This window comes from Neobacillus sp. (genome assembly GCF_031988165.1).
Classification (GTDB): domain Bacteria; phylum Bacillota; class Bacilli; order Bacillales; family Cytobacillaceae; genus Neobacillus; species Neobacillus rhizosphaerae.
Map to the genome: position 1 here is coordinate 115,343 of NZ_DALZYO010000001.1, position 56,049 is coordinate 171,391.

The following is a 56,049-nucleotide window of genomic DNA, read 5'->3' on the forward strand; positions in this document are numbered from 1 at the left end:
CTTTGAATTAAATGAAAAAAAGAAGAGAACGGTTGTCATGGTGCTCCACGATCTTAACCTTGCCTGCCGCTATGCTCATAATGTGGTTGCGATAAAAGACCAGAAGGTGTATGCCCAAGGAAAACCCGAGCACGTCATCAACTGCAGCCTCGTCAAAAATGTATTTGGCATGGATTGTGAGGTAATAATGGATCCTTTATTTGGGACACCACTGTGCATTCCATATGGAAAGGGCAGATGTATTTTAGATAAGGCGGTAGCGATGAATGGCTAACAAGATGACGGAACAAGAACTCCTTCAATTGAAAAAATATCGGTTAAATAGCCGTTTGGAACATTCATTTAGTGCCGCTGAGCTATTGGATGAATCATCCCTTAAAGGCTTCCTTCAAGATTTAGCTCTAGCAATTGGTGCTCCTTCTGAGAAAATAGCGGCATCGATTTTTATCAAAAGGTATGCCTTTTTCGCGGTGATGTCCCTTTATACGATGACCGTTTGGGATAAAAAAATCAATCTATCGTTAGATAATGTAAAAATAGAACCCGCAGAACAAGGAAAGAATTGGCTTCCTTCCATTTCTCTAACGGATTTAACTGTAGTGGATTGGGATGGGAAGGATCGACCTGAATGGCGGAAAAGTATTTTCATCGACCTTTTTGCCAATAACATTTATCCGATAATCACAAGGCTAGAAAAAACAGTCGGTATTTCAAGGTTAATCCTATGGGAAAATATCGCTGTTTATTTATTCTGGCTGTATGAAACTGAATTAAATGATATCGAAAATGATTACGTTGCTAGTGACTTTCATTATTTAATTTTTGAAGCCGAGGGACAAGTATTTGGCCGTTACAACGGGAATCCACTGCAAAAATACTATGGTGGAAAGACGCATGTGGAAGAAAGGGATGCGGAGATAAGAATAAGAAAAACTTGTTGCTTTTCTTATCAGTTACCAGCAGGCAAGCGCTGTAAAACCTGCCCATGTACCCATTTAACCAAGGATGGAAGGTGTCAGGATGGAGAAAATATTTGCGGCACAAAATCCCAAAAAGAATCTAGTCTAATATAGAGTTAACAAAGCACGAAATGATTCACAAAACCGGAGGAATCCTGAAATCCTCCGGTTTTTCCCATTATTGTAGTGTTCCGCCGTTTGGAAATTGGTTTGTATACCCTTGGTACTGCTGATATGCTTGCTGCAGCTTTTGCTGTTCGGCAGCCTCAAACGAGTACCAGCCTTTTTTAAACATCAGATCAAAGAGATCACGTTGGCATTGCTGCGTCTCCGTGAAAATTTGCATGATGTCTTGATAGAGCCCTTGGTGGCTAGCTTCGTGCAACGCCATGCTATAAGAGGTGGTCATATATTTTTCGGTTGTCAGCAAATCATTAATGAAATCGCGCTCGTTCATTTGTGGTGTCTTGGGTACCTGGGTTTCAGGGTTTTGAATCTTCTGTTGGTTTTGGTTCATCGTTACAGTTCCTCCTTCATTGTCTTGCTCCAGCGTCAAGGCGCTTCCGCTTTCCACTTTTATTGCATATTATTCAAGGGCTGCTGTTGGTTCGCATGCTGTTCTAAGTGATGAAGCAGCTGCTGGTAATGACGCTGATGCATTTGACCGCATTTTTCTGCTTCTGACTTCAACTCGGGATCTTGACACTGTTGGGAAAAGAAGTGTGCTTTCTTGGAAGACAATAAATTCCAGGACATCATGTCAGTTAAATAAAGTGAATCCTTTGTTGAAATCACACCTGGTGGCTGCTGCATTTTCATTTGTTGATTTTGCATATTCATATTTTGTTGCTGCATAATTACCCTCCTGTTTTAAGTGAACTATTTACGATTATATGGTTTCACAATAAGGCATTTTTATACAACCATAAAAGACAGGCTGAAATGCTCAGCCTGTAGTCACTACCTCTTTTTGAATTGATTATTCTGGCTGTTTTGTTTGTCATCCTCGGCCGCTTCATATCCTGGGCCGGCATTGCCCTTCACACTAGCGGCACTTACACCTGCTTTTGAAGGATTCTTTTTCGTTCTCGCCATCGTTATCACCTCAAGTAATAGGATACCCAGCACAGAAATTTAAATAGCAAAAAATAAATGTTCAAAAAAATTTCAATTTTCCGCGTTTATCGATTGCACAAATTTTCAAAATATTTTATAGTAAATAGTAGCAGAACTCATTCAAATGTGAATTTTTTTTTAACAAAAAAATGAATGATGATTCATTCAAAGTATTGAAGGGGGAGACAATGTTGAACCAATTAATTAAAAAAGCAGCGGTACTGGGATCCGGAGTAATGGGCTCAGGAATTGCTGCCCATCTAGCAAACATCGGTATTCCAACATTATTATTGGATATTGTGCCACGTGAATTAACGAAAGAAGAAGATGCTAAAGGACTGACATTAGCAGATAAACAGGTACGCAATCGTATCAGTGCTGCAAACATTCAAAAATTATTGAAGCAAAAGCCGGCACCACTGGCAGTTAAAAAAAATATTACGCTAATTGAAGCAGGAAATCTTGAAGATGATTTAATCCAGCTGAAAGATGTTGATTGGGTCATCGAAGTGGTTGTAGAAAACCTCAACGTTAAAAGACAAGTTTTTGAAAAAGTCGATCAATACCGCAAGCCTGGCAGTATTATCAGCTCCAACACCTCTGGAATTTCAGTAGAAGCGATGGTAGAAGGACGTTCAGATGATTTTAAAAAACACTTCCTGGGAACCCACTTCTTTAACCCGCCACGCTATCTGAAATTGCTAGAAGTGATTCCGACTCAATACACTGCTCCGGAAGTCCTCTCTTTTATGAAAACCTTTGGTGAGGATATTTTAGGAAAAGGCGTTGTTCAGGCAAAGGACACACCAAACTTTATTGCTAACCGAATTGGCACATATGGCCTCCTCGTAACTGTTCAAGAAATGCTAAAGGGCGGCTTTAGCGTTGGTGAAGTTGATTCGATCACGGGTCCATTAATTGGTCGGGCTAAAAGCGCCACCTTCCGCACACTTGATGTCGTAGGGTTGGATACATTTTATCACGTTGCCAATAATGTTTATGAAAAAGTCGAAGGCAAGGAAAAAGAAGTTTTCCAAGTACCGGATTTTATGAGGAAAATGCTTGATAATGGCTGGCTTGGAAGTAAATCAGGACAAGGATTCTTTTTGAAAAAAGGCAAAGAGATTCTTGAACTTGATCCGACGACATTAGAATATGGTCCGCGCAAAAAGCTGTCAACCCCTGCCGTCGAGCTTAGCAAGCAGGAAAAAGGCACAGCGAACAAATTGAAAGCGCTTGTATACGCGAGTGATCGTGCCGGGCAATTTTTATGGACTACTTTATCGGCCTCTCTTGTCTACTCTGCACAGCTGTTAGGAGAAATTGCTGACGATATTGTCGCGATTGACCGCGCAATGAAATGGGGCTTTGGCTGGGATATGGGTCCATTTGAAGCATGGGATGCCATCGGCATTGAAAAATCCGTGCAAAAGATCAAAGAAGCTGGCGGTGAAGTTCCAGCTTGGGTAACTGAAATGCTTGAAAAAGGCGCTACCTCTTTCTATAAGGAAGAAAACGGCGAACTTTTCTACTATGATAACGGTGAATATAAACAAGTTGAGTTCAACCCAAAGGTTATTGATCTTAAAAAAATTAAAAAACAAAAAGGTGTTATTAAAAAGAACAGTGGGGCAAGCTTAATTGATTTAGGCGATGGGGTCGCGCTTTTGGAATTCCATTCTCCTAATAATGCGATTGGCGTCGATATTGTGCAAATGATTAATTTTGCGGTCGATGAAGTCGAGAAAAAATTTAAAGGTCTTGTCATTGGAAACCAAGGGAAAAACTTCTGTGTGGGTGCAAACTTGGCGATGATGCTGATGGCCGTTCAAGATGATGATATTTATGAGCTTGATATGCTTGTCCGTCAGCTCCATAGTGCTCTGTTGAAAGTGAAATATAGCTCTAAGCCCGTAGTTGCAGCCCCATTTGGGATGACTCTTGGGGGCGGTGCAGAGGTTTGTCTTCCAGCGGCACACATTCAAGCATCAGCAGAAACCTACATGGGTCTTGTTGAAGTGGGAGTGGGCTTACTTCCTGGCGGCGGCGGGAACAAAGAGCTTTATATGAAGCACTTAGAAAATCTTCCAAATGGAGTTCAATTTGACCTCCAAAATGTTGCCAATAAAGTGTTTGAATCAATTGCAACAGCAAAAGTATCTACATCTGCTGAAGAGGCACGCGAGAATAATTTCATAGACAATGCCGATGGAATCAGTATCAATGGCGACCATCTACTCTATGATGCCAAACAAGCTGTGCTTGCCTTACATGAAACAGGCTATAAGCCAAGAGTACGCAAAAAGGTTCCAGTGGTTGGTGAAACTGGATATGCGACATTACTGCTTGGTGCTGAAGCAATGCGTCTATCTGGATATATCTCTGAGCATGATTTAAAAATTGCCAAGAAAATTGCTAATGTTATTTCCGGCGGCAAAGTGCCATTTGGAACTGAAGTAGATGAGCAATATTTATTAGATTTAGAAAGAGAAGCCTTTCTAAGTCTGATCGGAGAACCAAAAACACAGCAGCGGATGCAGCATATGCTTGTAAAAGGCAAACCGCTAAGAAACTAAATAAATAGATTGGTAGGGGCTATTAAGTCCTTGGGATTGTAATAGATTTTAATAGAAAAGCGGAAGCGTCCCTGGGCGCTAGAGCCAGACAATTTGAAAGAAAGTGAGGGAACGAAATGAGAGAAGCGGTAATCGTAGCCGGTGCAAGAACCCCGGTTGGTAAGGCAAAGAAAGGAACGCTTGCCCATGTTCGTCCTGATGATTTGGGAGCATTGGTGGTAAAAGAAACATTAAAGCGTGCCGGAAATTATGAAGGAAATATTGATGATTTAATCATTGGTTGTGCGATGCCGGAAGCAGAACAAGGAAATAATATGGCCCGTAATATTGGAGCATTGGCAGGACTCCCTTACACCGTCCCTGCCATTACAGTGAACCGTTTCTGTTCCTCTGGATTACAGGCAATTGCGTATGCGGCACAATCGATCATGCTGGGCCACACAGATACAGCTATCGCTGGTGGTGCCGAATCGATGAGTATGATTCCGATGATGGGGCATGTCGTTCGTCCAAATATTAAACTAGCTGAAACAGCACCGCAATATTATATGGGAATGGGCCATACAGCTGAACAAGTAGCGATGAAATATGGCATTTCACGTGAGGATCAAGACTCTTTTGCAGTAAGAAGTCATCAGCGTGCCGCTAAGGCGATTAAAGAAGGCAAATTTGTTGATGAAATTGTTCCAGTTGATGTGACAATCCGTTCGATTGGAAATGACAATAAACTTGTTGAAAAAACGATTCAATTTTCGCAGGATGAAGGCGTTCGACCTGATACAAACCTGCAAACATTAGCGAAGCTCCGCCCGGCTTTCTCGGTGTCAGGCACCGTAACGGCTGGCAATGCTTCACAAACAAGTGATGGGGCGGCCGCTTTGATGGTGATGGACCGCGAAAAGGCAGAATCACTCGGTCTTAAGCCCTTAGCAAAATTCAGATCGTTTGCTGTTGGCGGTGTACCACCGGAAATTATGGGTGTCGGCCCAGTTGTCGCGATTCCAAAAGCCGTAAAGCTTGCTGGTCTTGAACTATCAGATATTAACCTATTCGAATTGAATGAAGCATTTGCTTCTCAATCGCTTCAAGTTATTCGCGAACTTGGACTAAATGAAGAAATTGTCAACGTAAATGGTGGTGCAATTGCCCTTGGTCACCCGCTTGGCTGTACCGGTGCAAAGTTAACATTGAGCCTTATACATGAATTGCAGCGCAGAAATGAGCAATTTGGTGTTGTAACGATGTGTATCGGCGGTGGAATGGGTGCTGCAGGCGTATTTGAATTACTTTAATTAATATCAATATCCAGGTGGCAGAATTTTAACCCCCTTAAGCAAGTAAAAAAAGATTAGGAGGAAATTTCCATGACAAACGAAACAAAAAAGTTCATTAAAGGCGGAAGCTTTTTAATCGAAGATATTTCTTATCAAGATATGTTAACACCTGAAGATTTTACCGAAGAGCATTTAATGATTGCCAAGACAGCTGAAGACTTCGTTGAAAAAGAAGTTCTTCCACAGCTCGAACATATAGAAAACCACGAATTTGGTCGTACCGTAAAGCTTCTTAAAAAAGCGGGTGAGCTTGGACTTTTAGCAGCTGATGTACCTGAAGAATTCGAAGGTTTAGCCTTAGATAAAATCACTTCCTCGCTGCTTACTGAAAAAATGTCAAAGGCTGGCGGTTTCTCGCTTTCTCACGGTGCTCATGTTGGTATCGGTTCCCTGCCAATTGTTTTATTCGGTAATGATGAGCAAAAGAAAAAGTATTTGCCTGCACTGGCCTCAGGTGAAATGCTTGCTGCATATGCATTAACAGAGCCTGGCTCAGGTTCCGATGCCCTTGGCGCGAGAACGACAGCAAAATTAAATGCAGAAGGTACACATTATATCCTAAACGGTGAAAAGCAATGGATCACGAATGCCGGTTTTGCTGATGTATTTGTTGTATATGCAAAGGTAGATGGCGAGCACTTTACAGCCTTCATCGTGGAAAGAGAGTTCCCAGGTGTATCAACTGGTGCTGAAGAAAAGAAAATGGGGATTAAGAGTTCTTCCACACGCACGCTCATTTTAGAGGATGTTCCTGTTCCAGTAGGTAACCTATTAGGTGAATTTGGTCGCGGGCACGTAATTGCTTTCAACATCTTAAACATTGGGCGTTATAAATTAGCAGTCGGCGCTGTCGGCGGTTCCAAGGCCGCTTTTGAAATGACCGTTAAATATGCAAATGGACGTCAACAATTTAAGACACCAATTTCTCAATTCAATTTAACAAAAGAAAAATTTGGAACGGTGGCTTCAAAAATTTATGCGGCAGAAAGCTCCGTATATCGTACGGTTGGTTTGTATGAAGAGAACCAAGGTAAGCTTTCGGCTGAAGAACAAAAAGACATTAAATTAGTAGCTAATTCCATTGCTGAATACGCCATCGAGTGTTCCGTCAATAAATTCTTCGCCAGTGAAGTATTAGATTACGTGGTCGACGAAGGCGTCCAAATTCACGGCGGCTACGGATTTATGCAGGAATATCCAATTGAAAGAGCCTACCGCGACTCTCGTATTAATCGGATCTTTGAAGGGACGAACGAAATCAACCGTCTCTTGGTTCCAGGTACCTTCTTGAAAAAAGCGTTCAAAGGCGAGCTTCCATTGTTCCAAAAAGCAATGGCGCTTCAAGAGGAATTAATGATGTTAATGCCAGAAGAGCCTGGTGATGAGCCGTTAGCACAAGAAAAACATCTTCTGAAAAATGCGAAAAAAATTGGTTTATTAGCGGCTGGATTAGCAGCACAAAAATATGGCAAAGCACTTGAAAAAGAGCAAGAGGTCCTTGCTAACATAGCAGATATCGCCTCTAATGTATACGCAATGGAATCCGTTGTATTACGTACAGAAAAGGCGATGGTAAAAGAAGGCTTAGAAAAGAGCAAACAAAAGCTTCTTTACACGCAAATCTTCTGTCAGGAAGCCTTCAATAAACTTGAACAGGATGCAAAAGAAACATTAGTCGCGGTTGAACAAGGGGATACCCTCCGGATGATGTTGTCTTCACTTCGCAAATTTACGCGCCACACACCAATCAATGTGATTGCAAAAAAACGCGAAGCAGCGGATGTAATAATCGAAGCCGAACGTTATATCGTTTAATGAAATAGAAGTCCCTTCTTTATGGAGGGGACTTCTATTATTTTTGTAAAATAATTATCGTATGGATGCAGGATTTTTACGAAATTAGTCGAATTTATTTTGTGAAAGCGTATTATTTTTTGCGCTAGAAAAAAATTATGGTAATATTCAAGTGATACAATTAACGTTATTGATTTAATGGTAGGGGCGGTGAAACGGATGTCTCTGACATTTTACTGGTATCCGAAATGTGGAACATGTCGAAATGCGAAGAAATGGCTGGATGCTCATCATCTTTCCTATGAGGAAGTACATATTGTTGATAATCCCCCATTGCGTGCTGAATTGCTGGGGTTCTATCAAAAAAGCAGTCTGGATTTGAAGAAGTTTTTTAATACAAGTGGTTTAAAATACCGCGAATTAGGGATAAAGGATAAAATGAAGTCTGCTTCTGAGGATGAACTGCTTGATTTACTTGCATCTGACGGCATGTTAATCAAAAGGCCGATTTTAACTGATGGAGAACAGGTCACAGTGGGCTTTAAAGCGGAAGAGTACGAGAAAATCTGGCTGTGAGTCGGATTTTTAACTCATTTACTAGCGGAAATCGAATTATTTCGATGATAGATTTTAGAAAAAAACAATGGAGGGATTTTAGCTAATGAGTACACCAAAAGAATTACGTTATTCTGAAGAACATGAATGGGTAAAGGTTGAAGGAGAAAGAGTGCGCGTCGGTATCACTGATTTTGCACAGCACGAATTAGGCGATATCGTTTTCGTTGAGCTTCCAGAAGTGGGCGATGAAATATCTGCTGATGAACCATTTGGCAGTGTGGAATCTGTTAAAACAGTTTCTGAGCTTTATGCACCAGTCAGTGGCAAGGTTGTAGAAGTGAACGAGGATTTAGGCGACAGCCCTGAATTTGTTAACGAATCACCATATGAAAAGGCTTGGATGATTGTGGTTGAACTTTCCGATAGCAGTGAGTTAGACAAGCTAATGACTGCAGAACAATATGAAGAAATGACTAAGGAAGACTAATAATCATAGGAAAGCACCTGAAGAAGGTGCTTTTTCTCTTATATTTCCACTATTTCTTCTGCTAAAATTGGGAAATCTATAATAAAATGTAAAGAAGGTCACGAGTGTACATCAATGAGCAAATACCTATTTTTAACATAACAATAATGATATAGTTAACATACTAAGAAGAATGCACACGTAATCAATATTTTAGAATATGTTAACATAAACAACTTCTATTACAGGTGATGGATATGAATGATTCGTATGTTGACAAAGTTCTTATTGTTGAAGGAAAGTCAGATAAAAATAAGGTAAAAATAGTAGTGAAGGAACCAGTAGAAATCATTTGTACAAATGGAACCATCAGTATGACAAAATTAGATGAATGGATTGACTTCCTCGAAGACAAGGATATCTATATTCTTGTTGATGCAGATAAAGCGGGCGAGAAGCTTCGCAAGCAATTTAAGAGAGAATTTCCACAAGCTGAACATATATATATTGATCGAATGTATCGAGAGGTTGCTACCGCTCCCTTGCACCACTTGGCGACCGTTCTATTGGGAGCTAATATTGATGTGCATACAGAGTATTTAGAAATGGGATAGTTGTCTTATGAATGAATGGAATCAACGTGAATTTTCTGCCTTCCTTGATAAGAAAGGAACTGGACTGATTTATTTTTATACCCCATTATGCGGTACTTGTCAGCTAGCTTCGAAAATGCTTTTAGTGATTGCTGAGCTGGTAGTCGTGGAAATGGGTAAAATGAACTTAAATTTCCATCCGGAGCTTGCAAAAGATTTGGCGATTGAAAGTGTACCATGCCTACTGTTTGTGCAAGATGGCAGTGTGAAAGAAACGCTTTACGCTTTTCATTCAGTGCCGTTCTTGCTGGAAAAAATAAAAGAATATTTGAATTAAACAGGTGCTTTATGGCATCTGTTTTTTTTGTCGATAGGAAAGTATAACTTTCTATCAGGCATAAGCCTCTGTTCATAGAAATCCGACATAGTTCTGAGGAAAGCTTGGAAAAACTCTACCAAAGCGAATTAATTGTCGAGCAATAATGAAAGGATTCTACTCCCCGCTGCTGAATATAATTAGGTAAATGAAAGTTGACCGGAGTGGTGGATATGATTGAAACCGTTAAAACCTTTCTCGAAAATATCAAAGAGCAGGGGCACGTTCAGCAATTATTATTCCAAGGAGACTTACGAGTGACACTAAATTGTCAGCAGCAAGCCGTTCATTTAGTGATAAAAAATGGCGGGATTTTTATCCTCCAGGGGTCAGAGGAATCGCAGACGAAATATGAAATCAGTGGAAATTTAACCGCAATGGAACAGCTGCTAGCAGGGAAGGAAAGGTTAAGGGTTCTTGAGAAGAATGGACAGTTAAAGGTGTCGGCGCCGTTACGGGTCAAGTTATTGCTCGAATCGATTTTCTTTTTAACAAAGACAGAGAAACCTGAGCTTGCAAAAATAATTTAATCAAAGGTATTGACTCGGAATTAATCTTCCTGTAATGTATTATTTAAATATTCTATCAATAAAAACAATTAAATAAAGCATTCTTATCTAGAGTGGCGGAGGGACTGGCCCTTTGAAGCCCGGCAACCGGTTAATAACACGGTGCTAAATCCAGCAGAGTAATTTTACTCTGGGAGATAAGGAGAGAGACCCCCTCTTCTTATGAAGCGGGGGTTTTGTTTATTACATTGTTAAAAGGAGCGAGAGGAATGGGAGAAAATCAAAAGAAGTATCGTTTTGAAACATTGAGTGTTCATGGTGGGTTGTCTCCAGATCCGGTGACAGGTGCTCGTGCTGTTCCTATTTATCAAAACAATGCCTATCAATTTAAAAACACTGAGCATGCGGCTAACTTATTTGGATTAAAAGAACCTGGTTATATATACACTCGGATACACAATCCAACCACCACTGTTTTTGAAGAAAGAGTTGCTCTATTGGAAGGCGGCGTCGGAGCACTCGCGGTTGCAAGCGGCATGGCTGCGATTACGCTAGCGATATTAAACCTTGCCGAAGCAGGCGATGAAATTGTTTCCGCCGCGAATCTCTATGGTGGAACGTATAATTTGCTTGCTATTACTCTTCCAAAGTATGGAATTAAAGTGAAATTTGTCGATGCGGACAATCCTGAGAATTTCCGCACGGCGATCACAGAAAAGACAAAAGCGGTCTTTGCTGAAACAATCGGTAATCCCAGCTTACGCGTTCTTGATATAGAAAAAGTAGCGAATATTGCCCATGAGGCCGGGGTTCCGTTAATTATTGACAATACCTTTGCTACACCATATCTTTGCAGACCAATTGAGCACGGGGCAGACATTGTCATTCACTCGGCGACAAAATGGCTCTTAGGTAATGGCACAACAACAGGCGGGGTCATTGTCGATGGCGGGAAATTTGATTGGAATTCACCGAAGTTCCCTGGCTTCACGACTCCAGATGCAAGCTACCATGATCTTGTTTATGCCGAGGCTCTAGGTGCAGTCGCATATATTATCAAAGCACGTGTTCAGTTACTACGTGACTTAGGGCCAGCTTTAAGTCCACAAAATTCGTTCCAGTTTGTACTTGGACTTGAAACCCTTCATGTTCGAATGAAGGAGCATGTGGCCAATACAGGAAAGGTTGTGGAATATTTAGTAAATCATCCTGCCGTTGAGTGGGTTTCCTATCCAGGGCATTCATCCCATCCTGATTATGAATTATCCAAAAAGTATTTACCGAAAGGCGCAGGCTCGATGGTTATTTTTGGTATTAAGGGTGGGAAAGAAGCAGGTGCTAAACTGATTGATTCGATTACACTATGGGCTCACGTGGCTAACGTTGGGGATGCAAAAAGTTTAATCATTCACCCGGCAAGTACAACCCATCAGCAATTAGATGCGGAAGGTCTCAAATCGGCAGGAGTATCTGAGGATTTAATTCGCCTGTCCATCGGCATTGAGAATGTCGAAGATTTAATTGAAGATCTCGAATCAGCCATTGAGGCAGCAACCGGTTTGGCTTCATTGAAAGCAAATGCCTAAAATTACCTAATTTAATTTTTCCCAAAATGAAGAAGTTTACGTTGACACCACTTTTTATCCGTGATACGATAATTTTCATAATATAATTACTTAAACATTTTAACGTGTTAATTGAATATAGAATGCTGTTAACTCTTATCAAGAGAGGTGGAGGGATGTGCCCGATGAAGCCCGGCAACCGTCAATATTTATATTGAAATGGTGCCAATTCACACAAAGCGATTGCTTTGGGAGATGGGAGAAAGGATTATTTTCATGATGCCTTTCTGCCTGTGCAGAGAGGCTTTTTATTTTTTAAAAATAGAATCTTTTCGATAAAACAGTCAAAGTCTATATTTACAAGATATGTACCAACAGAATCTTTCAGAATTTTAGGTAAATCGGATAAGAAGCAGGTGATTTAGGTGATTTCAATAAAGAATGTCCGCAAAATTTTTCCTTCCAAACAGGGTGAGTTAAAAGCTGTTGATGATGTGAACCTTGAAGTACAAGCAGGAGAAATTTTCGGAGTAATTGGTTACAGTGGTGCTGGAAAAAGCACCTTGATTCGCATGTTGAATGGACTGGAGCTGCCAACGGAGGGAAGTGTCACCGTGGCTGGACGGGTTATTTCGAAGATTAAGGGAGCTGAGCTTCGGAAGGCACGTCAAGAAATCAGCATGATATTCCAGCATTTTAACTTGCTGTGGTCAAGGACAGTTAGCGAAAATATTGCGTTCCCCTTAGAGATTGCTGGTGTAAACGGAACGCAAAGAAAGAACAGGGTCGCTGAGCTCATTAAACTAGTTGGTCTTGAAGGCAGAGAAAATGCCTATCCATCCCAGCTAAGCGGCGGGCAAAAACAGCGGGTTGGGATTGCTAGGGCACTAGCTAATAATCCAAAAGTATTGCTTTGTGATGAAGCGACCTCAGCACTCGATCCGCAAACGACAGATTCCATTTTGGAATTGTTAGTTGATATCAATAAGCGACTCGGGTTAACGATTGTCTTGATCACACATGAAATGCATGTTATTCGTAAAATCTGCCACCGGGTGGCAGTGATGGAAAGTGGTCGAGTAGTTGAGCTTGGTTCCGTGTTAGATGTATTTAAAAATCCACAGGAGCCAATTACAAAAAGGTTTGTCCAACAGGTAACAGAACCGGAAGAAACGAAAGAAACAATCAAACATTTACTCGAACTTTATCCGTCTGGCCAAGTGGTTCAGCTCTCTTTCATTGGAGAAGCAGCAGAACAGCCATTAATCACAAACATCATCAAGGATTTCAATGTTGTTGTAAATATTCTTCAAGGGAAAATATCACACACGCAAAACGGATCTTACGGAACATTATTTATCCATTTGGATGGGCAATCTAGCGAAATACAGAAAGCCATCGATTATATTCACTCACAGCAAGTAGGCGTGGAGGTGATCAGTAATGGCTAACTTTATGGAAATGGTCAATTGGGAACAATTATTAGAAGCAACACGTGAAACTATTTATATGACTTCCATTTCCGTGTTTGCAACCTTTATTTTAGGATTATTCCTTGGTCTACTTTTGTTTTTAACAGATAAAGGTAATATCTGGGCTAATCGGCCTGTTAATGTTATTATTGCAGGCTTTGTGAATATTTTCAGATCCATCCCTTTTATTATATTAATCGTTTTATTAATTCCTTTTACAAAATTATTGCTTGGGACAATGCTCGGTGCAAATGCGGCGCTACCAGCCCTAATTATTGGAGCAGCTCCTTTTTATGCACGAATGGTAGAAATAGCCCTTAGGGAAATCGATAAAGGTGTTATTGAGGCATCGCAATCGATGGGTGCAACACATTTTCATATCATTTTTAAAGTATTAATACCGGAATCTTTGCCGGCATTAATTTCAGGGGTTACCGTCACCGCCATTTCTCTAGTCAGCTTTACAGCAATGGCCGGAGTCATTGGGGCTGGCGGGCTTGGACATTTTGCCTACCTTGAAGGTTTTCAACGCAATCGACCTATTGTCACCTTAGTTGCAACGATTGCGATTTTAATTTTAGTTTTTATCATCCAATTTGTTGGAGATTATTTTACAAAGAAAACAGATAAACGATAACAGGAGGGGTTAATTAATGAAAAAGGTATTTAGTTTGATTGTAATTGCGCTATTAGCATTTGCTCTAACAGCGTGCGGCGGTGCTAAAAACGATACGGCAGGAAAAGATGGTAACAAGAAATTAGTTGTTGGTGCATCTTCTGTACCGCATGCGGAAGTGCTAGAGGCGGCAAAACCTTTATTAAAGAAAAAAGGCATTGATCTAGAAGTAAAAGTTTTTCAAGATTATATCCTACCAAACGTAGCGTTAAGGGATAAAGAACTCGATGCAAATTATTTTCAAACACCAGGGTATTTAGAACTGCAAATGAAAGAAAATAAGGATTTTGATTTTGTGAGTGTTGGTGAAATTCATAAGGAACCAATCGGAATTTATTCTAAAAAATATAAAAGTTTAAAAGACCTTCCAAAAGGTGCAAAAATTATTATGAGTGATTCACTAAGTGACCATGGACGTATTTTACCTATTTTTGAAAAAGAAGGTTTAATTAAGCTTAAAAAAGGTGTTGGCGCGAATGCGAGAGTTGAGGATATTGTCGAAAATCCAAAAAACCTTGATTTCTCAACATTAATTGAAGCAAAATTATTAGCATCTTCCTTCGACAGCGGTGAAGGTGATGCGGTTGTCATTAATACGAACTACGCATTAGAAGGCGGTATTGACATCGGAAAATATGGTATTGCATTTGAAGGCAGTGATGTTGTACCGGCAAACCTTGTTGTCGTTCGTTCTAAGGACAAAGACAAAGATACTATCAAAGCACTTGTCGAAGTTCTTCATTCAAAAGAAATCCAAGACTTCATTCTTGAAAAATACAAAGGAGCCGTTGTGCCGGTTTCTAAGTAATATATAAATAGGAAGAAAGACATAAGCCAGTGAATAATTCACTGGCTTTTCCTCTTTCAATTGAGGCAGGTGACTACATACATGAATCCTGCTAATTGGGTGAAAATAGAATGGGTTTAACAATGTAATTCAGTTGGAAATATCCGAAAAATGAGGTATGATTTTTATCGGATGTATTTCACATAATATTATTATTAGAATTTTCTCTAAAAAAATACTCTCATTCTCATTTACAGTTTGGTTAATGAAAATAGCAACACTGTTTTTACTGTTTTAGAGTTGCTAATACATTTCATTTGTTATAAGATTGGAATGAGAATAAAATGAGAATAGAAATGGAGACCAAAGCGGTCTACAGGATACAAAACTTTCTTTTCGGAGGTATAGATATGGCTGGATCAACTTTAACGATCAAAGATTTACATGTAGAAATTGATGGAAAAGAAATTTTAAAAGGTGTAAACCTTGAAATAAAGGGTGGGGAAATCCACGCAATCATGGGTCCAAATGGTACTGGTAAATCAACTTTATCCTCAGCAATCATGGGACACCCAAAATATGAAGTAACTAGTGGAAACATTACGTTAGACGGACAAAATGTTCTTGAAATGGAAGTAGATGAGCGCGCTCGTGCAGGTCTATTCTTAGCGATGCAATATCCAAGTGAAATTAACGGCGTAACGAATGCTGATTTTTTACGTTCAGCCATCAATAGCCGCCTTGGCGAAGGAAATGAGATTTCCCTAATGAAATTTATCCGTCAAATGGACAAACAAATGGAATTTCTAGAAATGGATCTAGATATGGCACAACGCTATTTAAACGAAGGTTTCTCAGGCGGGGAGAAAAAACGCAATGAAATTTTGCAATTAATGATGTTACAACCAAAAATTGCAATCTTGGATGAAATCGACTCCGGATTAGACATCGATGCCCTCAAGGTTGTTTCAAAGGGAATCAATGAAATGCGCGGCGAAGAGTTTGGCTGCCTAGTGATCACCCACTATCAACGTCTTTTAAACTATATCACTCCTGACTATGTGCACGTTATGATGCAAGGTCGTATTGTGAAATCAGGCGGACCAGAACTGGCACAACGCTTAGAAGCAGAAGGATATGACTGGATCAAGCAAGAGCTCGGAATTGAAGATGAAACAGTTGGGCAAGAAGCGTAAGAGAGTGTTAGGAGGATTAAAATGACAATAGAAACAAAATTACCATTTGATAAGGGGTTTGTTAGTTCTTTTTCAAAAGAAATGAACGAGCCTGCATGGTTTGAAGAGTTTCGTCTAAAGGCATTAAATGATTTAGATCAATTGCCAATGCCTAGACCTGATAAAACGAAAATCGATAAATGGAATTTCACGCAATTCAATCAACATACCGTTAAAAGCGATGTCTATTCATCACTTGCTGAACTGCCGGAAGAGGTAAAGGAATTAGTTGATCTGGATGCTAAAAATAAGAATTTGTATATTCAACGAAATCAAACTCCTGCTTATTTAGCTTTATCAGAAGACTTAAAAAGCAAAGGTGTTATTTTTACCGATATTTTTACAGCAGCACGGGAACATGGCGACCAGTTGAAAAAGTATTTCATGACACAGGCTATTAACGTTGATGAACATCGCTTAACTGCTCTTCATGCGGCACTTGTGAATGGCGGGGTATTCTTATACGTTCCTAAAAATGTGGAAATTACTGAACCGATTCAAGCTGTTTATGTCCACGATGATGCTGAAGCCAATCTATTTAATCATGTTATTGTTGTCGCAGATGATAACAGTTCAGTAACATACGTAGAAAATTACATTTCTACAATAGAAACATCCAATACTTTAGTCAACATCTTGACCGAAGTGATTGCGAATGTAAATGCGAAGATTCAATATGGTGCTGTTGATACTTTGGCTAAGGGAGTTACCACTTATGTCAATCGCCGCGGTGTTGCCGGCAGAGATGCTAACATTGAATGGGCACTTGGTTTGATGAACGAGGGAAATACGATCTCGGAAAACACAACCAATTTACTTGGCGATGGTTCTAATGGCGATACAAAAACGGTTGTTGTCGGACGCGGGGAGCAAACACAAAACTTCACTACGAAGGTTGTTCATTTTGGCAAACATACAACTGGGAATATCCTAAATCATGGTGTTGTGAAGGATAGTGCAACTTCTATCTTTAACGGAATTGGGAAAATTGAACACGGGGCCTCTAAATCGGATGCAGAACAAACTTCACGTGTATTAATGCTCAGTGAAAAAGCACGCGGTGATGCCAATCCTATTCTCTTGATTGATGAGGATGATGTTGTGGCTGGTCACGCCGCTTCTGTTGGGCGTGTTGACCCAGTACAGCTGTATTACCTAATGAGCCGCGGGATTTCAAAAAAAGAAGCGGAACGTTTGGTCATTCACGGTTTCTTAGCTCCTGTGGTGAAACAGCTACCAATTGAAGGAGTAAAGAAACAATTAACAGAAGTGATTGAAAGGAAAGTTCGCTAATGAATATCCAGGATATTCGCAAACAATTTCCCATTTTAGACCAAGAAGTGAATGGAAATCCGTTAGTGTATTTAGACAGTTCTGCTACATCACAGAAGCCGCTCCAAGTAATTGAAACGATTGAAAAATATTATCGTGAAATCAATTCCAATGTTCACCGTGGTGTGCATACATTAGGAACAAGAGCAACGGATGCTTACGAAGGTGCACGGGAAAAGGTTCGTAAGTTTATCAATGCTAAATCGACTCAAGAAGTTATTTTTACAAAAGGAACGACGACATCCCTTAATACTGTTGCAGCGAGCTATGCGGCAGCAAACTTAAAAGAAGGCGATGAAATAGTCATTACTTATATGGAGCACCATAGTAATATCATTCCATGGCAGCAGGTGGCAAGAAGGACGGGAGCTCAATTGAAATACATTCCACTTCAAGAAGACGGAACGATTTCACTGGATGATGTCCGTGCGACCATTACGACTAACACGAAGATTGTGTCTGTCATGCACGTATCGAATGTCCTTGGTGTGATCAATCCTGTTAAAGAAATTGCCCAAATTGCCCATGAAAATGGCGCTATTATGGTCGTTGATGGTGCGCAAAGTGCGCCACATATGAAAGTGGATGTTCAAGATTTGGACTGTGATTTTCTAGCTTTTTCAGGACACAAAATGTGTGGCCCTACTGGGATTGGCGTTCTTTATGGAAAAAAACATCTGCTTGAAAACATGGAACCAATTGAATTTGGCGGCGAAATGATTGATTTTGTACAATTGTATGAATCAACCTGGAAGGAATTGCCGTGGAAATTTGAGGGTGGCACGCCTATCATCGCCGGAGCCATCGGTCTTGGAGCAGCTATCGACTTTTTAAATGATATCGGTTTAGACAATATTGCCGAGCATGATCAAAAGCTTGCTGCTTACGCGCTAGAAAAAATGGCTGCTATTGAGGGCATGACCATTTACGGTCCGTTCGATCCTGCCAAACGAACCGGGATGGTTACGTTTAATTTGGCGGATGTTCATCCGCATGATGTCGCAACTGTATTAGATGCGGAAGGGATTGCTGTCCGCGCTGGACATCATTGTGCTCAGCCGCTGATGAAGTGGCTTAAGGCTTCAGCAACTGCACGTGCTAGTTTCTATTTATACAATTCGGAAGAAGATATAGATAAATTAGTTGAAGGACTTGTCAAAACAAAGGAGTATTTCAGCGATGTCTTCTAATAATTTAGATACATTATACCGGCAAGTAATTATGGATCATTATAAAAATCCCCGCAATCGCGGTATTCTTGAAGATGGCAGTCATACCATTAATATGAATAACCCGACTTGTGGTGACCGGATTCAATTGACCATGAAAGTGGAAGATGGAATCGTCACAAACGCAAGGTACGAAGGGGAAGGCTGTTCGATTTCGATGTCATCCGCTTCTATGATGACCCAAGCTATTAAGGGTAAAAAAGTGGAGGATGCTTTTAAGCTGGCCAAGATTTTTTCTGATATGATGCAGGGAAAAGAATATGAGGACGATATCGATTTAGGTGATATCGAAGCACTTCAAGGGGTTTGCAAGTTTCCAGCGCGGATTAAATGTGCCACATTAGCGTGGAAAGCGATGGAAAAAGGATTGAAGGAAGAGGAACAACAATAGACCGAATAGGGCTATGTTTGCCCCATTCGCTTAAGAAGGAGGAATACGACGATGGCGAAAAAAATGCCGGAAATCGGTGATTATAAATACGGTTTTGCCGATAAAGACGTTTCCATATTCCGATCTAAACGTGGTTTAACACGTGAGATTGTCGAAGAGATTTCAAAAATGAAGAATGAACCGCAGTGGATGCTTGACTTCCGCTTAAAATCACTCGAACATTTTTACAAGATGCCAATGCCGCAATGGGGCGGAGACTTGAATTCATTAAGCTTCGATGAAATCACCTATTATGTAAAGCCATCTGAGAAATCAGAGAAATCATGGGACGAGGTACCTGAAGAAATTAAGGCAACTTTTGATAAATTAGGAATTCCTGAAGCAGAGCAAAAGTATCTTGCTGGGGTATCTGCTCAATATGAATCAGAGGTTGTTTACCATAACATGAAGGAAGACCTTGAAGCATTAGGAATCGTGTTTAAGGATACGGATTCCGCTTTAAGAGAAAATGAAGATATTTTCCGTGAGCACTTTGGAAAAACCATCCCACCAACAGATAACAAGTTTGCTGCCTTGAATTCTGCAGTTTGGTCTGGCGGTTCATTCATCTATGTACCACCAGGTATTAAAGTGGATACGCCGTTACAAGCCTACTTCCGGATTAACTCCGAAAACATGGGACAATTCGAGCGGACGTTAATCATCGTGGATGAGGGTGCACATGTGCATTATGTAGAGGGATGTACAGCTCCGGTTTATACAACGAATTCCTTACACAGCGCCGTTGTTGAAATCGTTATTAAAAAGGATGCTTACTGCCGTTATACAACGATTCAAAACTGGGCAAACAATGTCTTTAACCTTGTTACTAAGCGCGCGGTTTGTGACGCAAACGCAACAATGGAATGGATTGATGGCAACATCGGTTCTAAGCTGACAATGAAGTATCCAGCTGTTATTTTAAAAGGTGAAGGCGCCCGCGGCATGACGTTATCGATTGCGATTGCCGGTAAGGGCCAGCACCAGGATGCTGGAGCAAAAATGATTCATTTAGCTCCAAATACGTCGTCAACGATTGTATCGAAATCGATTTCTAAGCACGGTGGTAAAGTTACTTATCGTGGTATCGTTCAATTTGGCCGTAAAGCAGATGGGGCCCGTTCTAATATTGAATGTGATACATTAATTATGGATAATCAGTCGACATCCGATACGATTCCATATAATGAAATCTTAAATGACAATATCTCACTAGAGCATGAAGCGAAGGTTTCTAAAGTATCTGAAGAGCAGCTCTTCTATCTAATGAGCCGCGGTATTTCTGAGCAAGAAGCGACAGAAATGATTGTTATGGGCTTCATCGAGCCATTTACAAAAGAATTACCAATGGAATATGCCGTTGAAATGAATCGTCTCATCAAATTCGAGATGGAAGGCTCTATCGGCTAAGGGTAAGCAAGACTGTATCAAACCAAACATATATAAATAGTTATTGAATCCGTATATTTTTTCTGCGGATTCTTTTTTTATGGAAAATGGGGTTTGATTTGGGTTTATTTGGTAAAAAAGCCAATAATCCAGGAAAATGAGCCAATATCGTGAAGAAATGAGCCAAACCATTGAAAAATGAGCCAATAACATGAAAAAATGAGCCATAATCATCGAAAAATGAGCCAATCAATTTTTCCAAAAGAATTCTGGCCATATTTTAATCAAAAATTGTTTTGCAAACCCGGAAATTAGTGAGTAGTACAAGTAATTCCTTATAAATAACATAAAAATATATAGAGGTGATGAATAATGACTCAAATTAAAGGAATCGACGTTTCACATTGGGATGGAAATATCGATTGGAACAAAGTAGCAGGAGATGGGGTTAAATTTGCGTTCTTGAAAGCAACAGAAGGAACTTCTTATTCGTTTGTATCTTGGTTTAATGAAAACGTACCAAAAGCGAATAGTGCAGGCATCGATGTTGGGGCCTATCATTATGCAAAGTTTGGAACTATAGCTGAAGCTAAAGCTGAAGCAGCCTATTTTCTAAGTGTTATAAAAGGATACCAGCTTACCTACCCGGCTGTATTAGATCTTGAAGAAAATAAAAGTGGGGCAAATAAAACGGTCCTAACAGATGCTGCTATTGCTTTCCTTGATGCGTTAACAAATGCAGGCTATGTTGCCATGCTTTATACCGGTAAGGCTTTCTTAGAAGAGCAATTGGATGAAAGCCGACTTACCACATCTGCGTTGTGGATTGCCCGTTATAATAGTACTTTGGGGAGAAATGCAGACATTTGGCAATATACGAATTCCGGTAAGGTTAACGGTATTAATGGGAATGTAGACATGGACTGGTCTTACCGTGATTTCGCACCTTCCAAACCAACTCCAAAACCGCTTGCTTCCATCGTTGCCTACCCTGGTTATTTGATAAAAAAAGGTTCAAGGGGGAAAGACGTGGAACGAATTCAACGAGTAGTTGGTGTCACTCCAGATGGTATTTTCGGACCGATAACAGAAGCGGCAGTGAAAGCTTACCAAAAACGAAAAGGATTAGTGGTTGATGGAATTGTTGGTCCTAGGACATGGGCAGTCATGTTTTGATTTGGTTAAAGCACATCATTTATGTACCATCATGCGTTACAGAAGATCCTTGAACTGTAAAACTGCGCAATTCATGAGTATCATTTGACCTTGCACATCTCGTAAAAATACTGACTCCAGAACTGTTGCCATTTTCAAACACCTCCATAAAACTATTTAGGCTTGTACAATATTTGAGATGTGTAAGGCTTATACTAATTAATCAGGTTATATAATTATTTATTGCCCTAGCAGATAGAAGTGAAAAAAGTTATGTTAATATTAGTTGTGGGGGGGACAGTTATGATCTACATCGGTGTAACAGGCTGGGGCGACCATGACAGCCTATATTCAGGTCAAATCTCTTCTAGAGATAAATTAAAGGAATATGCAGGCCATTTTCCGATAGTGGAAGTGGATTCGGCTTTTTATGCGATTCAGCCAAAAAGAAATGCTGAGAAGTGGGTCAATGAAACACCAACAGGCTTCCAGTTTATCGTCAAAGCCTACCAAGGCATGACCGGGCATTTGCGTGGTGAAATCCCATTTGAAAACAGACAAGCTATGTTTAATGCCTTTAAAGAGTCATTGGAACCCTACATAGAAACAAATAAATTGGCGATGGTCCTCTTCCAATTTCCACCCTGGTTTACATGTAAACGAGAAAATGTTGAATACTTAAGATGGTGTAGGAATGAAATGGGGGACAACCCATGTGCCTTGGAGTTCAGACACCAATCTTGGTTCGCTCCTCAATTTTATCAAAAAACACTTGATTTTATAAAAACACAAAACTGGATTCATAGTATCTGTGATGAACCGCAATCTGGGGAGGGGTCCATTCCAACGGTATTAGAGAACACCAATCCTGATAAAGTTTTGGTAAGATTTCATGGTCGAAACGTTCATGGCTGGCAAAAACGGAATGCCGAAAATTGGCGTGAGGTACGCTATCTTTATCGCTATAACCAACAAGAACTACAACAATGGGCAAATTCCATTCGAAAATTAGCCAAGGATAGCTTAAATGTTTATCTCCTGTTTAACAACAACTCTGGCGGGGATGCGGCCGATAATGCCAAGGAAATGATGAATCTTTTGCAAATAGAATACCAAGGACTTGCTCCAAGACAGCTGGATTTATTTTAGGAAGCCGTCCTATTCAACACAAGCATGAATTAATTTAGGAAGCCGTCCTATCCAAGACAGCATGATTTATTTTAATAACCGTCGGCCTGACCTAGACGCCGACTTTTTTTAGTGTTAAGTTACTTAACAGAACGTCTTGAGACAGTTGGACATAACATAAAGCTTCACAACACAGATTTAGAGGGTGAAAACATGGAATGGATTATCTTAGTTTTTGTAGGGCTGATAGCGAGCTCACTAGGTTCATTGATCGGCATGGGAGGAGGAATTATTATTGTTCCTACCTTACTTTATTTAGCGACATTATCAACTTTCAGCCATCTTACACCACAGGTGGTAGTAGGAACCTCCCTATTTACAATGATTTTCACAGGGCTATCTTCAACGTTATCCTACATGAAACATAAGACAATTGATTATAAAAGCGGCTTGATTTTCCTAATCGGAAGCGGTCCGGGGAGTATCTTAGGTGCCTGGGTCACTGAAAAGCTGGATTTGCACTCGTTTAATATTTATTTCGGAGTTTTTATTCTTTTTGTATCGCTAGTGTTAGTAGCTAAAGAAAAATTAAAACCGATTCCCTATCGAAAAGATAAGGGCATTGTCCGTACTTTTACCGATAATAGCGGCATGAGTCTCGAATATGGTTTTAGTCCGTACATAGGAATTCTTATTTCCTTTGTTGTTGGCTTTTTGTCAGGGATATTTGGAATTGGCGGCGGTTCGTTAATGGTGCCAACGATGATTTTATTGTTTTTCTTCCCTCCGCACGTGGCCACAGCTACATCGATGTTTATGATTTTACCAACATCTATCTTAAGCTCGATCACACATATTGCCTTAGGAAATGTGAATTGGCTCTACGCTTTAGCATTAGTTCCTGGAGCTTGGATTGGCGCAAAGGTTGGTGTATTTTTAAACACGAAGTTAAAAAGTAAAACGATTGTCTGGATCATCCGAATTATTCTTATCGTTGTTGGTATCCGTTTAATCTACCAAGGAATTACAGGGTAAAGCAAAATGGAAACGATCCATATTTATCATACAAATGATGTTCACAGCCACTTTGAAAATTGGCCTCGTATCCAACAGTTTTTATCACGGAAAAAGGCCATGCATCAAGAAGTGGGAGAAGATGTTTTCCTGTTTGACATTGGTGATTTTATTGATCGCTGGCATCCATATACAGAGGCGACGAAAGGGCAGGGAAATATTGCCCTTTTAAATGAATGCGAATTTACAGCCGTCACCATTGGCAATAATGAGGGGGTTAACCTTCCCTATGAAAATTTAAATCACCTATATGACGAAGCTGAGTTCGATGTCCTGGTTGCGAACCTTCATAAAAATAAAGAGGAATATCCCAACTGGATAAAACCTTACAACATCTATCATACGAAAAAGGGTACACGGATAGGCGTTATCGGTTTAACGGCCCCCTTTATCCAGCTTTATGAATTGCTCGGCTGGAATCTAACAGAACCGCTGTCTGAGCTGAAAAAATGGCTTCATTCATTAAAGGACGATGCTGATGTCATCATACTACTCTCTCATCTAGGGCTTCATGAAGATGAACAAATCGCTGCTGAATTTCCTGACATCGATGTTATTTTGGGTGCCCATACCCATCATTTTCTAGAAGAAGGGAAGCAAGTAGGCAACACACTCCTCGGGGCAGCGGGGAAGTATGGTTATTTTGTCGGTCATATTACCATTAGCTTAGATGAACAAAAAACAATAAAGAGCAAAAGCGCCATACTCTATGACGTTAAGGAGCTACCTCTTGTTCAAAATGAACAAGAGCAAATTGCTACTTATTTAAAAAAAGGGAAGGAACTGTTAAATCAAAAAGTCACTTCTCTTATTAAACAAATGCCGAATGATCCTTTCCAGGAAACGGAGCTATCACTTTTTCTTTGCAAGGCGTTAAGAGAATGGTGTAGCGCCGATTGTGCCATGATTAACGCCGGCCTGCTATTAGGCCCATTAGCAGGCGATGTTACTGATTATGACCTACTTGCGATTTGTCCCCATCCGATTAATCCGTGTGTGGTTGAACTGACAGGCAAGGAGTTATATGAGATTTTGAGGGAATCGAAGGATGAGGGTATACACCATAAGCATATAAAAGGCCTAGGTTTCAGAGGCACGATCTTGGGGGTATTTGTATATGATCGGATTAGCTTTCAGGGGAACACGATTTTTGTGGATGGTAGTGAATTGAACCATGAAAAGACCTACACGTTAGCCCTTCCGGATATGTTCACTTTTGGCCATTTTTTCAAAGGAGTCCTTCCATATAAGCAAAAAAAATATTTTCTGCCGGAATTTCTGCGGGATATTTTAAAATGGAAATTGCAAAGGGATTTATGATTTGTCTAGCTCCAACGCCAAGGCGCTGGAGCTTTTCTTATAATACACTCTTTTTTAACTATTATCATAAAGTGGTAGGGAGGAAAGGAGTGTGGGACCCTTTGATTGATCTTTTACCTATTGAAATTAATGGCCATACTTTTTTGGCGGTTTCGGTTTTACTTCCAAAAACAACCTTGCTTGCAGTGTCAAGTGATAAGGGATATATCATGTGCGGTGCCTTAGACGTTGGCTTATTAAATGAAAAATTAAAGGACCGCAAGATTATTGCCGGCCGGGCTGTCGGAGTAAGAACGATTGATCAGCTTCTTAATGCGCCGTTAGAGTCAGTTACCTTGGAGGCAGAGGAATTAGGTATTCATCAGGGTATGATCGGTAAGGATGCATTACTGAAAATGATTTAAAAGTCTGCTTGGGTAGCGGGCTTTTTTTGATATGTTGAGATAAAGGGTGCCGTTTTTTATCATAAAATTTAATAGGCTAGTTCCTCTTCTTCAAGCATACATATAGCAAGAAGGGGTGATTTTCTTGGCCAAGTTTCGTAGACGGCGCAAGTGGCGTGGACAACTGCCTTTCCGCTATGTCCTTCTGTTATCATTTGTCTTTTTTCTTTTCTCCACTGCTACCGGTTTATGGCTCGTCAATAAAGGCATCGAGCCAATACTCATGGGATATGCTGAGTCACAAACCCGAAAAATAGCTTCATTGGTAATAAATAAAGCGATTAGTAAAAAGGCAGTGGACTTTGGGGATGTTAATAATGTAATTGAAATAACTCCAGGCCCTAACGGAAGTGCACCAAGTGCTAATTTAAAAACAGAGATCGTCAATCGGAAATTATCTGAAATAACAAGTCAGATCCAAAAGAACTTAACAGCTGCAGAAAAAGGCGACCTTTCATCGTTAGAGCATGTAACCGATGTGGAAATTGAAACAAACGTCACGAAACACTCAGATGGGATTGTTTGGTATGTCCCAATCGGTCAAGCAACCAATATCGCCTTATTCGGTAATTTAGGTCCTAAAATTCCGGTGAAATTTAATGCCATTGGTGATGTCCGTCCGGATGTAAAAATAGATCCTAAACCTATCGGGATTAATAATACATGGATAGATGTTTCCATTCATTTAGAAGTGTCTGTTCGAATCATTACGCCGTTTGCTACAAAAATAACCAAACTGGACCAAAGCATTTTTGTGGGTGGAACGTTAGTACAGGGAGTTGTTCCACAATATTATAATGGAGGAAACAGCTCTCCACCTTCTCTTCAACTCCCTAAAGATAAGTCTGGAAATTAATAAGGACTATCCACCGATGGAAGTCCTTATTTCTTCTTCGTATTCATCCGTTCAAGACGCTTCCATTTGGCCAAATGCGGGTAGGGGTCAAATGACCATTCTGTAATCCCATTGTCTTTGTACATCCCATAATGTAAATGGGGCGGGAATTTCCCTGAGGTTCCCGGTGGACCGTACCCGGAGCTACCGACACCTCCAACAACCATGCCTGGCTCGACGATTTGTCCAACCTTCAAATCCTTGGCAAAGCCACTGAGATGAGCAAAATAATGATACGTGTTATTAATGTCGCGGATACCGATTCTCCAGCCGCCGAACTTGTTCCAGCCTTTCATTTCAATAATCCCATAGCTGGTAGCTCGAACAGGGACCCCATAGCCGGCAAAAATATCAGTCCCTTCATGGATCCTTCTTCCGCCCCAGCCACGTGCATCCCCCCATGTACTGCGATAGCTGTGATTTGAGCGAATAGGCACAGGGAATACTTGTTTATCTAAATTAATCCGGCCAAAATGACGATATATTTTTGCCTTTCCCACAATAATTCCTACGGTTTTATCACGGTGATAGTAATTCCATAATCCAATTTTTAGATTATCATCATCGACCCCATATGAAAGAAGATATTTGGCAAACGAATATAAAACATCCTCGTCATTCTTTAAACTCGCTTGTCCATCGCCATCCCCATCGCCACCAATCCCATCAAAAAACTGGATAACAGCAGGGTTTTCCTCCTTAATATTAGGGTTCGTTAAACCGGCCCATTGTTCAGGTCTAAAATAAATGGCAATTGTGCTTTCTGGTTTTGGCAAATCGCGACGGGCAAGGCGGATACTTCTTTCATATTGATCAACGGCCGCTAAGTAATACCAAGGAATTTGCGTAACCGTTTCAATCTTTTGATAAAGCATCATTCTTTCCTGATAGGGAACAGGTTCTTTTGCATGAGCATCTCTAACAGCCAATGAAAAGAAAAAGAATAAAAGGAAAGTTCCAATTATGACAACAGTACGCACCAGGAATCCTCCTTCCAGTTAATGTACAAGTTTAGTTTATGACTTCTTAGCAATTTCATTAGGGTTAATAATTGGTAATCCGAAAGTAAAGCTAGCCTGCTTGTCGTTCTATTTGCAGTATGTTAAAGTGATTCAGAAGAACTCACTTATCCATAAGTAATAATAGAAATTCAAGGGGTGTAAGAATGAGTAAGAAAGAAGAAATATTAAGAAAGCCGGATTGGCTAAAAATAAAGCTGAACACGAATGAAGCTTACACTGGATTAAAGAAAATGATGCGTGAAAAAAATCTTCATACCGTGTGTGAGGAAGCTCGTTGCCCTAATATTCATGAATGCTGGGCCGAAAGAAGAACGGCAACCTTCATGATTCTAGGGGATACATGTACCCGTGCTTGTCGCTTTTGTGCGGTAAAAACAGGGCTGCCGACTGAACTGGATTGGCAGGAACCAGAGAGGGTTGCAGACTCTGTTCAATTGATGAACCTTAAGCATGTAGTTGTTACAGCAGTTGCCCGCGATGATTTAAAGGATGGAGGGGCCGCTGTTTTTGCAGAAACCGTTCGCGCGATCCGTCGCAAAAGTCCATTTACTAGTATTGAAGTTCTTCCTTCCGATATGGGCGGCAAAGAAGAAAATTTACAGCTGTTAATGGATGCTAAACCAGATATCTTAAATCATAATATTGAGACGGTAAGACGCTTGACCCCAAGAGTAAGGGCGCGTGCAAAATATGACCGTTCACTTGAGTTTCTCCGCCGAGCAAAGGAGATGCAGCCAACGATCCCGACAAAATCAAGTTTAATGATTGGACTTGGTGAAACAAAAGAAGAAATTATTGAAGTGATGGATGATTTACGAACAAACAATGTAGATATCATGACCATTGGACAATATTTACAGCCAACAAGGAGTCATATAAAGGTTGAAAAATATTATTCCCCTGATGAATTTAAGGAATTGCAGCAAATTGCTCTCAGCAAGGGCTTTAGCCACTGTGAGGCAGGTCCGCTTGTTCGTTCTTCCTACCATGCTGACGAACAAGTTAATGCCGCGGCAAAGCATAAACAATTATTAGGTGAAAAAGAAGCAAAAGAAGCATAAATATTAAAGAGTTCAGCCCAAAACCTTGGGTCTGAACTCTTTTGATTAGCGTCTTTTTATATTATGGTCATCTGGGGTGAGACCATTTTCATCTTCACTCGCGTTCATTCGCAATCCTTGTGGAGATTTTTTCATTTGGGTAATCAGCCCACTGACTAAATTGCGGGCATTCCTGCTTGTTGAATCCAGATTAGCGAGATTTTCCACATCCCGTATTAACACTTTATTGTCTGTGACGTAAACGTGGTAATATCTAGGAACAATTGACATCGCGGTTTTCTTCACCTGATCCGCTGTTAAATTCCTATCCTTTGAATCGGTTTGATAGGCAATAAGTACTTCCTGATCGGTGACAAGTGTTGCTACATCGTTCACATGGGGAATATTGGTACTGTATTTACTAATGGCATTAGCAACCTGCTCACGGTCTAACGCCGTATAGTGGTTATTAGCTGTATTATCATTCATCAACGGACTTTTTTGGTGACGGACAAAGCCGTAGTTATTGCTAACATTCCGAACGCCACGGCTGGCTCCTTCATTATAAAGATCATGCCTTTTATTGTTGACGTTAATGGTGTTGCCGCTTTCCTCATATACATCACGACCCGCCATATTCTTTGAGCAGCCGGTTAAGGCTGTTAACGTACATAATCCCATGATTATGATTAATTTTTTCAACTTATTCACCTCCTCTTATTAGAATAGCCAAAGGGAAGATTTTTTTTCTTAGCAATTGATGGGGAATTGGTTATAATGATAGTAGGAATTGTTTGGTAAAAGAGGTGTGAGAAAGCATGTTTGTAATTAATAATACGATGTATGAAATAGTGCAGGAACATCGGAACGGTTTTAATGAAGAAGCTCTTAAAGCAAGGTATAGTGATATATTATCGAGATATGATTATATCGTCGGGGATTGGGGTTATGGACAGCTCCGGTTAAAGGGTTTTTTTGATGACCAAAATCAAAAGGCTACCTTTGATTCAAAAATAAGTACATTAAGTGAGTACCTTTATGAGTACTGTAATTTCGGCTGTGCTTATTTTGTATTGAAAAAAGTAAAAAAATGAAACGAAGGGACTGAACCCTTCGTTTTTTTGATTCAATTATTTGTTATACGGTCCCTGTTCATCTTTATCCGGGTCATCATGTGTGGGGTGTGCCCCATCCATCTGCCTTGGTAAATCCTGGTGCAGTGATTTGGTTTCATAATTGAAAGCACTATAATGACGCTGCCCTTCCTTCCATGGAGTGCTTTTATTTTGAACAGAATCGTTAACTCTAATCGATGAACCATAAGGTCCTTCTGGAAATTCTTGTGCAGTCAAGAAATTTTGCTGCTTCTCTACATTCGATAATTCAGTGGATATTTTTGAATCTTTTTCTGTCATGTTTTCACGCTCCTTTTTACCTATTAGTATGCCGGATGCCGCGAAAAACATGAACGGACATTAGACTAATTCCATTAAGAAGGAGCGTAATTCCTCGGCATCTGCTTCATTTAATTGAAACGCATGCTCTAAATAGCCTTCCTCTTGTAAATCATCGTGGCCAATAATCGCAAAGCGATTTCCCTGAATATCTAAGACAAGTTGCTTCCCGTAATGGCGATTGCTTTGAACGATGGCTAAATCAAATCGTTGGTTTTCTCCGACAAAGCTGACAAATCTTGTTTTTGTATCCTCTGTATCATCATATAAAAAAAAGCGTTCTTTCATTTAGAAGGTCTCCTTTAATAAATTGACATCTTCTATATAGTAACAAATTAATCAAAGTGATGGGACCTAAAACAAATTTCATGCAAATATTTCAAGAATGTTGCTGTTGAAAAAATACGAAAGATGTCAAATTATGTTATAATATTACTAAATCTCGAATAATGTCCTCTGAGAGGGATGATTTAATGGTCCGTCGTAACATGGAAAAATTTACGAATGTAATGCAATGGGGAAAACTTTTATTACCCCTGTCGTCCATTCGTTTTTATCCTCCCCCGTTTGTTTTACGGAATCCAGTTTTAGAAGGAGTAACATCTGCCATTAATGATGGTTGTGAAGTCGCTGTTCTTGTTTTTAATTTAAAAAATATGAACGAATTATCAGAAGAATTAAGTCAATCGCTATTTTTGCAATTTAAAAAGCAGATAAAAAAAATTTTCCGCATTGCTGTTGAATTGGAGATAGAGAAGCAGAATGTCATTACACTTCATGATTTTTATGGTGATAGTTTGACGCTATACATAAAGGTTGACGATGCTCGTCTTTGCCTCTCTGAAATCGATTCTCTTATGAAAAAAATTACCTCTCTTGTGGAGCGGAGCCTGCATAAACATTATCCCTCTATCCAGCCAATATTTGTCACAGGCTATATGTTCGTTGAAAAAAAGTATTATTCACTAAACGATTCCATTGAAAGAGCCCATAGGCAGGCCATTGCAATGGCAGAGAAAAGAGTCAAATCTGAATTTAATGAAATGGTGTTTTCCGTCAAAAGAATTATTTCCAAAAAGGATATTATATTATTAGCACAGCCGATTATAAATGTAGCAACTAAAGAAATATGCGCCTTGGAAATGCTTACCCGCGGTCCCAAAGGAACGCTCTTAGAAAGTCCATTACCGCTTTTTTCCGTTGCTAGGCAGACAGGTATGCTGTATGAACTTGAAATGATTGTCATTGAAAAGGTTTTAGGACAAATAAAGGCAACGAGATGCCGCCAAGATATCTTTGTCAATTGTACACCGCTGACACTTGGAAATATCCGCTTTACCCGCGATTTGAAAAATCTAATGCAGCAATATAAAGGGATTTCATCTAAGCAAATTACCTTTGAAGTGACCGAAACCGATTCCATCGAGGGCTTGAAGAATTTCATTTATAATCTAAAAATGTTACGATTAATGGGGTTTCGGATTGCCATGGATGATACAGGAGCCGGCTATTCCAGTTTGAGTACAATTGGTGAAATCATGCCCGATATTATTAAAATTGACCGGTCTGTCATTCAAAACATTGATAAGAATTCATTAAAAGAATCGATGTTAAAGGGAATAATGTTGATTGCAAGAGAAGCGGGTTCATTAGTAGTCGCAGAAGGGATTGAGAACGAAGAGGAAGCATCCGTGCTCATGCGGCATAATGTTGATCTAGCTCAAGGGTATTTTTATGCACGGCCATCCGCGCTGGTAAATAGTATGGCAACTTAGAATGGAGGAAGTGGAAGATATGTATTTTGTTGACAGTGAAAAAATTGAAGCAACGTTAATCTATTTAGAAGGACAAGTCACTCTTTTCAGAAACCAAAAGGCTTGGTCAACACCACTCGAAAAAGCAGCATTAGAGCGTTTAAGCCAAATGATGATTGAGTCTGTCTTAGATGTCGGAAATGCTATGATTGATGGTTTTATCATGCGAGACCCTGGTAGCTATGACGACATTATTGACATTTTAATCGATGAAAAAGTTATTTCTTCGGAAACAGGAGAACGTTTAAAAATCCTTATTCAATATCGCAAAAAACTTGTCCAAGATTACATAGCAATTGATCATAGCGAGCTGCATCAGCCATTTTCAACCTATCTTCCTGAATTGGTGACTTTTGCTGAAAATGTACGTGATTACCTTGCTAATGAGTTAGGGCCGGTATCGGCATTTAAAAACTAATTTCTAGACCGTTAGCGCGGTCTTTTTTTAGATGGGCATGATATTTTTTAAGGAGTGATTTTTTTGAAAAATTATAAAGGTTATTTAATTGATTTAGATGGAACCATGTACAAAGGAACAGAGCGGATTGAAGCAGCCTCTGATTTTGTTAAACAACTTCGGGATAAGGGGATACCTTACTTATTTGTTACGAATAATTCATCGAGGACGCCGGCACAGGTAGCTGAAAAACTTCTTGACTTTGACATCCCAGCGGAAGAAAAGCTTGTGTTTACGACAAGCCAGGCAACCGCAAATTACATTTTTGAATTAAAAAACGACGCGTCTGTCTATGTCATTGGTGAAGAAGGAATTAGAGCAGCTCTAGAGGAAAAAGGACTTCGATTGGCAGGGGAGAAGGCGGACTTCGTGGTTGTGGGGATTGATCGATCCATCAGCTATGAAAAATTAACCGTCGCATGTTTAGCCGTGCGCAATGGTGCGACATTTATTTCTACCAACGGTGACATTGCCATTCCAACGGAAAGAGGACTACTGCCAGGCAATGGATCTCTAACATCGGTTATTACTGTTTCCACGCAAACAAAGCCGATCTTTATCGGCAAGCCAGAATCTATTATTATGGAGCAGGCATTAAAGGTGTTAGGCACAGCAAAAGAAGAGACGCTGATGGTCGGCGATTATTATGATACCGACATTTTAGCAGGAATGAATGCCGGCATGGACACGCTACTAGTTCATACTGGTGTAACGACGAAAGAATTGCTTGCCGGCTATGAGCGAATGCCGACTTATACAATTGATACATTAGATCAGTGGGAAATATAACAAAAGGATGGGGGCGCCCCATCCTTTTAATTTGACCGAGAGGAAAGGAAACTTTCCTCTCAGGCATAAATGTAACTTCGCATCTGTCTTCACCAATCGATTATTATTTTTCTTTCTCAGCTCTTGCAGCCCGATGTGCCAGTCTGCTTGATGCCGCAGCTGCTATCGCGCCCACAATATCATCTAAAAAGGTATGACATTCCCCTGTGGATTTATCATTTAAATGCGCTAATATCCCGGGCTTTAGTTTATCGATGTATCCATAATTCGTGAACCCAATGGAACCATACACATTAACAATTGAAAAGGCTAATATTTCATCAACTCCATAAAGACTCTCATCGCTGCCAATGATCGATTGGAGAGGTTCTTCTAACATACCTTTCTCAGCAAGCACATCTAGTTGGATTCCGGTGATGATGGCGTTTTGAACCTCTCGTTTCGAAAGGACACGTTCCACGTTTGCCAAACAGTCTTCCATCTTTAAGTTTTCATGATATTTTTCCTGTAAAAAGAAAACTAAATCGGCCATATCTTGAACTTCGACGCCTCTTTCTTTCAGCCATCTGCGTGCAGTTTCTTCGGTAAGATCAACTTTTTTGTCGTCAGCCATTCCTTTGATCACCTTTTCTTTGTATTTTCACTATATATACTCTATTTCCATAAGATATGCAATTTTGAGTGTAATAGTCCTATACAAAATATGCCTTTTCCTTGCAACATTCTCTGTGAAAAAAAAGTGAAAACAACAAGTTTTCCAAGGCTAATACATATACATGACTTAAGAAAAGGTTTGAAGAAGAGGTGGGGACTCGGATGCTTCAAAAAATGCTTGAAAATCAGTATGGCATCACGGCACAGGAATATGTAAAATTAGATACCCTTGAGGCACTACGAGGGAATGGCTGGCTGTATATCATTTCGAATCCGGCCGGTAAAGAAGAAGATGATATTACCGAGCTTGGAAAAATTGCCGAGCATTTAAGAAACTATGGGGATCAACATGTCCCCCTATTTTTGCCAACAAAGGATGGCCAATTAATTTCAGAATGGGAAAAAAATAAATATTGTGTATTAGCAAATCGGCAAAGCGATGAACCACGAAAAATAAGGCTTGGGCGGAAGCTTGCCAAATTCCACGCTCGCGGCAGGAGAGTTCCTTTTCAAATCGAGAGATCGAGCAGGATTGGACAATGGAAGTCGCTGTGGGAAAAGCGGTTAGAGCAAATGGAAAAGGTTTGGAATGGTCTACTTTTTCAAACACCGGAAGATGAGTTTGAACGAATGTTTGTTGAATCGTTCCCTTATTATCTTGGTTTAACGGAGAATGCTATTCAATATTTGGTTGATACGGAGCTTGATGATGAACCACTGGAAACGGATAGCGGCACTGTTTGTCATGATCGTTTTTCCCAAAAAACATGGGGCAACCATTATATGATTAAAAATCCGTTTGACTGGGTTTTTGATCATCGAAGCCGTGATTTAGCCGAGTGGACAAGGGAGAGATATTTTCGTAATTTCCAAACCTATGATGTGGACCTTAGGCAGTTTTTTGCAGAGTACCAAAGTATTGAACCGTTATCTTCCTTTTCTTGGCGATTATTATATTCGCGCATCATCTTTCCACTTCACTACTTTGAATGTATTGAAAATTATTATATAACGCGTTCCGAACAGGAAAAGAAAATCTGTGAGGAGCAGCTAAGTAAGATTTTAAGACAATCAAGCGAGTATGAACGGTTTTTAGCTGGGTTCTTTCAAATAGCCGGAGCGCCCATTAATCGTTTGAACCTGCCACAGCTAGAGTGGCTTTTTAAATAGTCTGCAATCTTTTGTGATAAAATAAAATGAGCTAAAGAAATAAAGAAAGGGAATGCAGCATGAGACCTTACATTTATATTACGCGAAAGCTTCCAGACGCTGTAATAAATGAAATGCAGCAAAAATTTGATGTGGGAATGTGGGACTATGAAGATGTTCCAGTCCCGAAAGAGGTATTGTTGTTAGAAGCAAGAAAAGCGGATGCCCTAATGACAATGTTGTCCGATGCCATTGATGAAACTGTTTTAACGGCAGGGGATAATTTAAAGGTTATCGCAAACCTTGCTGTTGGTTTTGACAATATTGATGTAAAGACAGCATGCAGAGAAGGGATTGCCATTTGTAATACACCGGATGTGCTGACAGATACGACGGCTGATTTAACGTTCGGCTTACTAATGGCAGCGGCACGGAGGATTGTTGAAGCAGCAGAGGTTGTGAAAGAAGGGAATTGGAAGAGCTGGAGCCCGTTATTATTAGCAGGGCATGATATTCATCATAAGACAATCGGGATTGTCGGTATGGGGAAAATTGGTGAAGCTGTTGCGAGACGGGCGACAGGATTTGAGATGAATATCCTTTATCATAACCGGACGAGAAAGCCCGAGGTTGAGCAACAGCTGGGTGCAGTGTATGCATCTTTTGAGGAGCTTGTTGGAAAGTCAGATTACATTGTCTGTTTAACACCGCTAACGGAAGAAACAAAAAACATGTTTACTCGAGAAGTCTTTAATCAAATGAAACGGTCTGCCATTTTTATTAACGCTTCAAGAGGACCGGTTGTGGATGAACAGGCTTTATATGAGGCATTAGTGGCGGGTGAAATTTCAGGAGCAGGTCTCGATGTGTTTGAAAAGGAGCCAATTAATGCAGATCATCCATTACTACAGCTTCCAAACGTAGTCGCTCTGCCGCATATTGGCAGCTCTAGTGTAGAAACGAGAACTGCGATGATGCAGCTCTGTATTGATAATATCGAGTCCGTCCTTGAGGGAAACAAGCCAAAAACACTGGTGAATAAAGAGTGGAAGCCCTTAGTTAGGGTTTAATTCAAGCTTGAAAAATAGTAAAGCGATTGCCGCTACTGGCAATCGCTGTTTTTTATGGTTTTATTAAAATACTTGTTCTACTTCGACAACGCCTGGAACTTCTTCTAAAAGAGCTCTTTCGATGCCGGCTTTTAATGTGATGGTTGAGCTTGGGCAGCTGCCACATGCACCTAGCAAGCGGAGCTTAACAATACCATCCTCTACATCTACTAATTCGCAATCCCCGCCATCACGAAGAAGAAATGGACGTAATTTATCTAATACTTCTTGGACTTGCTCAAACATTGCTTGTTCTTCCATGTTAATCGACTCCTTTCCTATCTACATTATAATGTCAACGGTGTTAAAAATCCATTCTCAGAAATTAGGAAAAGACACATTTAAAAACTATTTCTTAGTTTTTACTCTATAGTTATTGTAAAATATAAGAAAAACGTTGGGAATGGTTATATGAATACGAATGAAGTGGAAATTGTACTTTATGGTGCTGAACAATTATGTCCAAGCTGTGTGAATTTACCTTCGTCTAAGGAAACCTATGAATGGCTGGAAGCTGCCATTGCCAGAAAGTTTCCCGAGCAGCCCTTTAAAATGAAATATGTTGATATCTATCAGCCCGTAGGAGATAGTGAAAAAGTTAATTTTGCAAAAAAAGTAATCGAAGAGGATATGTTTTATCCAGTTGTCGTCATTAAAGAAAAAGTAGTTGGCGAAGGAAACCCACGTTTAAAAACTATTTTTGCCGAACTTGAGAAACATGGGTATAAAGCAGTGTAAAAAAAGGGACATTCCAGATTCAAATGGAATGTCCTTTTTATTAATATCAAACGGTCGCTTCCGCTTTTCTTTTTTACCCATTGTGAAATTTATACATCCATAGAATTCCTGATTTTAATAAGCGGGCGACACGTCCTGTGATAGGACGATCGGCCATCATCCCAAAGCCATGCTTTTTCCCAAGGGAACCTAGGACTCCCTTTAATTTAATTTGTGGGAAGGAAGCAGGAGGCTCTTCGCCTTTCCAACGTCTTTTTAAGACTTCAACAATTTGTTCAGCCTGTCCTTCAGCCAATTGGGCACTTGGAGCATGTGGAAGGCTTGCACAGTCCCCGACAATAAAAACATGTTCGTCATGAGGCAAATGGTGGATCGGGGTGATAATCAATCTCCCCAGTTGATCCTTTTCTTCATCCATATTACGAACAATTTGGTTGGCTTGAATTCCTGCGGTCCAAACAATCACATCACAATCTATTGGCTCGTGGTGATTATATAAACGCTTTTCTTCCACTTTGGTAATATTGGAACCATTGATAATTTCTACATTGTTTCTAATAAACCAATTTTCAACATATTTACTTAAACGTTCTGGGAACGATGATAGAATATGTTTTCCACGATCAAATAATTTGATGTTTAGATCTTCACGGCTTTCACTTAATTCACTTGCTAACTCTACTCCGCTCAAACCTGCACCAACAATACCGACAACAGACCCTGGTCCAAGATTGTTTAATATAGAGTAGGTGAGCCTGGATTTATCAATGCTTTGGATACTGTAAGTGAATTGGTCCGCGCCGGGAACACCGTGGTATTTGTCTTCACAGCCGAGGCCAATCACTAAATCATCGTAAGCAACTGGTTCTGCATCTTTGATGATTATTTTTTGATTCTTTGCATCGATGCCTGTGACTTCACCGTATTTCACTTCTAAACGAGGATGTTCTGGGAAAGCAACCCGTATTTCTTTATCAGAAATCGTTCCAGCAGCTAATGCATAGTATTCCGTTTTTAAGCAGTGGTATGGAACCCGGTCGATTAATGTAATCGTCACGTCTTCTGGTAAATGGTGTGGAAGAAGTTCGTTTAGAATCTTCATCCCACCGTATCCCCCACCGAGAATCACAAGGTTTTTCATGGTTAATTCCCCTTTGTTTATCCGGTTTTCATATAAAATATATTAGAATAATATTCTGTTTCTTTTCCTCATAAGAGTATATCTAAATTGTGTCCAAATAACAACATTTTTCATACTATTCTTGACAGTATGCTATGGGCATGGTAATTGACCTAGCGGGTTAATTAGGGTAGGATAATTAATTGTGGAGAGGTGAGAGCAATGATTAAACCTATCATTGAATTTTGTATTAGCAACCTGGCAAATGGTGCTCAAAAGGCACTTGAAAAACTACAAAAAGATCCTAACTTGGATATTATTGAATATGGATGTCTCGGATATTGTGGAAAATGTGCCACCACTCTTTATGCTCTTGTTAATGGTGAGATCGTAACTGGGAGCACACCTGATGTACTGGTCGATAATATTTATCAATACCTGGAAGAAAATCCAATGTTTTAATTTAAAGGGAGCAAGGTCGCTCTCTTTTTATATAGCTGTCATATATTATATTATTGGAATCTAATCAGTTGAGTCCTAAATCCTATGTGTATATACTATATATAAAGCCTCAAAAAAGGGGGAATTATGATGAGCAAAGATGTAGTTATATTAACTGAAGCAGCGTCACTGCATATTAAGGATATGATGAAACATAACGAAGAAGAAGGTGCTCTTTTACGTGTCAGTGTAAAAGGCGGCGGCTGCAGCGGGCTATCCTATGGAATGGGCTTTGACCATGAGGTGAAGGAAGAGGACCTTCATTTTGAGCAGCATGGCATCCAAGTTCTAGTTGATAAAGAGAGTGCCTCTATTCTACAAGGGACCAAAATTGATTATAAAGAATCAATGATGGGCGGCGGCTTTACCATCGAAAATCCAAATGCCATTGCATCATGTGGCTGCGGGTCATCGTTCCGTACAGCAACGGCAACTGGTACACCTGAGGAATGCTAATATACAAAATAAAAGGCGCCCGATGTTGGACGCCTTTTACTTTTATTTATTAAACATCGATGAACTGTGCAGAGGCTGAATCTTTGCTTTTGGATCGATAAATGCTTTCGCATTGTTTACAGCTGTTGGTGCTTCACCAAATCCGCAGGCAATTAATTTTACTTTTCCATCATAGGTGCAAATATCTCCAGCTGCATAAATTCCCGGTGTATTCGTTTCCATTTTTGAATTCACGACAATCGAGTTCTTTTCGATTTCAAGACCCCATTCTTTAATTGGCCCAAGTGAAGAAACAAAGCCATAGTTACAAATAACTGCGTCGACATCAATCGTTTCTTTGCTTTCTCCGTCAACACTTCCAAGGACTACTTGCTTAATGTTGCCGTTATCATCGCCAATCAATTCAGCAGGAACAAATGGTGTTTTTACATCCACTTTTGAATTGTACAAGTTCTCAACACTGTGCTCATGGGCACGGAATTTATCCCGGCGGTGAACAATCGTTACTTTTTCAGCAATTGGTTCAAGCATTAAGGCCCAGTCAACCGCTGAATCCCCGCCGCCAAAGACCACTACTTTTTGACCAGCAAATTGATTTAAATCTTCAATAAAATAGTATAGGTTTTTCTTGTCATATTGGGCGGCACTTTCAAGCTCTAAGCGGCGTGGTTGGAATGCACCGTTTCCAGCAGTAATGATAATAGTTTTAGAATAATGGACCTCAGAATTAGTCGTTAGTTTGAAAGTACCATCTTCGAGCTTTTCTAGCTTTTCAACAGATTGTTCAAGCGCGACAGCAGGTTCAAACTTGGCCATCTGTTCTTTTAAATTATTGATTAACTCTTGTGCACGAACTTTTGGAAAACCAGCTACATCATAAATATATTTCTCCGGATAGAGCGCCGATAATTGACCGCCTAGCTGTGGTAAGCTTTCAATGATTTTCACGGATGCTTGTCTCATTCCTCCGTAAAAGGCAGTAAAAAGACCGACAGGGCCTCCTCCGATAATGGTTATGTCATAAACTCTTTGATTTTCTTGCACTCCAGATCCCCCCAACTAGTAGTAACAAACTCCACTCACTATAATATCATAAAATAAAAAAATCCTCACATTCTTTATAGGGAAATATTGATACTGACGATAAATTTTAAATAATTATCGAATACGGGAATGTTAAAATTGCTAATATTCTAATGATAATTATTTTATATAAATCACTTGAAAATAGAGTGAAAGTAGCATAAGATGTAATGTGGATATATTGTTAATATTTTGTGACAAAAAAAGCACATTTTTGTGACCAGTAGGAAAACCATTACAGCTTGCTATGCATAAGTATTTAATCTATGTCGTTTTCCTATGTGCTTGCGATTAGAAATTTTTCTGTAGCCCCACTCGTGAATTATATCACATACATTTTTCTGCTAAGCAAAATAAAAATGGTTAATGCAGTGGAAGATAAGCAAAAGAGGAATTAATAAAAAATACTAAAAAGGTGGAAGAATCACTTTGAGAAAGCCTAAAATTGTTATTATTGGTGCTGGTTACGGCGGACTTATGACAACTGTGCGTTTACAAAAGTTAATTGGTATTAATGAAGCAGATATCGTATTAATTAATAAAAATGACTACCATTATGAAACAACATGGTTACATGAAGCTTCAGCAGGTACGCTCCATCATGATAAGGTTCGATATGATATTCGTGATGTGATTGACCGCAGTAAGGTTGATTTTGTTCAAGATACAGTAGTAGAGATAAATAAAGAAGAAAAGATAGTCATTTTAGAAAAAGGTGAAGTCAATTATGACTACCTTGTTATTGCACTCGGCGGTGAGTCAGAAACATTCGGTATTAAAGGTTTAAAAGAATATGCCTTTGGAATTACGAATGTGAACTCTGCTCGACAATTACGTGAGCATATTGAATACCAATTTGCCACATACAACATGGAAGAAGAGAAGAATGATAATCGTTTATCCATAGTTGTGGGTGGTGCAGGATTTACGGGGATTGAATTCCTTGGCGAATTAGCGAACAGAATCCCAGAATTATGCCATGAGTATGATGTTGATTTCCATAAAGTGAAAATTACCTGTGTCGAAGCGGCACCGACTGTCTTGCCTGGTTTTGATCCAGAATTAGTTAATTATGCAGTTTCGTTATTAGAGCGTAAAGGTGTAGAATTTTTAATTGGAACGGCGATTAAGGAAGCAACTCCTGACGGGATTTTTGTCGCAAAGGGTGAAGATGAGCCGCGTGAAATTAAGGTGGGAACTGTTGTTTGGGCAGCAGGTGTTCGCGGAAACTCCATTATTGAGAAATCTGGTTTTGAAGCAATGAGAGGTCGTGTAAAGGTACAACCTGATCTTCGTGTTCCTGGATTTGACGAGGTCTTCATTATCGGTGACAGTTCCCTTGTCATTAATGAAGAAATCAATCGCCCATATCCACCAACTGCTCAAATTGCAATGCAGCAAGGTGAGCTTGTTGCCCGGAACATTGCCGCATTAGTACGTAACAAGACAGAGCTTGAAGCCTTTAAGTTTGATAATAAAGGAACAGTTTGCTCACTTGGTGATGATGATGCTATCGGTGTTGTGTTTGGGAAAAAAATTACTGGATCAAAAGCAGCATTCATGAAAAAGGTAGTTGATAATCGCTCACTTTTCATGATTGGCGGAGCTGGTCTTGTATTGAAAAAAGGAAAATTTAAGGTATTCTAAAAATTATTGTATCCAAAGGGACAGAGAAACTTTCTGTCCCTTTTTGGTATGATTGAATAAATGAGTTTTACATAAGGAGTGTGTGTTTTGATGAGCAGTCGGGAAAAACGGGGGAAGGTTTGGTTAGCGGTTTCTGGGTTGGTTAAGTCTAGTGAGGGTCACTGGCTTGTGGTGAAGAAAAGATACGGCGGCTTAAAAGGACAATGGTCCCTGCCAGCAGGCTTTGTCGAGGCGGGAGAAACGGCCGATGAAGCGGTTCTCAGAGAAGTAAAGGAAGAAACCGGTATTGATTGCGTGGTAACCGGTCTGATTGGCCTTAGGACCGGTGTTATTAAAGGGGAAATCAGTGATAACATGATTCTATTCTTATTAGAGCCAGCCGGGGAAGGAAGAGTTATTCCTCAGGAAAATGAACTTTATGATGCACGGTTTATCGCCCCCGCTGAACTTATCCATGATAAAGGAGCTTCCATTCTATTGCGGTATCTCATGAATCAAAATGAATCCACCGTTAAGCCGGGAATTGAAGGAATAAACCCTGGTGATCAGTTTGGTTATACAGCTTATAAAATATTTTTGTAATTTTTTGAAAACTTAAGTAACATCATGATAATGAAAGAAAACTTACTATGTATCCGTTTTCTTATGGGATTTTGCAAGAATTTCGCTCTTTTCTTTTTTTAATATTCTTGGTATATTATCAGAAAATTAAGTTAATATTTCAAGGAGATGATAGGGATGAAAGTTAAGAGCTTGGATACAAAAAATTGTGAATACTGTTCGGGAGTTGGCTATTTTCAATTGGTACTTGGAGGATCAGAAACTTGTTCCTGCTGCGGGGGATCTGGTAAGAAAAAGGATTTATAATAAAAGCCACTACTGCTTCTTCGAATTGACTTCGAAGGGCTCTTTTTTTTGTAAACGATAAGTAGTTTGTATTGACTCCCCTTTCGACATTAAGTACACTAAATGTTGATGCATAAGGTGAAATATCAAAAAGTGGGGGATTTTTCCATCCTCAACTGATTGTAATTGAACCAATCGGGCCTTTGTGTATATTATTCTACTTTGATAATGCTCATCATTGAGGTGTGGGTTTAATTGTCTGTTAATGCGTGATAAAGGGGGAATTTCAATGCACATGAGCATTGTTGTCTTGATTATATCGATATTGTTATTTTTTGTGTTGTTTTTTGGAATTGGATTTATCTTGAATATGCTGCTAAGAATGTCATGGGTTATGGCGATAGTTTACCCTATTGTGGCTATTTTTATTGTTGATAAAGTGAGTTTTAGTGAATATTTTACAAATAGTAAAGCTGCCTTTCAAGAACTGGGACAGCGATTCGGCTCTTTAGCAACGGCAGATATTCTCATTTTGGTGAGTGGATTTGCTGGAGCAATCGCAGCGGGATTGACGATAAAGCTGTTACGGAAAAACGGCTACCAAATGTTTTAGACTTTTTGCCTACCGGGTAAGAAGTCTTTTTTTTGGGCTCTTTTCTAAGAGATTGTTGCTTTTATTGAGTTAAGATCATTTGACGACCGAAAACGAGAAAAAAGAGCAGGGCTGGTAGCCAATAAGCGGTATTGACGACCGAAAACAGAAAAAAAGAGAAGGGCTGGTAGCCAATAAGCGGTATTGACGACCGAAAACGGAAAAAAAGAGCAGGGCTGGTAGCCAATAAGGGGTATTGACGACCGAAAACGAGAAAAAAGAGCAGGGCTGGTAGCCAATAAGGAGTATTGACGACCGAAAACGGAAAAAAAGAGCAGGACTGGTAGCCAATAAGGGGTATTGACGACCGAAAACCTAAAAAAAGAGCAGGTATGGTAGCAATGGTGGTTACTGACGAACAGAAAAAGACTATAGATGGTCGCCTATGTGAGCAGAATCATTGATGGTCAAATTGAACCATTCAATCTGCGTGGGAAATCTATTTTTTTGAAATAAAGGTTATTGATAACTGAAAAGCAACAATGTTTGCGAAAACTGCCTTTTTTTTTCATAAAGCACTATTGGAAAAAATTTCTTCACTCCTGTTTTGAATAATTCCCTACAGTTTGGGAATGAATATTTTGGGAGGAGTGAAAATTTTAATGAATAATATTAAAAATTGGACAAAGCGGTTTGCGATGGTCGCCCTATTTATTATGGCATTATTTGCAACCTTCCAATCCATATCTGGAGTAAATGCGCAATTGCTCATTACTCATTTAACGGCTCTGGTCTCGTCAAACCAAACTGTTTCGGGAACACAACCATCATTAGAGGATTCTATTGATTGGTCGAAGTATCCTAAGCATACAGTTACTGCTACTGGCTATACAGCGGGAGTGGAATCTACTGGAAAAAGAAAAGGCCATCCGGAATACGGGATTACCTACTCAGGAGTAAAAGTTAAGCGTGATTTATTTTCAACTATAGCAGCAGATTTAACCGTTTTTCCTATTGGTACCATCCTATTTATCCCTGAGTACGGCTATGGAGTGGTTGCTGATAAAGGGGGGGCTATTAAGGGTGACAGACTGGACCTTTATTATGAAACCGTTGAAGATGTTTATACTAAATGGGGTAAAAAAAAGCTAGATGTTTATATTGTTGAAAAAGGTAATGGGAAACTAACCGAGGAAGCATTAAAAGCGTTAAATGAAGATAAAGCGATGCAAGTATTTCGCCAACAGTATATAAGCTCTGAAAAAAGATAAGGACAGGCCTCTAGCCTGTTTTTCTTTTTTGTGGTTATGGAAGTGAACTTCTTTTTCCCTTAAAATGAGAATAAATCATTGTTGAAATAAAGGGGAAGGGATTTTCATGGATCATTACCCAATTGAATACTATGAGTTTTTTGTCAGCTTTAATGAAGGGGATTATTACACTTGCCATGATTTACTCGAAGAAATGTGGATGACTGATAAGGATAACTTGTTTTTAAAGGGCCTTCTACAAATGAGTGTAGCGATCTACCATTATGAGTATGGAAATGTTAAAGGAGCAAGGATGATGATGCAAACAGCCCATGACTATCTGCAAGCCTACCGCCCGAAATTTTGGGGATTGGATTTAGAAAAGGTCTATCCATTCATTGAACAATGCCAAAACCTTTTTCCAAAGAATATCGACCGGGTACCGTTTGAAAGTGTGGGAAATTTGCCCCAGCTGCCTCGATTGCTGTTATACATGGAAAATGATTAGTTAGTCGAAATAATCACGCATTTTCGGTATAATAAATTCGTATAATACGGAGGTGTTGTGGAAATGTTTCATGTAATAAAAGAATTCGATCTGGCAACTGTTCATGAAGGATTGGTCATCGGTCTTTTGGACAAACCGGAAAAATTTTCGGGATCTTTGGCCAAGCTGGATACACAATTTAATGGTCAGCTTACAGAGCTAGTAAAATCAGGTGATATTTCGGCTAAGTTAAAAAGTATCAGTAAGGTACATAGCTTCGGAAAAATTGGTTCAAAACGGATATGGTTTGTCGGACTTGGAAAAGAAAAGGATTTAACCTTTGACAAACTAAAAGAGTCATTTGGCAAACTGTTTAAGGATGTCAAAGCAAGCAAGCTAGAGGAAACAGCCATTTATTTAGATTCGTTTGTTACGGAGAAACTTGATGGATTGGATGCCGCACATGCATTAAGTGAAGCGTTTGCCTTAGCAACTTACCAATTTGAGGGGTATAAGCAAAAGTCAAATGAACCCGAGAGAAAACTGGAGAACCTCACTGTTTATAGTGAAGCATTCGTAGCAGAGGATGTACAGGTCTCATTAACGGTTGGTAATGTATTTGGTCAGGGAACGAATTCTGCAAGAACACTGGTTAACATCCCTGGTAATTTACTGACAGCTACTGATATGGCTAACTATGCAGTCAATCTAGCTTCCAGATATGAGTTTGAAGTGGAAATTTTGGACAAAACGGAAATTGAAAAGCTCGGTATGGGTGCCTTCTTAGCCGTTAACCAAGGTTCAACTGAGCCACCTAAAATGATTGTCCTGAAATATCAAGGAAGAGATGAATGGACAGATGTTATCGGTTTAGTTGGAAAAGGAATCACCTTTGATACAGGAGGTTATTCCATTAAAACAAAAGCTGGTATTGTCGGGATGAAAACCGATATGGGCGGAGCAGCTGCAGTTCTTGGGGCAATGGAAATTATCGGTGAAACTAGACCTGAGCAAAATGTAGTTGCTGTCATTCCATCTACAGACAATATGATCAGTGGTAATGCCTTTAAGCCTGATGATGTGATTACATCAATGAGCGGTAAAACAATCGAGGTTTTAAATACGGATGCCGAAGGACGACTTGTGTTAGCGGATGCAGTTACGTATGCCAAGCACCATGGGGCAGAATATTTAGTGGATATTGCTACATTAACAGGTGGAGTTATCACTGCCCTCGGCCTGCATACAACTGGAGCCATGACGAATCATGAATTCTTATATGAACAAGTTTTGGAAGCTTCGATGGAGGCTGGCGAGCAAATGTGGCAATTGCCATTGTTTGAAAGTGAAAAGGAACGTGTAAGAAACAGTAAGGTTGCTGATTTAAATAATTCCCCTGGCAGTGAAGGCCATGCGATTGTCGCTGGTGCATTTATTGGCGAATTTGCTGAAGGAACTCCATGGGTTCATTTAGATATTGCCGGAACAGCTACCACTTCGAAAGCATATGACCTTGGTCCTGCAGGAGCAACAGGAGTCATGACCCGTACGCTTGCCCTGTTTGTTGAACGGTTTGAACCAATTGAAAAATAACATCATGGCCACCGAATTCTCCGGTGGCTTTGTTTCTTGTTATTGAAAAAAAGGCATAGAAATTTAGTTGAAATACAGGTTATCTTGGAAATACCCCGAATCTGAGACAATTTATCCCCAATACCAATTATATATTTTATACAGGACGGTTCAGTTCATTCTTCGCACTTAAGATGTGCTACCTTTACGATTTAGCCCACTCAAACCTCTTCCCTTTCGCATATGAAATAGTGTAGGCAAGTATCGCAGAAAAAAGGAGGTAATGCGGCATGTACCCTTATCGAAGCCCGTACCCTGGTGATCAAAGATTTATAGGATTTCTTGGTTGGCCATTAGCAATAGGGGGGCTCAGCTTTTTAGGGGGGTTATTGGGAGGCGGTTTAGGTGCTTCTTTTGCCACTCGTCCATTATACGGCTACCCTGGTGGCTATGGCTATCCACCACCAGTAGGATACCCTCCAGTAGGATACCCTCCAGTAGGATATCCACCTCCGGGTTATCCAGGTTATTATTAATCATAAAGTTAAAAACAGCACTTGTGGCTGTTTTTTTCTGATTCAAGAGTTAGTTAAAAGGGAAAATCAAGTAAAAAGGAGAATAGGTTATAGGTGAAGTCAAATTACATAGCGGAGGGATGGAAATGATCGAAAACACATTGATTGAAGCCTTAGGTATTGAAATAACCCATTTAGGAGAGGGAAAAGTTGTTGCGACCATGCCAGTTGATGGAAGGACCCGCCAGCCATTCGGTTTACTACATGGAGGGGCATCCGTTGCCCTAGCAGAAACGGTTGCAAGTATTGGGGCGTATGAATTAGTGGATAAAGAAACGGAAGCAGTTGCAGGCCTTGAGATTAATGCGAATCATGTCCGTCCAAAAACGGAGGGGGTTGTCACTGCAATTGGAACCGTTCTGCATCAAGGGAAAACAACAATGGTTTGGGATATTAAAATTACCGATGAGCAGGACCGCCTCATTTGTGTTGCAAGATGTACAATGGCTGTAATGAAACTAAAAAAATAAGATAGTTTCATTTTAAAAGAATGGATATTTACCATTCTTTTTTAGTTTATTATTGAAAAATTGAAAAAATTATCACTGAATTCATGTTATAATGAAAGAAATAAAAAATAGCAAAATAGCACAATTTTTTGTACAGGTTTCTTTATATAATGGTATTAAGGATGGATTAGTTAAGGTGGTGAAATGATGAAGGAAAGAAGGCAATATTTATTCATTGATTTTGAGTTTACGATGCCAGAACGAAATATTCGAACGAAAGACTTTTTCGCGGAAATCATTGAAGTTGGAATCGTTGCGGTCGTTGATAATGAGGTTATCGAGCAATTTTCATCCTTTGTTTCTCCCCGTAAATACCCGAAACTATCAGAACGCTGTAAATCATTCTTACATATTTCACAGCAGCAGGTTGACAAAGGGCTGTCGATTTATGAACTGGTAAAAAAATTGGAGGAATTCAATAAAAATCATTATGAGACAACCATTGTAACTTGGGGAAATATGGATATGAAAGTGCTTAGGCATAATTGCTTAGAAGCGGGCATTAATTTTCCATTTAACAACGGTAAAGAATTAGATTTATCAATGGAGTATAAAAGGTTTTTTGGTGACCAAAATCAAACTGGTTTATGGAAGGCTGTTCAGGAATATGGAAAAGAAGGAACAGGCAGACATCACCGGGCACTCGATGATGCATTGACTACCTATAATATATTCAAACTCGTTGAAAAGGATAAACGCTATTTAGAAAAACCAGAGCCAACGACGATTGGTGACAGAATTGATTTTTCTAAACTATTAAATGAATTCGCATAAAAGGCCAAATCATTAAACTTGATTTGGCCTTTTATGTTAACTAAATTTATAATCTTTTTCGAGGGTTTCAAGCGCTTTTATACTCATTTCAGCAAACTGTGATGTGGTCTCCGCTAGATCCGTTTTCATTTTTTCTACGGCCTTCTTTAAGGATTCCTGATAGTCAGGGATTTCACTCTCAAAGTGTTTAACCATTTGTTTTGGAATATTAGCTTGTTCTCTAAAGGAGAGAGCGCGTCTCTCATGAAAAATAAGTACATCTGCGTCTTTTGGATTGTGTAAGTCACCCTGCATTGGATGTTTAATTACCGCTAGGACTCTTACTAAATAATGCTGCGGGCGTACCTCTGTTAGTTCTCCGATATATTTTCCTGTCTTATAGATTGCTGTGACAGTCTCACCAACCTGAAATTCCTCCATCATGATCACTCCTGACTACTATTTTTTCTTATTCTACTTCTTCCATTCTATAATGAATTATTGTAAATTAAAAACAAAGTGCAAAAAAACAAATTTTCGGTTAAAGTGTAAAAATGGAGGGATGATAAATGAGAAAGAAATGGCAAATGCTATTTACATTATTGACGATTGTTCTAGTCTTGGCAGCATGTGGGACAAGCACGAAGAAAGAAGAAGCAAAATCGAAAACGTCCACGCCAAAAACAGAACAGAAGGAAGGGGATCAACAAGTGTCAAATGCAGTCTATCCTCAGCTTTCCACAGAGGTATCAGAAAATGAGAAACTCATTGAAATGGAAACATCGATGGGAAACATTAAAATCAAATTATTCCCTGAATATGCTCCGAAAGCAGTAGAGAACTTTGTGAAGCATAGTGAAGCGGGATACTATGATGGACTCACTTTTCATAGAGTCATTAAAGATTTTATGATTCAAGGTGGAGATCCGAATGGTAACGGAACTGGTGGTGAGAGCATTTGGGGGAAACCATTCGAAGATGAATTCTCGAAAAATCTTTATAATCTGCGCGGTGCCTTGTCAATGGCTAATTCAGGCTCAAACACTAATGGAAGCCAGTTCTTCATCGTTCAAAGCACGAAACTCGATGATTCGATGAAGTCGCAAATGGAGAAGGCAGGGTATCCGAAGGAAATTATTGCTGCTTATGAAAATGGCGGAACTCCATGGCTTGACCATAAGCATACTGTTTTTGGCCAAGTGATTGAGGGAATGGATGTCGTGGATAAGATTGCCGACACACCAGTAGCTGCCCAGGATCATCCAGAAAAAGATGTCATCATTAAAAAGATTAAAGTTTTAAAATAAGTGAATGGTCTCGGAATGATTCATTGGTATGAAACGTTTTTTGTTGCTATAATTAACACTTGAGTAGTTCCTTTAAAGAAAGGGAGAAAAGAAATGTTTCTACCATCCGTACTATCCATGTTTCTATACTTTCCAGAAGATAAATCAGAATATATTCCAGCCGTGATTAGTCTGACCATTTTTATGATTGGTGCAGTGTTTACGATGCGCTTCATCATAAAAGTTTCAAAACGTGAGGCACAAAAGGCAAAGGAATTTGAAGAACAATTAAAAAATCAAGATCATACACAACGGAACAGTTAAAAAAAACTGTTCTTTTTTTGTGGAAAAGGGGCGGAGCGCCGCAAAAATGAATCACTTTAACCAGTTAAAGTGAAATACCCATTTCACTAGACGAAAGATGTGAAGTCGAGCTCTGCTCTCACCGCCTTTATTAGGTTGGTACTTTAATTAATAATAGTTTCAAAGTAGTTGGTAACGAGAGTCAGCATTTACATTGTGTATTCTTTAGTACCATATCGAACATTGAATAGCGCAATCTTGGTTGGTTTATACTAAAGGCAAATTGTCTTTAGTGGGGGGAATACCAATGAAGAAAACCTGGATGATGATTCCGCTACTTATGCTGACAGGCTGTATGGAAAAGAACATCAAAAAGATTAATGTTGAAATGTTTAATGCAGTCGGAGATTCACTCGGGACGGTAGAAATGGCTGAACAGTCCAGCGGTGTTAAAATGACCGTGAATTTGAAGGGGCTGTCTCCTGGGGAACACGCGATCCATATTCACGAAAAGGGAAAATGTATGGCACCAGATTTCAAATCTGCCGGGAACCATTTTAATCCTGAAAAGAAGGAGCATGGACTTTTGCACCCAAAGGGTGCTCATGCGGGTGACCTACCGAATTTAATAGTAGACGATGACGGGTCGGTTAAGGCGGACTTAATGGCACCAAATGTCACGTTAAAGGAAGGAAAAAAATCACTTTTAACAAAAGAGGGTACTTCGATTGTCGTTGATGAATCAAAGGATGATGGCATGACCCAGCCGGCAGGGGATTCAGGTAAGCGAATTGCCTGTGGTGAAATTTCTAAAGATAAAAATAAAGCAGGACAAAGGAAAGCTCAGGATGAAAACAAATAGGCTTTAACTGATGCGTAGCGCCTTTAATTTTTGTTACAAATTAAGTGAAAATAAATTTATAAGATGTAGAACCATTTGCTGGTTCTATTTTTTTTGCCTATTTTTTTAAATTTGGAAAGAATCTCAATTTACATGGGTGAAAATCTATGCTCATCCAAATAAGCAGACATACACTATCATGAGACTTTTAGGAGGCGATTTCATGACAGAAAGACAAATGCCGGGCGGTTTCCAAGGGCAACCTGGTCAACAAATGGGCTATCCACAAATGCCGGGCGGTTATCCACAAATGCCTGGCGGCTATCCACAAATGGGTGGTTATCCACATACAGGCTATCCACAAATGGGAGGGTACCCGTACACTGGTCATCCTCATATGGGGGGGTACCCACATCATGGGCATTATCACCATGGTGGCTATCCATACGGAATGGGCGGTTTTCCACAAACCGGTTTCCCTCAAGGAATGGGTGGGTTTCCACAAACCGGTCAGGGTCAAATGACGATGCCATATGGGCAGAGAAAAGAAAAGAAGTAAGTTTTTTCTCCCACATTAACGGGCAGTAAGAGCCCTGCTTCAAGACTGTGAAGGAACTAAAAAGGATAAGTGGGATATCAGCCGCCCGTAAAAGCCTGATTGGTTCAACCAACAATCACTGTGAGTTGGAAAAAAACACTGATCGAAGTTTCACTTTACCGGTCAAGCTACCTGTTCCTTCAACTGAAGGAGCAGGTTTTAATTTTTTTATCATTCAGTTTCCTTGATTTATCGTACAGTATTAACGAAAATAGAAGCATGTAAAATACTAATGGAAACAAATAGGAGTGCAAAGACAATGGAAAACAAACTGTATTATCAGGATGCTTACATCACAACCTTTTCAGCGATGGTAGAAAAGCAAGCGCAGGACACCGCAGGAAATTGGTATGTGGTGTTAAATCAAACCGCCTTTTATCCGACTGGAGGTGGACAACCCTACGACCTGGGAACAATCGAAAATAGAATGGTCGTAAATGTTGAAGAAATCGAAGGGGAAATTCGCCATTACCTTGAGGAGCCATTAATTGACAAGGATAAAGAAATAAGTGCTGTGATTGATTGGAAAAGGCGATTTGATCACATGCAGCAACACGCCGGTCAGCATATTCTTTCTGCGGCTTTTGAACAATTATTCGATTATAAGACGGTCAGCTTTCACTTAGGTGAAGAAATCGTAACGATTGATTTAGAGACTGACGCATTATCTGAACGTGAGGTTAAGAGGGTAGAAGAGCTCGCCAATCAAATGATTTTGGAAAATCGGCCGATTGAAACAAAATGGGTAAATGAGGAGGAGATGTCCCTCTATTCATTACGAAAAGAAACAAAAGTAAAAGACAACATCAGGCTAGTGATTATTCCTGATTTTGATGTTAACGGCTGTGGCGGGACCCACCCGAAGGCAACTGGTGAGGTAAGGGCGATAAAAATATTAGATTGGGAAAGGCAACGGAAAAACATCCGTGTCCAATTTATCTGCGGTGAACGGGTTTTGACCCAATTTGGTCAGAAGCAAAGAGTGCTGCTTGAGTTAACGAAGCAGTTAAATGCTCCAGAACTAGGGATGGAACAGGCGGTAAGACGGATGATTGAGAACGGAAAAACACTGGAAAAGGAACTGGAAACCTATCAAGACCAATTGCTGAAATATGAAGCGAGAGATTTACTAGATAAAAATAAGAACAAGATTGTGAGTGAAGTGTTTCAAAATCGGACGATTCAAGAGCTTCAGAAACTGGCTCGAACCATCATCTCAGAAGAGGAACAAACATTGGTTTTATTCGTTTCCGAAAATGAAAATCGCCTCCAGCTCGTTTGTGCCAGGGGACAAGCCCGCTCGGAAAATATGAAAACGGTACTTGGTTCTGCTCTTCCTCTTATAAATGGAAAGGGGGGAGGAAATGACTCATTTGCCCAGGGGGGTGGCGAAACATTGCTGACAGGTCGGCATATGTTAGAACAATTGCTACATAGCGTAAATTAAAAACTGGCCTCCAAATCTGGAGGCCAGTTTTTAGCTAAAAGGAAAGGATAAATTCAACTACGCCTCTGTCTTCGACCTATCGGACTAACTAATCTGCGAGTTTTCATTTAACAAATCATAATAGGAGTTTCGTTCCTTAGTTCATAAATTCGGCCATAAACCTTAATAGATAGGGAGTCACCGCTCACCCATTTTTTTAAGATCTAGATATTTTTAAAAGGATTCTAGGTTCATCGAAGAGTAGTTTTAAAAAATTTCATATATAATATAGCTATATTGAAATTTTTTTTACACCTTGAAGGGATGGTTTAGATTGGAAAAACAACAAGTAGGGGTCGTCGGAGTTGGAGTAATGGGAAGAAGTTTGGCATTAAATTTTGAAGGCAAGGGCTTCCCGGTCTCAGTGTACGACCTATCAGCAGAGAAAGTTAATGAAATTTTAGAACAAAATAAAGGAAAAAAAATAGTTGGAACGACAAATATTGAAGAATTTGTCCAATCATTAGAAAGTCCGCGAAAAATATTACTAATGGTTAATGCCGGAGTAATTACTGATAAAGCAATTGAATCACTGCTTCCCTATTTAGCAAAAGGTGATATACTCATCGATGGCGGAAACAGCTACTATCAAGATACGATACGAAGGAATAAGGACCTTGCTGAAAAGGAAATTTTATTCATTGGTGCAGGAGTATCGGGAGGAGAAGAGGGTGCATTAACTGGCCCGTCTATCATGCCAAGCGGACAAATGGAAGCATATGATGCGGTAGGACCCCTGTTAACGGCTATTTCTGCCAAGGTGAACGGAGATCCATGCTGTACATATATTGGTCCGAATGGTGCAGGACACTATGTAAAGATGGTGCATAACGGCATTGAATATGCCGATATACAATTAATTTGTGAGGCTTATCATATAATGAAAGCACTGCTTGGTTTGACTACAGGGGAGCTTCATGAAGTGTTTAAGGAATGGAATCAAGGGGAGCTTGATAGTTATTTAATAGAAATTACAGCCGATATTTTTACAAAAATAGATCCTGAAACAGGTAAGCCGTTAGTAGATGTCATTCTTGATACAGCTGGACAAAAAGGAACCGGAAAATGGACAAGTCAAAGTGCCCTTGATTTAGCTGTGCCGCTGTCGATTATTACCGAATCTGTTTTCTCCCGCTTTCTGTCGGCGATGAAGGATGAACGTGAGCGTGCAAGTAAAGTATTAAGGGGCCCATCAAACAATAAATTTGACGGTAATAAGAAGGATTTTATCGAGTTGCTTCGAAAAACCTTGTACCTCAGTAAGATCATTTCTTATGCTCAGGGCTTTGCTCAATTGAAAAAGGCTTCTGAAGAATATGATTGGAATCTAAGACCGGGAGAAATAGCAATGATTTTCCGCGGAGGCTGTATTATTCGAGCGGCCTTCTTGCAAGATATTAAAGATGCCTACGATCGTCATCCAGACTTGGATAATTTATTAATGGATTCCTATTTTCAAACGATTGTCGCCGATTATCAGGATGCAGCAAGAGAAGTAGTCTCGATTGCTATCAAAGCTGGAATACCTGTGCCCGGCTTTTCTAGTGCCCTTGCTTATTATGACAGCTACCGCTCAGAGGTCCTACCTGCCAACTTACTCCAAGCCCAAAGGGATTATTTTGGGGCTCATACGTATCAAAGAGTTGATCGGGAGGGTACTTTCCACACAGAATGGTTGGAAAAATAATGGACCTGTCAAATCCAGAGTCTGGTTTTTAATTGGGTAATTTTGTATAATCGAATAAGAAGAGTGAGAGGGTGAGTGAAATGGGATTTTTAGATGGCTTAATGGGTAATGCCTCAGAGATTAATGCCGCCGAGGTTCAAAGGGAATTTGCGAGAATACTTGCACCAAATGAGAGTATTGAAAAAGCGTATAAGTTAATCCGCGACCTGTTTATTTTTTCGAATAAACGCTTAATCCTTGTAGATAAGCAGGGGTTAACGGGGAAAAAGGTGGAGTATCATTCGATTCCTTATAAAAGCATCACCCATTTCAGTATTGAAACGAACGGTAACTTTGATTTAGAAGCGGAACTGAAGATTTGGATCTCCGGAAATGCCCTTCCTTTGCAAAAACAATTTAACAAAAACTTAAATATTTATGAGCTTCAAAGTGTTTTAGCTGAATACGTATTGAAATAAATAAGAAAAGCACAAGCTTCCTTTGCGCGGCGTATGGACTGGAGCACTTTGACTTATTGTAGGGAAAAGGGCGAAGTACACTAGCCGCTGGGCGCTGGAGCTGGACAATTCTCAAAGTCGAAAATTTTATACTTTCTTATCTCATGAAAAAGACGAGCAATAAGCCCGTCTTTTTACTTATTTTAGAGCCTTTTTCAATCGCTCCAGCCCTTCTAATAGATCCGCTTTAGGGCAGGCGATATTCATGCGGAGAAAACCTTCACCGCCAGGTCCATATTTAGTTCCTGGTTCGAGTGCCAGTTTCCCTTTTTGGATAAGAGAATTGTGTAATTCTTTGTCACTTAAACCTAGTTTTCTGCAATCAAGCCATAGGAGATAGGTTCCTTCCGGTTCGATGCAGTTAATTTCAGGCAGGTGCTCCCTTAGGTATGTGAAGGCAAACTCTTTGTTTTCTTGTAAATAATCGATCAGGTCCTCGAGCCATGCTTCACCTTCACGGTATGCCGCTTCCATCCCAATAATGCCAAATGTATTTATTGTGAAAAATCCTTGTCGTTTTAACGTTTCATTAAATTGGCTTCGTAATTTCTCGTTTTTGATAATAACTGCTGAGGCCTGCAATCCGGCGAGATTAAACGTTTTGCTTGGGGCAATAAGGGTAATCACACGTTCAGACAGTTCGTCGCTTAAAGAAGCTATTGGTTGATGTTGAAAGTTTTTATAAATTATATCGGAATGAATTTCATCGGAAAGAATAAGACAATTGTATTCTAAGCATAACGCACCAATTTTTAATAACTCATCTTTTGTCCAAACTCTGCCACTAGGATTGTGCGGACTGCATAATATGAAAAGTTTGCAGCCTTCTTGTAAAGCTTTTTCAAAGCGGACGAAGTCAATCTCATATTTTCCATTTACGAGCGTTAACGGCGAATTCACCACTGTCCGGTTGTTTTTATTAATCATTTCGAAAAATGGGGTATAGACCGGCGATTGTAGTAAAACTCGGTCTCCCTCTTTGGTAAACGTTTGGATTGCGGCACTGATTGCTTGAACAACACCGCTGCAGTAAAATCTTCTTCTCCATAGATTTCCTTCGTTAACTCCCATTTGACTGATGACGTCTTTAAACGGTCAATCTTCTCATTAAATATCGACATACCTTCACCCCTGTAATTTTTAATGCTGTCTATTCTTATGATAAAATATTTTCATTAAATGTGAAAATAATAGGAGCTAAACGATGAGAAAAGAAATTCAAAATAATTTGCAGTACGTTGATGTTTTAAATGAATGGAATCCCTTTGATTTGAAAAATGGAAGCTATGAAACGGAAATTGCTGATGTGATCCAAGCCATCCA

The 56,049-nt window shown here is 39.8% G+C and carries 66 protein-coding genes and 2 riboswitches (2 of these 68 only partly in view); of the genes, 53 read left to right on the top strand and 13 right to left on the bottom strand.

Annotation, left to right across the window (positions count from 1 at the left end; genetic code table 11):
- Both RTR43_RS00565 and fhuF read left to right on the top strand, forming a co-directional pair.
- Positions 1-274 carry the final stretch of an ABC transporter ATP-binding protein gene (locus RTR43_RS00565; RefSeq protein WP_312469108.1) on the top strand. 545 nt of this gene lie to the left of the window's left edge, so the window shows 274 of its 819 coding nt (coding positions 546-819); its start codon lies beyond the left edge, outside the window; it ends in the stop codon at positions 272-274.
- Entirely contained in the window at positions 267-1,073 is an 807-nt protein-coding gene (fhuF, locus tag RTR43_RS00570) for a siderophore-iron reductase FhuF (RefSeq protein ID WP_312468914.1), read from the top strand. Before RTR43_RS00565 ends, fhuF begins: the two co-directional genes overlap by 8 nt.
- Before the next feature lie 64 nt (positions 1,074-1,137).
- Here fhuF and RTR43_RS00575 read toward each other — a convergent pair whose 3' ends face one another.
- From RTR43_RS00575 to RTR43_RS00585, 3 genes are all read right to left on the bottom strand, one after another.
- The gene (locus tag RTR43_RS00575; RefSeq protein WP_312468916.1) at positions 1,138-1,476 is read right to left on the bottom strand and encodes a spore coat protein; all 339 of its coding nucleotides are present in this window, start codon (positions 1,474-1,476) and stop codon (positions 1,138-1,140) included.
- A gap of 59 nt (positions 1,477-1,535) precedes the next feature.
- Complete coding sequence (locus tag RTR43_RS00580; RefSeq protein ID WP_312468918.1) at positions 1,536-1,814, bottom strand: hypothetical protein; 279 nt, start codon at positions 1,812-1,814, stop codon at positions 1,536-1,538.
- A 105-nt stretch (positions 1,815-1,919) separates the two neighbouring features.
- Complete coding sequence (locus tag RTR43_RS00585) at positions 1,920-2,054, bottom strand: YuzL family protein (RefSeq protein WP_312468919.1); 135 nt, start codon at positions 2,052-2,054, stop codon at positions 1,920-1,922.
- A 209-nt stretch (positions 2,055-2,263) separates the two neighbouring features.
- Here RTR43_RS00585 and RTR43_RS00590 point away from each other — a divergent pair, with 209 nt between their 5' ends.
- The 23 genes from RTR43_RS00590 (at position 2,264) to yunB (ending at position 26,372) form a co-directional block, all read left to right on the top strand.
- Complete coding sequence (locus RTR43_RS00590) at positions 2,264-4,651, top strand: 3-hydroxyacyl-CoA dehydrogenase/enoyl-CoA hydratase family protein (protein WP_396954502.1); 2,388 nt, start codon at positions 2,264-2,266, stop codon at positions 4,649-4,651.
- Between the two features lie 116 nt (positions 4,652-4,767).
- Complete coding sequence (locus RTR43_RS00595) at positions 4,768-5,943, top strand: acetyl-CoA C-acetyltransferase (RefSeq protein ID WP_312468920.1); 1,176 nt, start codon at positions 4,768-4,770, stop codon at positions 5,941-5,943.
- A gap of 72 nt (positions 5,944-6,015) precedes the next feature.
- Positions 6,016-7,800, top strand: coding sequence for an acyl-CoA dehydrogenase family protein (locus tag RTR43_RS00600; protein WP_312468921.1), 1,785 nt, complete (start codon positions 6,016-6,018; stop codon positions 7,798-7,800).
- 198 nt (positions 7,801-7,998) lie between these two features.
- A complete protein-coding gene (locus tag RTR43_RS00605) occupies positions 7,999-8,355 on the top strand; it encodes an arsenate reductase family protein (RefSeq protein WP_312468923.1) in 357 nt (118 codons plus the stop codon).
- An 85-nt stretch (positions 8,356-8,440) separates the two neighbouring features.
- Positions 8,441-8,824, top strand: a complete 384-nt coding sequence (gene gcvH / locus RTR43_RS00610; RefSeq protein WP_312468925.1) for a glycine cleavage system protein GcvH — start codon at positions 8,441-8,443, stop codon at positions 8,822-8,824.
- Between the two features lie 236 nt (positions 8,825-9,060).
- On the top strand, positions 9,061-9,417 hold the full coding sequence (locus RTR43_RS00615) for a toprim domain-containing protein (RefSeq protein ID WP_248734743.1): 357 nt from the start codon (positions 9,061-9,063) through the stop codon (positions 9,415-9,417).
- Between the two features lie 7 nt (positions 9,418-9,424).
- Positions 9,425-9,733, top strand: a complete 309-nt coding sequence (locus RTR43_RS00620) for a thioredoxin family protein (RefSeq protein ID WP_248734742.1) — start codon at positions 9,425-9,427, stop codon at positions 9,731-9,733.
- Positions 9,734-9,945: 212 nt separating this feature from the next.
- A complete protein-coding gene (locus RTR43_RS00625) occupies positions 9,946-10,302 on the top strand; it encodes an SCP2 sterol-binding domain-containing protein (RefSeq protein ID WP_312468931.1) in 357 nt (118 codons plus the stop codon).
- An 80-nt stretch (positions 10,303-10,382) separates the two neighbouring features.
- Positions 10,383-10,485, top strand: a riboswitch (SAM riboswitch).
- Positions 10,486-10,550: 65 nt separating this feature from the next.
- Positions 10,551-11,867, top strand: coding sequence for an O-acetylhomoserine aminocarboxypropyltransferase/cysteine synthase family protein (locus RTR43_RS00630; RefSeq protein ID WP_312468933.1), 1,317 nt, complete (start codon positions 10,551-10,553; stop codon positions 11,865-11,867).
- Between the two features lie 132 nt (positions 11,868-11,999).
- Positions 12,000-12,108: riboswitch (SAM riboswitch) on the top strand.
- 163 nt (positions 12,109-12,271) lie between these two features.
- Positions 12,272-13,297, top strand: a complete 1,026-nt coding sequence (locus tag RTR43_RS00635; RefSeq protein WP_312468934.1) for a methionine ABC transporter ATP-binding protein — start codon at positions 12,272-12,274, stop codon at positions 13,295-13,297.
- On the top strand, positions 13,290-13,955 hold the full coding sequence (locus tag RTR43_RS00640; protein ID WP_312468935.1) for a methionine ABC transporter permease: 666 nt from the start codon (positions 13,290-13,292) through the stop codon (positions 13,953-13,955). Before RTR43_RS00635 ends, RTR43_RS00640 begins: the two co-directional genes overlap by 8 nt.
- Positions 13,956-13,971: 16 nt before the next feature.
- Positions 13,972-14,802: a MetQ/NlpA family ABC transporter substrate-binding protein gene (locus RTR43_RS00645; protein ID WP_312468936.1), complete on the top strand. Its 831-nt coding sequence runs from the start codon at positions 13,972-13,974 to the stop codon at positions 14,800-14,802.
- Between the two features lie 389 nt (positions 14,803-15,191).
- Positions 15,192-15,977: a Fe-S cluster assembly ATPase SufC gene (sufC, locus tag RTR43_RS00650; RefSeq protein ID WP_248734736.1), complete on the top strand. Its 786-nt coding sequence runs from the start codon at positions 15,192-15,194 to the stop codon at positions 15,975-15,977.
- A 21-nt stretch (positions 15,978-15,998) separates the two neighbouring features.
- Complete coding sequence (gene sufD / locus RTR43_RS00655) at positions 15,999-17,309, top strand: Fe-S cluster assembly protein SufD (protein WP_312468939.1); 1,311 nt, start codon at positions 15,999-16,001, stop codon at positions 17,307-17,309.
- On the top strand, positions 17,309-18,538 hold the full coding sequence (locus RTR43_RS00660) for a cysteine desulfurase (RefSeq protein WP_312468940.1): 1,230 nt from the start codon (positions 17,309-17,311) through the stop codon (positions 18,536-18,538). The genes sufD and RTR43_RS00660 overlap by 1 nt, the downstream gene beginning before the upstream one ends.
- Entirely contained in the window at positions 18,528-18,968 is a 441-nt protein-coding gene (sufU, locus tag RTR43_RS00665) for a Fe-S cluster assembly sulfur transfer protein SufU (RefSeq protein WP_312468942.1), read from the top strand. Before RTR43_RS00660 ends, sufU begins: the two co-directional genes overlap by 11 nt.
- Positions 18,969-19,019: 51 nt before the next feature.
- Entirely contained in the window at positions 19,020-20,417 is a 1,398-nt protein-coding gene (sufB, locus tag RTR43_RS00670) for a Fe-S cluster assembly protein SufB (RefSeq protein WP_312468943.1), read from the top strand.
- Between the two features lie 351 nt (positions 20,418-20,768).
- Positions 20,769-21,572, top strand: coding sequence for a GH25 family lysozyme (locus RTR43_RS00675; protein ID WP_312468944.1), 804 nt, complete (start codon positions 20,769-20,771; stop codon positions 21,570-21,572).
- 282 nt (positions 21,573-21,854) lie between these two features.
- On the top strand, positions 21,855-22,700 hold the full coding sequence (locus tag RTR43_RS00680) for a DUF72 domain-containing protein (RefSeq protein WP_312468945.1): 846 nt from the start codon (positions 21,855-21,857) through the stop codon (positions 22,698-22,700).
- A gap of 192 nt (positions 22,701-22,892) precedes the next feature.
- Entirely contained in the window at positions 22,893-23,714 is an 822-nt protein-coding gene (locus tag RTR43_RS00685; protein WP_312468947.1) for a sulfite exporter TauE/SafE family protein, read from the top strand.
- Positions 23,715-23,720: 6 nt separating this feature from the next.
- Entirely contained in the window at positions 23,721-25,073 is a 1,353-nt protein-coding gene (locus RTR43_RS00690) for a bifunctional metallophosphatase/5'-nucleotidase (RefSeq protein WP_312468948.1), read from the top strand.
- Positions 25,074-25,174: 101 nt separating this feature from the next.
- Positions 25,175-25,477, top strand: a complete 303-nt coding sequence (locus RTR43_RS00695; protein WP_248734821.1) for a YunC family protein — start codon at positions 25,175-25,177, stop codon at positions 25,475-25,477.
- A gap of 124 nt (positions 25,478-25,601) precedes the next feature.
- Positions 25,602-26,372 carry a sporulation protein YunB gene (gene yunB, locus RTR43_RS00700; RefSeq protein WP_312468949.1) on the top strand — a complete coding sequence of 257 codons (771 nt, stop codon included), beginning with the start codon at positions 25,602-25,604 and terminating at the stop codon, positions 26,370-26,372.
- Between the two features lie 26 nt (positions 26,373-26,398).
- On the opposite strand, the gene RTR43_RS00705 is transcribed toward yunB, so the two are convergent.
- Entirely contained in the window at positions 26,399-27,391 is a 993-nt protein-coding gene (locus RTR43_RS00705; RefSeq protein ID WP_396954503.1) for a M23 family metallopeptidase, read from the bottom strand.
- A 152-nt stretch (positions 27,392-27,543) separates the two neighbouring features.
- On the opposite strand from RTR43_RS00705, the gene lipA reads away from it, so the two are divergent.
- The gene (gene lipA, locus RTR43_RS00710; RefSeq protein ID WP_312469111.1) at positions 27,544-28,494 is read left to right on the top strand and encodes a lipoyl synthase; all 951 of its coding nucleotides are present in this window, start codon (positions 27,544-27,546) and stop codon (positions 28,492-28,494) included.
- A gap of 45 nt (positions 28,495-28,539) precedes the next feature.
- Here the strand turns inward: lipA and RTR43_RS00715 are convergent, their stop codons facing one another.
- Complete coding sequence (locus RTR43_RS00715) at positions 28,540-29,175, bottom strand: YhcN/YlaJ family sporulation lipoprotein (RefSeq protein WP_312468951.1); 636 nt, start codon at positions 29,173-29,175, stop codon at positions 28,540-28,542.
- A gap of 116 nt (positions 29,176-29,291) precedes the next feature.
- On the opposite strand from RTR43_RS00715, the gene RTR43_RS00720 reads away from it, so the two are divergent.
- Positions 29,292-29,567 carry a YutD family protein gene (locus RTR43_RS00720; RefSeq protein WP_248734724.1) on the top strand — a complete coding sequence of 92 codons (276 nt, stop codon included), beginning with the start codon at positions 29,292-29,294 and terminating at the stop codon, positions 29,565-29,567.
- A 36-nt stretch (positions 29,568-29,603) separates the two neighbouring features.
- Here RTR43_RS00720 and RTR43_RS00725 read toward each other — a convergent pair whose 3' ends face one another.
- Together RTR43_RS00725 and RTR43_RS00730 are read right to left on the bottom strand one after the other, a co-directional pair.
- A complete protein-coding gene (locus tag RTR43_RS00725; RefSeq protein ID WP_312468954.1) occupies positions 29,604-29,888 on the bottom strand; it encodes a cytosolic protein in 285 nt (94 codons plus the stop codon).
- A gap of 60 nt (positions 29,889-29,948) precedes the next feature.
- Entirely contained in the window at positions 29,949-30,215 is a 267-nt protein-coding gene (locus RTR43_RS00730; RefSeq protein ID WP_248734722.1) for a DUF3055 domain-containing protein, read from the bottom strand.
- A 185-nt stretch (positions 30,216-30,400) separates the two neighbouring features.
- On the opposite strand from RTR43_RS00730, the gene RTR43_RS00735 reads away from it, so the two are divergent.
- The 3 genes from RTR43_RS00735 (at position 30,401) to RTR43_RS00745 (ending at position 32,987) form a co-directional block, all read left to right on the top strand.
- A complete protein-coding gene (locus RTR43_RS00735) occupies positions 30,401-31,702 on the top strand; it encodes an EAL domain-containing protein (protein ID WP_312468955.1) in 1,302 nt (433 codons plus the stop codon).
- A 19-nt stretch (positions 31,703-31,721) separates the two neighbouring features.
- Positions 31,722-32,159, top strand: a complete 438-nt coding sequence (locus RTR43_RS00740; protein WP_312469112.1) for a DUF86 domain-containing protein — start codon at positions 31,722-31,724, stop codon at positions 32,157-32,159.
- A gap of 63 nt (positions 32,160-32,222) precedes the next feature.
- Positions 32,223-32,987 (top strand): TIGR01457 family HAD-type hydrolase, encoded by a 765-nt coding sequence (locus RTR43_RS00745; protein WP_312468956.1) that lies wholly within the window; start codon positions 32,223-32,225, stop codon positions 32,985-32,987.
- 103 nt (positions 32,988-33,090) lie between these two features.
- Here the strand turns inward: RTR43_RS00745 and RTR43_RS00750 are convergent, their stop codons facing one another.
- Positions 33,091-33,600: a phosphatidylglycerophosphatase A family protein gene (locus tag RTR43_RS00750; protein WP_312468957.1), complete on the bottom strand. Its 510-nt coding sequence runs from the start codon at positions 33,598-33,600 to the stop codon at positions 33,091-33,093.
- A gap of 203 nt (positions 33,601-33,803) precedes the next feature.
- On the opposite strand from RTR43_RS00750, the gene yutH reads away from it, so the two are divergent.
- Complete coding sequence (yutH, locus tag RTR43_RS00755; protein ID WP_312468958.1) at positions 33,804-34,811, top strand: spore coat putative kinase YutH; 1,008 nt, start codon at positions 33,804-33,806, stop codon at positions 34,809-34,811.
- A 59-nt stretch (positions 34,812-34,870) separates the two neighbouring features.
- Entirely contained in the window at positions 34,871-35,860 is a 990-nt protein-coding gene (locus RTR43_RS00760) for a 2-hydroxyacid dehydrogenase (protein WP_312468960.1), read from the top strand.
- Positions 35,861-35,923: 63 nt separating this feature from the next.
- On the opposite strand, the gene RTR43_RS00765 is transcribed toward RTR43_RS00760, so the two are convergent.
- The gene (locus RTR43_RS00765; RefSeq protein WP_248734715.1) at positions 35,924-36,160 is read right to left on the bottom strand and encodes a NifU family protein; all 237 of its coding nucleotides are present in this window, start codon (positions 36,158-36,160) and stop codon (positions 35,924-35,926) included.
- Between the two features lie 150 nt (positions 36,161-36,310).
- Here RTR43_RS00765 and RTR43_RS00770 point away from each other — a divergent pair, with 150 nt between their 5' ends.
- Entirely contained in the window at positions 36,311-36,637 is a 327-nt protein-coding gene (locus RTR43_RS00770; protein ID WP_248734714.1) for a YuzD family protein, read from the top strand.
- 73 nt (positions 36,638-36,710) lie between these two features.
- On the opposite strand, the gene RTR43_RS00775 is transcribed toward RTR43_RS00770, so the two are convergent.
- Positions 36,711-37,778 carry an NAD(P)/FAD-dependent oxidoreductase gene (locus tag RTR43_RS00775; protein ID WP_312468962.1) on the bottom strand — a complete coding sequence of 356 codons (1,068 nt, stop codon included), beginning with the start codon at positions 37,776-37,778 and terminating at the stop codon, positions 36,711-36,713.
- 201 nt (positions 37,779-37,979) lie between these two features.
- Between RTR43_RS00775 and RTR43_RS00780 the strand changes: the two genes are divergently transcribed.
- A complete protein-coding gene (locus RTR43_RS00780) occupies positions 37,980-38,219 on the top strand; it encodes a YuzB family protein (protein WP_248734712.1) in 240 nt (79 codons plus the stop codon).
- Positions 38,220-38,348: 129 nt separating this feature from the next.
- Positions 38,349-38,714 (top strand): HesB/IscA family protein, encoded by a 366-nt coding sequence (locus RTR43_RS00785; protein ID WP_248734819.1) that lies wholly within the window; start codon positions 38,349-38,351, stop codon positions 38,712-38,714.
- 42 nt (positions 38,715-38,756) lie between these two features.
- Here the strand turns inward: RTR43_RS00785 and RTR43_RS00790 are convergent, their stop codons facing one another.
- Positions 38,757-39,758 carry an NAD(P)/FAD-dependent oxidoreductase gene (locus tag RTR43_RS00790; protein WP_312468963.1) on the bottom strand — a complete coding sequence of 334 codons (1,002 nt, stop codon included), beginning with the start codon at positions 39,756-39,758 and terminating at the stop codon, positions 38,757-38,759.
- Positions 39,759-40,226: 468 nt separating this feature from the next.
- Here RTR43_RS00790 and RTR43_RS00795 point away from each other — a divergent pair, with 468 nt between their 5' ends.
- The 10 genes from RTR43_RS00795 (at position 40,227) to kapD (ending at position 48,049) form a co-directional block, all read left to right on the top strand.
- Entirely contained in the window at positions 40,227-41,444 is a 1,218-nt protein-coding gene (locus RTR43_RS00795; protein ID WP_312468964.1) for an NAD(P)/FAD-dependent oxidoreductase, read from the top strand.
- Positions 41,445-41,534: 90 nt separating this feature from the next.
- Positions 41,535-42,026 (top strand): NUDIX domain-containing protein, encoded by a 492-nt coding sequence (locus RTR43_RS00800; protein ID WP_312468965.1) that lies wholly within the window; start codon positions 41,535-41,537, stop codon positions 42,024-42,026.
- A gap of 156 nt (positions 42,027-42,182) precedes the next feature.
- Positions 42,183-42,311 carry a YuiA family protein gene (locus RTR43_RS00805; RefSeq protein WP_312468967.1) on the top strand — a complete coding sequence of 43 codons (129 nt, stop codon included), beginning with the start codon at positions 42,183-42,185 and terminating at the stop codon, positions 42,309-42,311.
- 268 nt (positions 42,312-42,579) lie between these two features.
- Complete coding sequence (locus RTR43_RS00810; RefSeq protein WP_248734707.1) at positions 42,580-42,903, top strand: YuiB family protein; 324 nt, start codon at positions 42,580-42,582, stop codon at positions 42,901-42,903.
- A gap of 641 nt (positions 42,904-43,544) precedes the next feature.
- Positions 43,545-44,153 carry a 3D domain-containing protein gene (locus tag RTR43_RS00815; RefSeq protein WP_312468969.1) on the top strand — a complete coding sequence of 203 codons (609 nt, stop codon included), beginning with the start codon at positions 43,545-43,547 and terminating at the stop codon, positions 44,151-44,153.
- Between the two features lie 106 nt (positions 44,154-44,259).
- Positions 44,260-44,640, top strand: a complete 381-nt coding sequence (locus RTR43_RS00820; protein ID WP_312468970.1) for a DUF309 domain-containing protein — start codon at positions 44,260-44,262, stop codon at positions 44,638-44,640.
- Between the two features lie 63 nt (positions 44,641-44,703).
- Positions 44,704-46,212: a leucyl aminopeptidase gene (locus tag RTR43_RS00825; protein ID WP_312468972.1), complete on the top strand. Its 1,509-nt coding sequence runs from the start codon at positions 44,704-44,706 to the stop codon at positions 46,210-46,212.
- Positions 46,213-46,481: 269 nt separating this feature from the next.
- Positions 46,482-46,727 carry a hypothetical protein gene (locus RTR43_RS00830; RefSeq protein ID WP_312468973.1) on the top strand — a complete coding sequence of 82 codons (246 nt, stop codon included), beginning with the start codon at positions 46,482-46,484 and terminating at the stop codon, positions 46,725-46,727.
- A 125-nt stretch (positions 46,728-46,852) separates the two neighbouring features.
- Entirely contained in the window at positions 46,853-47,236 is a 384-nt protein-coding gene (locus RTR43_RS00835; RefSeq protein WP_396954504.1) for a hotdog fold thioesterase, read from the top strand.
- Between the two features lie 186 nt (positions 47,237-47,422).
- Complete coding sequence (gene kapD, locus RTR43_RS00840) at positions 47,423-48,049, top strand: 3'-5' exonuclease KapD (protein ID WP_312469113.1); 627 nt, start codon at positions 47,423-47,425, stop codon at positions 48,047-48,049.
- 36 nt (positions 48,050-48,085) lie between these two features.
- Here kapD and kapB read toward each other — a convergent pair whose 3' ends face one another.
- The gene (kapB, locus tag RTR43_RS00845; RefSeq protein WP_312468975.1) at positions 48,086-48,472 is read right to left on the bottom strand and encodes a kinase-associated lipoprotein KapB; all 387 of its coding nucleotides are present in this window, start codon (positions 48,470-48,472) and stop codon (positions 48,086-48,088) included.
- Positions 48,473-48,597: 125 nt separating this feature from the next.
- Between kapB and RTR43_RS00850 the strand changes: the two genes are divergently transcribed.
- The 7 genes from RTR43_RS00850 to RTR43_RS00880 all read left to right on the top strand — a co-directional run bounded on the left by RTR43_RS00850 (position 48,598) and on the right by RTR43_RS00880 (position 54,687).
- Positions 48,598-49,335: a peptidylprolyl isomerase gene (locus RTR43_RS00850; protein ID WP_312468976.1), complete on the top strand. Its 738-nt coding sequence runs from the start codon at positions 48,598-48,600 to the stop codon at positions 49,333-49,335.
- Positions 49,336-49,428: 93 nt separating this feature from the next.
- Positions 49,429-49,638, top strand: coding sequence for a hypothetical protein (locus tag RTR43_RS00855; protein WP_248734700.1), 210 nt, complete (start codon positions 49,429-49,431; stop codon positions 49,636-49,638).
- A 286-nt stretch (positions 49,639-49,924) separates the two neighbouring features.
- Positions 49,925-50,479 carry a superoxide dismutase family protein gene (locus tag RTR43_RS00860; protein ID WP_312468977.1) on the top strand — a complete coding sequence of 185 codons (555 nt, stop codon included), beginning with the start codon at positions 49,925-49,927 and terminating at the stop codon, positions 50,477-50,479.
- A 202-nt stretch (positions 50,480-50,681) separates the two neighbouring features.
- On the top strand, positions 50,682-51,017 hold the full coding sequence (locus RTR43_RS00865; protein WP_248734698.1) for a hypothetical protein: 336 nt from the start codon (positions 50,682-50,684) through the stop codon (positions 51,015-51,017).
- A gap of 271 nt (positions 51,018-51,288) precedes the next feature.
- Positions 51,289-52,503: an alanyl-tRNA editing protein gene (locus tag RTR43_RS00870; RefSeq protein ID WP_312468978.1), complete on the top strand. Its 1,215-nt coding sequence runs from the start codon at positions 51,289-51,291 to the stop codon at positions 52,501-52,503.
- A 313-nt stretch (positions 52,504-52,816) separates the two neighbouring features.
- Positions 52,817-54,229 (top strand): NADP-dependent phosphogluconate dehydrogenase, encoded by a 1,413-nt coding sequence (gene gndA, locus RTR43_RS00875; protein ID WP_312468979.1) that lies wholly within the window; start codon positions 52,817-52,819, stop codon positions 54,227-54,229.
- Between the two features lie 80 nt (positions 54,230-54,309).
- Complete coding sequence (locus tag RTR43_RS00880; RefSeq protein ID WP_312468980.1) at positions 54,310-54,687, top strand: PH domain-containing protein; 378 nt, start codon at positions 54,310-54,312, stop codon at positions 54,685-54,687.
- A gap of 177 nt (positions 54,688-54,864) precedes the next feature.
- Here RTR43_RS00880 and RTR43_RS00885 read toward each other — a convergent pair whose 3' ends face one another.
- Complete coding sequence (locus RTR43_RS00885; RefSeq protein WP_312468981.1) at positions 54,865-55,797, bottom strand: MalY/PatB family protein; 933 nt, start codon at positions 55,795-55,797, stop codon at positions 54,865-54,867.
- A 133-nt stretch (positions 55,798-55,930) separates the two neighbouring features.
- Here RTR43_RS00885 and RTR43_RS00890 point away from each other — a divergent pair, with 133 nt between their 5' ends.
- Positions 55,931-56,049, top strand: partial view of a DUF1871 family protein gene (locus tag RTR43_RS00890; RefSeq protein ID WP_312468982.1) — the 5' portion only. It continues 145 nt past the right edge of the window; the window shows 119 of its 264 coding nt (coding positions 1-119); its start codon is at positions 55,931-55,933; the stop codon falls past the right edge of the window.

What these genes read in the sequence shown, in the direction of transcription:
- RTR43_RS00630 (WP_312468933.1), top strand. Translation starts at nt 10,551, where the DNA reads ATGGGAGAAAATCAAAAGAAGTATCGTTTTGAAACATTGAGTGTTCAT.
- RTR43_RS00860 (WP_312468977.1), top strand. Translation starts at nt 49,925, where the DNA reads ATGAAGAAAACCTGGATGATGATTCCGCTACTTATGCTGACAGGCTGT.
- sufD (WP_312468939.1), top strand. Translation starts at nt 15,999, where the DNA reads ATGACAATAGAAACAAAATTACCATTTGATAAGGGGTTTGTTAGTTCT.
- RTR43_RS00725 (WP_312468954.1), bottom strand. Translation starts at nt 29,888, where the DNA reads ATGACAGAAAAAGATTCAAAAATATCCACTGAATTATCGAATGTAGAG.
- RTR43_RS00880 (WP_312468980.1), top strand. Translation starts at nt 54,310, where the DNA reads ATGGGATTTTTAGATGGCTTAATGGGTAATGCCTCAGAGATTAATGCC.
- RTR43_RS00735 (WP_312468955.1), top strand. Translation starts at nt 30,401, where the DNA reads ATGGTCCGTCGTAACATGGAAAAATTTACGAATGTAATGCAATGGGGA.
- RTR43_RS00770 (WP_248734714.1), top strand. Translation starts at nt 36,311, where the DNA reads ATGAATACGAATGAAGTGGAAATTGTACTTTATGGTGCTGAACAATTA.
- sufC (WP_248734736.1), top strand. Translation starts at nt 15,192, where the DNA reads ATGGCTGGATCAACTTTAACGATCAAAGATTTACATGTAGAAATTGAT.
- RTR43_RS00580 (WP_312468918.1), bottom strand. Translation starts at nt 1,814, where the DNA reads ATGCAGCAACAAAATATGAATATGCAAAATCAACAAATGAAAATGCAG.
- RTR43_RS00785 (WP_248734819.1), top strand. Translation starts at nt 38,349, where the DNA reads ATGAGCAAAGATGTAGTTATATTAACTGAAGCAGCGTCACTGCATATT.
- sufU (WP_312468942.1), top strand. Translation starts at nt 18,528, where the DNA reads ATGTCTTCTAATAATTTAGATACATTATACCGGCAAGTAATTATGGAT.
- RTR43_RS00620 (WP_248734742.1), top strand. Translation starts at nt 9,425, where the DNA reads ATGAATGAATGGAATCAACGTGAATTTTCTGCCTTCCTTGATAAGAAA.
- gcvH (WP_312468925.1), top strand. Translation starts at nt 8,441, where the DNA reads ATGAGTACACCAAAAGAATTACGTTATTCTGAAGAACATGAATGGGTA.
- RTR43_RS00810 (WP_248734707.1), top strand. Translation starts at nt 42,580, where the DNA reads ATGCACATGAGCATTGTTGTCTTGATTATATCGATATTGTTATTTTTT.
- RTR43_RS00815 (WP_312468969.1), top strand. Translation starts at nt 43,545, where the DNA reads ATGAATAATATTAAAAATTGGACAAAGCGGTTTGCGATGGTCGCCCTA.
- RTR43_RS00625 (WP_312468931.1), top strand. Translation starts at nt 9,946, where the DNA reads ATGATTGAAACCGTTAAAACCTTTCTCGAAAATATCAAAGAGCAGGGG.
- RTR43_RS00645 (WP_312468936.1), top strand. Translation starts at nt 13,972, where the DNA reads ATGAAAAAGGTATTTAGTTTGATTGTAATTGCGCTATTAGCATTTGCT.
- RTR43_RS00800 (WP_312468965.1), top strand. Translation starts at nt 41,535, where the DNA reads ATGAGCAGTCGGGAAAAACGGGGGAAGGTTTGGTTAGCGGTTTCTGGG.
- RTR43_RS00685 (WP_312468947.1), top strand. Translation starts at nt 22,893, where the DNA reads ATGGAATGGATTATCTTAGTTTTTGTAGGGCTGATAGCGAGCTCACTA.
- RTR43_RS00780 (WP_248734712.1), top strand. Translation starts at nt 37,980, where the DNA reads ATGATTAAACCTATCATTGAATTTTGTATTAGCAACCTGGCAAATGGT.
- RTR43_RS00740 (WP_312469112.1), top strand. Translation starts at nt 31,722, where the DNA reads ATGTATTTTGTTGACAGTGAAAAAATTGAAGCAACGTTAATCTATTTA.
- RTR43_RS00855 (WP_248734700.1), top strand. Translation starts at nt 49,429, where the DNA reads ATGTTTCTACCATCCGTACTATCCATGTTTCTATACTTTCCAGAAGAT.
- sufB (WP_312468943.1), top strand. Translation starts at nt 19,020, where the DNA reads ATGGCGAAAAAAATGCCGGAAATCGGTGATTATAAATACGGTTTTGCC.
- RTR43_RS00605 (WP_312468923.1), top strand. Translation starts at nt 7,999, where the DNA reads ATGTCTCTGACATTTTACTGGTATCCGAAATGTGGAACATGTCGAAAT.
- RTR43_RS00615 (WP_248734743.1), top strand. Translation starts at nt 9,061, where the DNA reads ATGAATGATTCGTATGTTGACAAAGTTCTTATTGTTGAAGGAAAGTCA.
- RTR43_RS00730 (WP_248734722.1), bottom strand. Translation starts at nt 30,215, where the DNA reads ATGAAAGAACGCTTTTTTTTATATGATGATACAGAGGATACAAAAACA.
- RTR43_RS00680 (WP_312468945.1), top strand. Translation starts at nt 21,855, where the DNA reads ATGATCTACATCGGTGTAACAGGCTGGGGCGACCATGACAGCCTATAT.
- RTR43_RS00835 (WP_396954504.1), top strand. Translation starts at nt 46,853, where the DNA reads ATGATCGAAAACACATTGATTGAAGCCTTAGGTATTGAAATAACCCAT.
- RTR43_RS00765 (WP_248734715.1), bottom strand. Translation starts at nt 36,160, where the DNA reads ATGGAAGAACAAGCAATGTTTGAGCAAGTCCAAGAAGTATTAGATAAA.
- RTR43_RS00640 (WP_312468935.1), top strand. Translation starts at nt 13,290, where the DNA reads ATGGCTAACTTTATGGAAATGGTCAATTGGGAACAATTATTAGAAGCA.
- RTR43_RS00830 (WP_312468973.1), top strand. Translation starts at nt 46,482, where the DNA reads ATGTACCCTTATCGAAGCCCGTACCCTGGTGATCAAAGATTTATAGGA.
- kapB (WP_312468975.1), bottom strand. Translation starts at nt 48,472, where the DNA reads ATGATGGAGGAATTTCAGGTTGGTGAGACTGTCACAGCAATCTATAAG.
- RTR43_RS00720 (WP_248734724.1), top strand. Translation starts at nt 29,292, where the DNA reads ATGTTTGTAATTAATAATACGATGTATGAAATAGTGCAGGAACATCGG.
- kapD (WP_312469113.1), top strand. Translation starts at nt 47,423, where the DNA reads ATGAAGGAAAGAAGGCAATATTTATTCATTGATTTTGAGTTTACGATG.
- RTR43_RS00825 (WP_312468972.1), top strand. Translation starts at nt 44,704, where the DNA reads ATGTTTCATGTAATAAAAGAATTCGATCTGGCAACTGTTCATGAAGGA.
- yutH (WP_312468958.1), top strand. Translation starts at nt 33,804, where the DNA reads ATGCTTCAAAAAATGCTTGAAAATCAGTATGGCATCACGGCACAGGAA.
- RTR43_RS00690 (WP_312468948.1), top strand. Translation starts at nt 23,721, where the DNA reads ATGGAAACGATCCATATTTATCATACAAATGATGTTCACAGCCACTTT.
- RTR43_RS00820 (WP_312468970.1), top strand. Translation starts at nt 44,260, where the DNA reads ATGGATCATTACCCAATTGAATACTATGAGTTTTTTGTCAGCTTTAAT.
- RTR43_RS00660 (WP_312468940.1), top strand. Translation starts at nt 17,309, where the DNA reads ATGAATATCCAGGATATTCGCAAACAATTTCCCATTTTAGACCAAGAA.
- RTR43_RS00805 (WP_312468967.1), top strand. Translation starts at nt 42,183, where the DNA reads ATGAAAGTTAAGAGCTTGGATACAAAAAATTGTGAATACTGTTCGGGA.
- RTR43_RS00595 (WP_312468920.1), top strand. Translation starts at nt 4,768, where the DNA reads ATGAGAGAAGCGGTAATCGTAGCCGGTGCAAGAACCCCGGTTGGTAAG.
- RTR43_RS00870 (WP_312468978.1), top strand. Translation starts at nt 51,289, where the DNA reads ATGGAAACAAATAGGAGTGCAAAGACAATGGAAAACAAACTGTATTAT.
- RTR43_RS00600 (WP_312468921.1), top strand. Translation starts at nt 6,016, where the DNA reads ATGACAAACGAAACAAAAAAGTTCATTAAAGGCGGAAGCTTTTTAATC.
- RTR43_RS00750 (WP_312468957.1), bottom strand. Translation starts at nt 33,600, where the DNA reads ATGGCTGACGACAAAAAAGTTGATCTTACCGAAGAAACTGCACGCAGA.
- fhuF (WP_312468914.1), top strand. Translation starts at nt 267, where the DNA reads ATGGCTAACAAGATGACGGAACAAGAACTCCTTCAATTGAAAAAATAT.
- RTR43_RS00865 (WP_248734698.1), top strand. Translation starts at nt 50,682, where the DNA reads ATGACAGAAAGACAAATGCCGGGCGGTTTCCAAGGGCAACCTGGTCAA.
- RTR43_RS00675 (WP_312468944.1), top strand. Translation starts at nt 20,769, where the DNA reads ATGACTCAAATTAAAGGAATCGACGTTTCACATTGGGATGGAAATATC.
- RTR43_RS00885 (WP_312468981.1), bottom strand. Translation starts at nt 55,797, where the DNA reads ATGGGAGTTAACGAAGGAAATCTATGGAGAAGAAGATTTTACTGCAGC.
- RTR43_RS00590 (WP_396954502.1), top strand. Translation starts at nt 2,264, where the DNA reads ATGTTGAACCAATTAATTAAAAAAGCAGCGGTACTGGGATCCGGAGTA.
- RTR43_RS00585 (WP_312468919.1), bottom strand. Translation starts at nt 2,054, where the DNA reads ATGGCGAGAACGAAAAAGAATCCTTCAAAAGCAGGTGTAAGTGCCGCT.
- RTR43_RS00760 (WP_312468960.1), top strand. Translation starts at nt 34,871, where the DNA reads ATGAGACCTTACATTTATATTACGCGAAAGCTTCCAGACGCTGTAATA.
- RTR43_RS00850 (WP_312468976.1), top strand. Translation starts at nt 48,598, where the DNA reads ATGAGAAAGAAATGGCAAATGCTATTTACATTATTGACGATTGTTCTA.
- RTR43_RS00775 (WP_312468962.1), bottom strand. Translation starts at nt 37,778, where the DNA reads ATGAAAAACCTTGTGATTCTCGGTGGGGGATACGGTGGGATGAAGATT.
- RTR43_RS00575 (WP_312468916.1), bottom strand. Translation starts at nt 1,476, where the DNA reads ATGAACCAAAACCAACAGAAGATTCAAAACCCTGAAACCCAGGTACCC.